The sequence below is a fragment of the Pseudomonas akapageensis genome (genome assembly GCF_011355085.1).
GTDB lineage: Bacteria > Pseudomonadota > Gammaproteobacteria > Pseudomonadales > Pseudomonadaceae > Aquipseudomonas > Aquipseudomonas akapageensis.
Window position 1 is genome coordinate 306,971 of sequence record NZ_VXCP01000001.1, and the last position, 55,756, is coordinate 362,726.

Below are 55,756 nucleotides of genomic sequence, written 5' to 3' on the forward strand. Positions count from 1 at the left end.
TTGGCAATGCCCGGTTGGGCCAACACAGCGAAGTTCTCCTTGTACAGCTCCATGGCAGCGGGGCTGGCGGAGAAGTCGGCGAGTTTCTTCGCCGCTTCTTCGTGTGGGGTCCCCTTGATTACCGCAGTGGCTTCGATTTCCCAGCCCAGGCCTTCCTTCGGCAGGACGATATCCAGTGGTGCGCCCTGACGCTTGAGCTGCACGGCCGGGTATTCGAAAGAAATGCCGATCGGGAACTCGCCAGCCGCCGCCAACTTGCAAGGCTTGGAGCCGGAGTGCACGTACTGACCGATGTTCTGGTGCAGTTGATCCATGTACTGCCAACCCTGCTTCTCGCCGAAGGTCTGCAGCCAGGCACTCACGTCGAGAAAGCCGGTACCGGAGGACGCCGGGTTGGGCATGACGATCTTGCCTTTGTACTCGGGCTTGGTCAGGTCCTGCCAGCTCACCGGTTTGGTCAGGCCCTGCTTCTCGGCTTCGACGGTGTTGAAGCAGATGGTTGCGGCCCACACGTCCATGCCGACCCAGGCTGGCGGGTTGGCCGCATCACGGTAGTTGCCGCCGATCTTGCCCAGGTCCTTCGGTGCATAGCTTTGCAGCATGCCCTGCTGATCGAGGATCGCCAGGCTGGACGCGGCCAGGCCCCAGACCGCGTCAGCTTGCGGGCGGTCTTTCTCGGCCAGCAGCTTGGCGGTGATGATGCCGGTGGAATCGCGCACCCACTTGATTTCGATGTCCGGGTTGGCCTTTTCGAAGGCCTCTTTGTAGCTCTTGAGCTGTTCGGCTTCGAGGGCGGTATAGACCGTCAACTGGGTATCGGCCGCATGGGCCTGCAAACTGAAAGCAGTGAGGACAGCAGCGGCAAGAGCAAGTGGCTTGAACATGGTGCAGTTCCTTGGTCAGTACAGGTGGGTAAGGTGTTATTGGCCTGGCGCGGTCTGGCGCCAGGCTTGGGAACGGCGCAGCAGGCCGCGCGAGGCGCCGGCCAGCAGCAGCGAGACGGCTGCGGACGTGAGCAGGATCAGGGTCGACATCGCCGCCGCACCGCCCACGTTGCCGGCGTCGTCCATGTTCAGGACCGCCACGGCCGCGAGGATAGTGTCGGGGCTGTAGAGAAAGATCGCCGCCGACACCGTGGTCATCGCCGAGACGAACAGGTAGCGGATGATGTCCAGCAATGCCGGCAGGCAGATCGGCACGGTCACGCGCATGAAGTGCCGGTACAACGGCGCCTTGAGCGACAGGGCGGCGGCTTCGAACTCGCCGTCGAGCTGACGCAGTGCCGTGGTGGCGGTCATCTGTGCGGTAGTCAGGTAGTGGGCGATGGTGCAAACCACCAGCAGGGCCATGCTGCCGTAGAACACATGCAGCGGGTTGCGGGTCAGGTTGAAGAAGAAGACATAACCCAGCCCCAGCACCAGGCCCGGTACCGCCATCGGCACGAAGCTGAGCATGCGCAGCATCAGATTGAGCCCGCGTTGGCCGGAGGTTTTCTCCATCAGATAGGCGCCGGTGAAGATCACCGCACTGCCGATCAGCGCCGTGCCCACGGCCATGGTCAGGCTGTTGCGATAGGCCAGCCAGCCACCGCCGGCGGTTTCATCGAACTGATAATGGTTGAGCGACAGGGACAGGTTGTAAGGCCAGAACTTGACCAGCGACGAGTACACCGCCATGCCGAACACCAGCAACAGCACGGCACAGACCAGCAACACGAAGGCCAGGTAGCCACTGTCACGCAGGCGCGCAGGCACCGGCTGGAAAACCTGGGCACGGCCGCTCATGGCATCGCCGTGACGACGGCGCAACCAGGCATCCACGGCAAAACTGAACAGCGCCGGCAGCAGCAAGACCATGCCGATCAAGGCACCGCGACCGAATTGCTGCTGGCCGACCACTGCCTTGTAGGCTTCCAGGGCCAGCACCTGGTAATCGCCACCTACGACCACCGGCACGCCGAAGTCGGTAATGGTCAAGGTGAACACCAGGCAAAATGCAGCGAACACGGCCTGGCGGGTCGCCGGCCAGGTAATGCTGCGAAAGGCTCGCCAGGGACCTGCGCCCATGCTCGAAGCGGCGTCGAACAGGCGCGCATCGGCCAGCGACAAGGCCGACAGCAGGATCATCAGCGCATGGGGAAAGGTGTAGATCGCCTCACCCAGGACGATGCCCCAGAAGCCATATATGTTCTCCGCGAACAAGCCGCGCAACACGCCCTGATTGCCGAACAGATAGACCAGCGCGATCCCCGGCAACATCGAGGGGGCCAGCAACGGCAACAGGGAAATCCCGCGCCAGACCGTCTTGCCTGGGATCAGCGTGCGTTGCAGGGCGTAGGCAAACAGATACGCCACAGGCACGACGATGGCCGCGACACTGAACGAGACCTTCAGACTATTGCCCAGCAGCCAATGAAAGTTGGCGCTGGTGACCAGTTCCCGTGCCGCCACCAGCCCGCCGCCCTGCCCGTCTTCGGCACTGAAACCGCGCCAGAAGATTGCCAGCAACGGCATCAACACCGCGATGCTGAGCAGCACCAGCAACGCTACCTTACCGCCGACCACGAACAGGCGATCACCCAAGGGGGTCCGGCATTGGTCCGCCGCAATCTTGCGCGCGGCCGGCACTGCGATTGGCCCGGCCATCTCAGGCAAACACCTGCAAGCTGCGCGGCGGCAAGGCTACCCAGATATCCTGTGAGCCCAGGCGCGGCATCGATTCAGGCGCGACTTCAGCCAACAGTGCGTGCCCCGGCAGTTCATTGAGTTCGAAACTCATGCGGCAGCGGTTGCCGAGAAAGGTGATCTCGCGAACCCGCGCCGGGAACAGGTTTTCCTCATGCACCGGCGGGTTGACGCTAATCGCCTCCGGGCGGCAGAACAAACGACCACTGGCCGCCTGCCCGGCACCTGGGGCCAGGCGCATGTTCATCGCACCGACCTGGGCATGGCTGTCACTGCTGCGCTGGAACGGCAGCCAGTTGCCCTGGCCGACAAATTCCGCGACGAAGGGCGTGGCCGGCTTGTCGTAGATCTCCTGCGGCGTTGCGTACTGCTCGACCTGACCGTTGTTCATCACGGCAATACGGTCGGCCATCAACATGGCTTCGTCCTGGTTGTGGGTCACCATCAGGGTGGTGATGCCCAGCTGGCGCTGCAGTTGGCGCAGTTCGGTGCACAGGTGCTCGCGAACCCGGGCATCGAGTGCCGACATCGGCTCGTCGAGCAGCAACAACGAGGGTGCCGGCGCCAAGGCACGGGCCAGGGCGACGCGCTGTTGCTGCCCGCCGGAAAGCTGGCCCGGGTATTTTTTCTCGCTGCCCGTCAGGCCGACCAGTTCGAGCATCTGCCCGACACGCTGGCGCACCTCGTCGCGACCGCTGCCGGACAGGCCATAAGCAATGTTGGCTTCGACGGTCAGATTGGGGAACAAGGCGTAGGACTGAAACAGGATGCCGTAGTCACGCGCCTGAGGCGGCAGTGTGGAAATATCGCGTTCGCCAATGTACAGCTCACCCCGGTCCTGACGTTCGAGCCCGGCGATGCAACGCAGCAGCGTGGTCTTGCCACAACCGGACGGCCCCAGCAGACACACCAGCTCACCGGCCGCCACATCGAGGGAGACGTCATTGAGTGCAGTGAATGCACCGAAGCGCTTGTGGATGCCGCGCACTTTCATGTGTGCGCCCGGGTTTGCAATCGCGTTGTTCATGGCAGGACCTCATCGAGCAGATGAAGGCCATCCTAGAGAGCGAATGCGAATGTCCTGTGGCAGTGGGGCAAAAGCTGCCGATAGTGGTATTGGCAGATTTTGGATAGCAGACGGACCGCGGCCCATGTAGCCGCTGCCACAGGCTGCGCTCGCCTGCACAGCAGGCGCAGGATCTCCAAGGCCGCCAGGAGGTCCTGCGGACCTCAGCGCAGCCTATCGGCAGCGGCTACAGGAACTCTGGGGCGGCTACTTCTTGCGCAAGGCCCAGAAACGCGGCGGGTAACCGCGCTTGCTTACGCTCTTTCAAACAATACAAATACTCATGTATCACCGGCGCACCTTCGAGTGTCAGCACCCGCAACTCCGGATTATGCGGCACCTCATGTCGGGCGATGATACTGATGCCAATATTGCGCAGCACCGCCTCGCGAATTGACTCCCGACTGCCGATTTCCAGCAGTGCCCCCACCTTGACCCCGGCTTCGCGCAACATCTCCTCGGTCAACTTGCGCGTCGTCGAGCCCGCTTCGCGCATCAACAGGCAATGCCCGGCCAGGGCTGTGATCGGTACTGATGTTTGCGTCGCCAACGGATGATTACGATGCACCGCCAGTACCAGCGGATCGATACCCAGCACGCGGCGTACCAAGCGTGCATCCTCGAGCAATTGCGAGGATGCCGCCAGGTCGACGCGGTAGTCCTCCAGCAATTCGAGCACCTGCTGCGAATTGCCGATCTCTACCGATACCTCGATCTGCGGCAGACGCTCACGAAATATCTTCACCAGATCAAGGATGTAGTACGGCGCAGTCGCGGCAATGCGCAAGGCGCCCTGCCCCTGGCCACTGTTGCGCAGGAAGAACTCGATATCGGCTTCCTGCTGTAACAGCGCCTTGACCATCGGTAGCAGGCGCGCGCCATCGTCGCTGAGGGTCAGACGGCGCCCGCCGCGATAGAACAGCTCCACCGAGTACTGACTCTCAAGATTGCGGATCTGGGTGGTCACCGTCGGTTGGCTCAGGCCGAGTTTTTTCGCCGCCAGGGTGATGCTGCCCAGGCGGGCAACCATATAGAACGCCTTCAACTCGGCACTAAGCATTAAACCCTCTATTTTCTCAGCAGTCGCAGTCCATTGAAGACCACCAGCAGGCTCACGCCCATATCGGCAAAGACCGCCATCCACATGGTTGCCATGCCGGCAAAAGTGATCGCCAGGAAGATCCCCTTGGTCGCCAGGGCCAGCACGATGTTCTGCCTCAGAATCGACGCGGTCTGGCGCGAGAGCCTGACGAACGCCGGGATTTTGCGCAAGTCATCATCCATGAGCGCCACGTCGGCGGTCTCGATGGCGGTGTCGGTGCCGGCCGCGGCCATGGCGAAACCGATCTCGGCGCGGGCCAGGGCGGGGGCATCGTTGATGCCGTCGCCGACCATGCCGACCTGATGCCCTTTTGCGTACAACGCCTCGATTTCCAGCAGCTTGTCGCCGGGCAACAGGTTGCCCCGGGCCTGATCGATGCCGACCTGGGCCGCAATAGCCTGAGCCGTGTGTGGGTTGTCGCCGGTCAGCATAAGGGTCTTGATGCCCAGTTCGTGCAGCTGTTCGATGGCTTCGCGGCTGCTCTCCTTGATGGTGTCGGCAACGGCAAACAGCGCCATTGGACCGGATCCATCGAGCAGGAGGATCACCGATTTGCCCTGACGCTCCAGCAGATCGAGCTGCGCCTCCAACTGCGGCGAGCACAGCCCCAGTTCCTCAACCAAGCGATGGTTGCCCAGGTGATACAGCTCACCATTGACCTCACCTCGTACACCTCGCCCAAGCAGCGCTTCGAAGGCCTCAACCTCGTGCAATACCAGGTTCTGCTGCACCGCACGCTGCGCAATGGCCAGGGAAACCGGGTGGTCGGAGCGGCTGGCCAGGCTCGCAGCAACCTTTACCGCCAGTTCTTTCACCAGCGGATCGAGCGCCACATAGTCAGTTTGCACTGGCTTGCCGTGGGTGATGGTGCCGGTCTTGTCCAGTGCCAGGAAATCAAGCTTGTGCCCGCTCTCCAGGTACACCCCGCCCTTGACCAGAATGCCCTTGCGCGCGGCCGCGGCCAGGCCGCTGACGATGGTCACCGGCGTCGAGATCACCAACGCACAGGGGCAGGCCACCACCAGCAACACCAGCGCCCGGTAGATCCAGTCGAACCAGGCGCCCCCCATCAGCAGCGGTGGAATAACCGCCACGGCCAGGGCCAGGGCGAATACGGCCGGGGTGTAGATCCGTGAAAAGCTGTCGACGAAGCGCTGGGTCGGTGCCCGTGCGCCCTGGGCCTGTTCGACCGCATGAATGATCCGCGCCAGAGTGGAATTGCTCGCCGCCGCCGTGACACGGTACTCCAGAGAGCCGGCCTGATTGATGGTCCCGGCAAAGACCTTGTCACCTGCGCGTTTCTCCACCGGCAGACTCTCACCGGTAATCGGTGCCTGATCGATGGTCGATTGCCCGCTGACCACTTCGCCATCGAGCCCGATCCGCTCGCCGGGGCGCACACGCACCAGGGCGCCCAAGGCAATTTCTTTTGCGTGCATCTCACGCCATTGGCCGTCGGCCTGCTGCACCGTGGCCATGTCCGGTGTCAATTGCATCAAACCGCCAATGGCATTGCGGGCGCGGTCCAGCGAGCGCGCTTCAATCAATTCGGCCAGGGTGAAGAGGAACATCACCATCGCCGCTTCCGGCCACTGCCCGATCAGCACCGCGCCAGTGACGGCGATGCTCATCAACGCGTTGATGTTGAGGTTGCGGTTCTTCAGGGCAATCCAGCCCTTTTTGTAAGTACCCAGGCCACCACTGAAAATCGCCACCAAGGCGACCAGTGCCACCACCCAGGTCGGTGCCAGGTCGGCGAAGTGAATGACTTCTGCCGCAACCGCTGCCACCCCGGACAGGGCCAGCGGCCACCAGTGCTTTTTAGCGGCCGGTGGGGCGACCTCTGGCTCCTGCCCTTCGACAATCGGCTCGGCCTTCATGCCCAGCGAAGCAATCGCCTCTTCGATGGAGCCGGTGTCCGGCAGAACATGGCGCACCCCGAGCACCCGATTGACCAGGTTGAACTCCAGCTGCTCGACCCCGACCAACCTGGCCAGCTTGTTCTGGATCAGGGTCTGTTCCGTCGGGCAATCCATGGCCTCGATTCGAAAACTGCTAAAGCGCGAATCGGCGCTAGCGGCCTCGGTCAGCTGGATGGCGGCCGGCGCATGTGCCGTTGATGAACAGCAGGCGTGATCGTGCGCGTGCCCGGTGCCAGATCCCTGAAGTGCAACAGGCTTGAATTTCGTATGGTCGTGACCTGAGGTTGGCTGGTTCATGAAGTTCATCCCTAAATGTCCTGTTGCCAAGTGAACACCCTGTAGCCACTATAGGGTCAAGCACTCACGGGAGGTATTTCGGATGAAAATCGGAGAACTGGCCAAAGCGACCGACTGCCAGGTCGAGACCATCCGCTACTACGAGCGGGAAAACCTGCTGCCGGAACCTGCGCGCAGCGAAGGCAACTATCGGCTCTACACCCAGGCCCACGTCGAGCGTCTGACCTTCATCCGCAATTGCCGCACCCTGGACATGACCCTGGAGGAAATCCGCAGCCTGCTGAACCTGCGCGACAGTCCCCAGGACCAATGCGAGAGCGTGAACGCCTTGATCGACGAGCATATCCAGCACGTCAAGGCGCGCATCGACGGCCTGCTGGCCCTGCAGGAACAATTGGTGGAATTGCGCCAACGCTGCAACGCCCAGACCCACATCGATCAGTGCGCGATTTTGCAGCAGCTGGAAGTCAGCGGTGGAGTGTCGGCGCCGGAAGGCGAGCACTCCCATGTAGGCAGAAGCCACGGGCATTGACCCGTGGCTTGCGGGAATAGCTAGACCGCCATGGGTGCCGTCATTGGCGCATGGTGCTCGTAGCCTTCGAGACTGAAGTCGCTCGGTTCGATCAGCTCCAGCCACTCGGGCTGGTAGACGCCGGTCTTGGCGAACTCTGGAACGCGATCGGAGATGACCAGTTTCGGCGCCGGCAATGGCTCGCGCTTGAGCTGCTCGTTGAGCATGTCCAGGTGGTTTTCGTAGACGTGCGCATCACCGATGAAATAGGTGAACCAGCGCGGCGTGTAGCCGGTCAGGCGGCCGATCAGCGACAGCAGTGCCGCGCCTTCGGTCAAGTTGAATGGCGTGCCCAGGCCCAGGTCATTGGAGCGGATGTACAAGGTCAGGGAAATTTCCTTGGTCTCGACATTCGGGTGGAACTGGTACAGCAGGTGGCACGGCGGCAAGGCCATCTCATCGAGCTGGGCGCAGTTCCAGCCGTGGAACAGGATACGACGGCTGCCCGGATCCTTGATAATGGTATCGACGCACTGGCGGATCTGGTCGATGGCCTTGTACAGCACCACGTAGTGCTTGCCGTCTTCCTCGCCTTCGGCAATCTGCCGGTAGCCCTGGCTCATCGCCAGTTCGATGGCGGCCTGGTTGCTCGTGTCGATCTGCTTGTACGCCGGCCATTTGCGCCATTGCACACCGTAGACTTCGCCCAGGTCGTCGGTGCCCTGGCGGAACGGGTTGGCCAGCCACTGGGCGTTCTCGTTGGCGTTCTGGTCCCAGACCTTGCAGCCCAGCGCACGGAACTCGGCGGCGCTTTTCACGCCACGCAGAAAACCGACCATTTCACCGATAGCCGACTTGAAGGCCAGCTTGCGGGTAGTGATGGCCGGGAAGCCTTCCTGCAAGTCGTAACGCAGCATCGCACCGGGGAAGCTGATGGTCCGTACACCCGTGCGGTTTTCCTGCAGGGTACCGTTCTTGATCACGTGCGCGACCAGTTCTAGATATTGCTTCATGACTTACCTGTATCGATGAAGGCAGGGGACCAGCCCCTGCCTTGCGTATTAGAGCGCAGCGCCTTTGGCCGACGGGGTACGGTGATAGGCCCACCACAGCAGGCCGAGGCCACCGAGGATCATCGGCAGGCAGAGCACCTGGCCCATGGTCAGCCAGCCGAAGGCCAGGTAACCGAGTTGGGCATCCGGCACCCGTACGAATTCCACGGCGAAACGGAAAATGCCGTAGAACAGCGCGAACATGCCGGAAATGGCCATGGTTGGCCGAGGTTTGCGCGAGAACAGCCAAAGGATAACGAAAAGTGCCACGCCTTCTAAAGCGAACTGGTAAAGCTGCGACGGATGGCGTGGCAACTGCGCCGGATCGCTGAAGGGCGGGAAGATCATTGCCCACGGCAGATCGGTCGGCTTACCCCACAGTTCGGCGTTGATGAAGTTACCGATACGACCGGCACCCAGGCCGATCGGCACCACTGGGGCAATGAAGTCCATCAGCTCGAAGAATGACTTGTTGTTGCGCTTACCGAACCACAAGGTCGCCAGCATCACGCCGATGAAACCGCCGTGGAACGACATGCCGCCCTTCCAGACCTCGAAGATCAGCGCAGGATTGGCGATGTAGGCTTCCAGATCATAGAACAAAACATAACCCAGGCGCCCACCGACAATGACCCCCATGGCCACCCAGAACACCATGTCGGAGAGTTTCTCCTTGGTCCAGGTCGGGTCGAAGCCGTGCAGGCGGCGGGAGCACAGCAGCCAGGCGCTGCCGATGCCGATCAGGTACATCAGGCCGTACCAATGGATTTTCAGCGGGCCGATAGCCAGGGCCACAGGATCGATCTGCGGGTAAGGCAGCATGATGACTCCTTCGTTAGAGCAAGAAACTCAAGCCGACACAGAACAACAGTGCGGCAAACAGCCGTTTGAGCAGTCGCGGCGACAGTCTGTGCGCCAGGCGAGCACCGTAACGGGCGAAAAACATGCTGGTCAGGGCAATCCCCAGCAATGCCGGTAAATAGACGAAACCCAGGCTATGCGCCGGCAACAAGGGATCATGCCAGCCCAGAACCATGAAACTCAGGGCACTGGCGACCGCAATGGGAAAGCCGCAGGCCGACGACGTCGCCACCGCTTGCTGCACGGGCAGGCTGCGCCAGGTCAGGAAGGGCACCGTCAGCGAACCACCACCGATACCGAAAATTGCCGATGCCCAGCCAATCACCGTGCCGGCCAGGGTCAGGCCGCCTTTGCCGGGCACGCCGCGGCTGGCCTTGGGCTTGAGATCCAGGGCCATTTGCAGTGCGACCACCAGGGCAAATACACCGATGATCTTCTGCAAGTACGGGCCCTGAATCGCCGAAGCGGTCTTGGCACCGAAACCTGCACCGATCAGGATGCCCAGGGTCATCCAGATGAAAATCGGCCATTGCACCGCACCCTTGCGATGATGCTCGCGCACGGCATTGATCGAGGTGAACACAATGGTCGCCAGAGATGTCCCGACCGCCAGGTGGGTCAACACCGACGCATCGAAACCCTGCAAGGTGAAACTGAACACCAGCACCGGCACAATAATGATGCCGCCGCCCACGCCAAAGAGTCCGGCCAGCACGCCGGCGCAGGCGCCGAGCACCAGATAGAGCAGAAATTCCATCGTCGCCCCCCAAATCAGTCCGGCATGGTAACGGAAGGAGGGCCTTCGGCTCTACTGGCCACGGTTGGAACGCAAGCAATCTGTGCGTAGAGTGACGGAAAACACGGGGAAAGGCCTATGTGTCTGATTGTTTTCGCCTGGCGACCCGGCCATGCCCAACCGCTGGTCGTCGCTGCAAACCGCGATGAATTCTATGCCCGCCCAAGTCAGCCGCTGGGGCCGTGGCAAGACGTTAGTGGCGTGTACGCCGGCCGCGACCTTGAAGCCGGTGGCACCTGGCTGGGCATTGGCCCCCAGGGGCGGTTCGCGGCACTGACCAATATCCGCAACCCCGGGCAACCGCTGGGCTTGCGCTCGCGTGGCGAACTGGTGGCGCAGTATCTCGCTGGAGATTTGTCGGTAGAACAGTATTTAGTCGATGTTGCGCGACGTTCAGCGGAATATTCCGGTTTTAACCTGCTGGTTGGGAACAGCCGGCAACTGGGGTATCTCAACGCCACACAGCCCACGCCGCGCTTGCTGGGCGAAGGTGTGTATGGGCTTTCCAACGCCATGCTCGATACACCGTGGCCGAAACTGCGAAAGGCCAAGGCCGCATTGCAGGAGCAATTGCACGACCCGCAGCCCGGGGGTTTGCTGGCGTTGCTCGGCGATCCGCAGACGGCACCGGAGGCCGAGCTGCCCGATACGGGCGTGGGGCTGGCTACCGAGAACCTGCTGTCGAGCGTGTTTATTGCCAGCCAGGCCTATGGAACGCGGGCCAGCACGGCGCTGATCGTCAATGCCGATGGGTCGCGGCGAATGGTTGAGCGCAGTTTTGGGCCGTATGGCGGGCATTTGGGGGAGGTTGAGTTGCAACTGTAGCCGCTGCCGAAGGCTGCGCTCGACCGCGAAGCGGGCGCAAATTTTCCAGGCCGCCAAGAGGTCCTTCGGACCTCAGCGCAGCCTGCGGCAGCGGCTACATGCGGGCGCGTCGCCTTTACAAGGTCTTCGGCGCCGCCGGATTGATCATCCGCGCCAACCCGAGGTTCTTCAACGCCAATTGCAGCGAACTGTGGATAACCTGCGGGTTGTCGATGGTCATCAATTGCGCCAACAGTTCCTTGGCCTTGCCCATGCTGATCTGGCGCAGCATCCACTTCACTTTCGGCAAGTTGGTGGCGTTCATCGACAGGCTGTCGAAGCCCATCGCCATCAACAGCACGGCAGCCGCCGGGTCGCCGGCCATTTCGCCGCAGATACTCACAGGCTTGCCTTCTGCATGAGCGTCTCTTACCACCGTCTGCAAGGCCTGCAGCACGGCAGGGTGCATGTAGTCGTACAGATCGGCCACCCGCGGGTTGTTGCGGTCTACGGCCAGCAGGTATTGGGTCAGGTCGTTGGAGCCGACCGACAGGAAGTCGACCTGCCGCGCCAGTTCCTTGGTCTGATAAACCGCCGCCGGAATCTCGATCATCACCCCGACCGGAGGCATCGGCACATCGGTGCCTTCATCGCGCACTTCGCCCCAGGCACGGTGAATCAGATGCAGGGCCTCTTCGAGCTCGTGGATGCCGGAAATCATCGGCAGCAGGATGCGCAGGTTGTTCAGCCCCTCGCTGGCCTTGAGCATGGCCCGGGTCTGTACCAGGAAGATTTCCGGATGATCGAGGGTCACGCGGATGCCGCGCCAACCCAGGAACGGGTTGTCTTCCTTGATCGGGAAATAGGACAGGGCCTTGTCACCGCCGATGTCCAGGCTGCGCATGGTCACCGGCAAGGGGTGGAACGCCGCCAGCTGCTCGCGGTAGATCGCCAGCTGCTCCTTCTCGCTGGGGAAGCGCTGGTTGATCATGAACGGTACTTCGGTGCGGTACAGTCCCACGCCCTCGGCGCCGCGCTGCTGGGCACGCGCCACATCGGCGAGCAGGCCGGTGTTGACCCACAGCGGCATGCGATGGCCATCGAGGGTCACGCAGGGCAGTTCGCGCAGGGCATCGAGCCCCTGGGCCAACTGGCGCTCCTCTTCGACCACATCGGCAAATTGCTTGCTGAGGATATCGCTGGGGTTGGTATACACCTCGCCGTGATAGCCATCGACGATCATCTTGATGCCGTCGACCTTGGAATACGGCAGGTCGACCAGGCCCATCACCGTCGGAATGCCCATGGCCCGGGCCAGGATCGCAACGTGGGAGTTACCCGAACCGAGTACCGAGACCAGGCCGGCCAGCTTGCCTTCGGGCACCTCGCCGAGCATCGCCGGCGTCAGTTCCTCGCTGATCAGAATGGTATTGTCGGGGTAGACCAGCGATTGCTGGCGTGCCTCCTGCAGGTAGGCCAGAAGGCGACGACCGAGGTCCTTCACGTCCGACGCGCGCTCGCGCAGATAGGCGTCGTCCATCAGCTCGAAGCGGTTGACGTGCTCGGTGACGACCTGGCGCAAGGAGCCCTGGGCCCACTGGCCGGTCTGGATCACCTTGGTCACTTCGCCGCCCAGGGCGGCATCGTCGAGCATCATCAGGTAAACATCGAACAACGCACGCTCTTCAGGCCGCAGCTGGGTGGCCAGCTTGGCCGAGAGGTTGCGCATGTCACTGCGCACGCCTTCAAGGGCGGTATTGAATAACTGAAGTTCGGCGTCGATGTCAGTGACGGCCTTGTCCGGCACTACGTCCAGGTCGGCCGGAGGCAGCATCACCACAGCCGTACCGACGGCCGCACCGGGCGATCCCGGTACGCCGACAAACTTGGCTTCCTGGATGCCCTTGCCCTGGCGCCCCAGGCCACGAATGGAACCTGTCGCCTCGGCATGGGCGATAACCCCGGCCAATTGGGCGCTCATGGTCACCAGGAAGGCTTCTTCGCCCTCGTCGAACTGGCGCCGCTCCTTTTGCTGGATAACCAACACGCCGACCACGCGACGGTGGTGGATGATCGGTGCGCCCAGGAAAGAGGCGTAGCGCTCTTCACCGGTCTCGGCAAAGTAGCGATAGCGCGGGTGATCGGCGGCGTTCTCGAGGTTCAGCGGCTCTTCGCGGGTACCGACCAGACCCACCAAACCTTCATTGGGGGCCATGCTGACCTTGCCGATCGAGCGCTTGTTCAAGCCCTCGGTGGCCATCAGGACGAAACGATTGGTTTCGGGGTCGAGCAGATAGACCGAGCAGACCTGGCTGCTCATGGCCTCTTTAACGCGCAACACAATGATCCCCAACGCCGTCTTGAGATCCTTGGCGGAGTTAACTTCCTGGACGATCTTGCGCAGCGTATTGAGCATGGCTCGGGGTCGAACTCCGTCGTCAGTCGCGCGCTAACAGGCGCGGGGCAAGCTCTTTGAGAGCGCGGCGGTAAACCTCGCGCTTGAATGTCACCACCTGGCCCAACGGATACCAATAGCTGACCCAGCGCCAGCCATCGAATTCCGGTTTACCGGTCAAATCCATCCGCACCCGCTGCTCATTGGAAACCAGGCGCAGGAGAAACCACTTCTGTTTCTGGCCGATGCACAGCGGTTGGCTGTGGGTGCGGACCAGGCGTTGGGGTAAACGATAACGCAACCAGCCACGAGTGCAGGCAAGAATTTCAACATCCTGCCGTTCAAGGCCCACTTCTTCATTCAGCTCACGGTACAAGGCATCTTCCGGCGTCTCCTGGGGGTTGATACCACCCTGGGGAAACTGCCAGGCATCTTGATTGATACGCCGAGCCCATAGCACCTGTCCGGCATCATTCGTCAGAATGATCCCGACATTGGGGCGAAAACCATCGGGGTCGATCACGGCAGCAACCTCGCAAACGCATGTCCCCGCATTGTTCCACAAAGGTCGTGAAGGCAGCAACGAGGCTTCATACCTTATGTGCACTGATGTGAAAAGTCCGTATTCTGTGGGCCTTTTCCAGTTTTTCAGCGAGCAACTTCATGCGCCTGGCTTTATTCGATCTCGACAACACACTGCTTGGCGGCGATAGCGACCACGCCTGGGGCGATTATCTCTGTGCACGCGGCATTCTCGACCCGGTCGAATACAAGGCTCGCAACGACGAGTTCTATCAGCATTACCTGGCGGGCAAGCTGGACCTGACCGATTACCTGAACTTCTGCCTGGCAATCCTCGGCCGTACCGACATGGCGCAACTGGATAAATGGCACCGGGATTTCATGCGCGACTGTGTCGAGCCGATCGTGCTGCCCCAGGGCCTGGAACTGCTGGACAAGCACCGGGCCGCCGGCGACAAGCTAGTGATCATCACCGCCACCAATCGTTTCGTGACCGGGCCTATCGCCGAGCGACTGGGCGTGGAAACCCTGCTGGCCACCGAATGCGAAATGCTGGATGGCCGCTACACCGGGCGCAGTACCGATGTACCGTGTTTTCGGGAAGGCAAGGTGACGCGGATCAATCGCTGGCTGGAAGAGAACGGGTTCAATCTCGAGGACAGCTACTTCTATAGCGACTCGATGAACGATTTGCCCTTGCTGGAACAGGTGACCCACCCGGTGGCCGTGGACCCGGATCCGAATCTGCGGGCCGAGGCCGAGAAGCGTGGCTGGCGGGTGATGTCATTGCGCGACTGATATCGCGATTCCCTCGTTCCCACGCTCCGCGTGGGAATGCCGCGCCAGACGCTCCCGCGTCGACCTGCCGCAACGCAGAGCGTCGCAAGATGCATTCCCACGCAGAGCGTGGGAACGAGACGACGAGCCTTGACCTTTAAACCGGCTTGGCGCCCATCAATCCGGCGATGGCGATAAAGCAGGCAAAGCTGAACACCGCCAGCGCAGCAGTGAACTTCAAGTTGCTCGCCGCCTGCGCGACACGCAGACGGTTGAGCCGCGCCAGCAGCCAGAAACACGCCAGCATCGCAAGGGTGTAGAGCACACTGGATGCCAACAGCCAGGTCTGCCCCAACGGCCAGCCCACCCGATGTACCATCTCCCACCCCGTGATCGGCATGCTCACCAGCGCGAGCCCCATCAGCAACCAGACGAACACCCGCGGCCGTTGCAACAGGCGGGCGTAGGCCGTCGAGTCACCGTTGCGACGCGTGCGCCAAAGCCAGATCGCCAGCCCCAGAGCCCCCACCAGAAACAGTGCCGTCGCTCCGATATGAGCAATTCTCAGGGAGGTCAGCGTTTCCATCGTTCAATCTCCTTATAACCTGCCCATCAGCGTAGACACTCAGCCAAGGAACAGCTGATACGCCGGATTGTCGCTCTCGTCCCAATACGGATAACCGATCGCGGCCAGGGCCTCCGGCACCAGGTGGCGCTCATCGGCCGGTACTTGCAGGCCTGCCACCACGCGGCCATCGGCAGCGCCGTGGTTGCGGTAGTGGAACATCGAAATATTCCAGCGCCCGCCCAGTTTGTGCAGGAAGTTGAACAACGCCCCCGGACGCTCCGGGAACTCAAAGCGGAATACCACTTCATCGCTGACTCGCACCGCATGCCCGCCGACCATATGACGGATGTGCAACTTGGCCAGTTCGTTGTCAGTCAGGTCCAGTACCGGGAAGCCCTGTTCGGTCAGGCTGCTGATCAGGGCGCTGCGCGGGTCGTTTTCGGGATGGGTCTGCACCCCCACGAAAATGTGCGCTTCACGATCGGTGTGGTAGCGGTAATTGAACTCAGTCAGCTGGCGTTTGCCGATGGCTTCGCAGAAGGCCTTGAAGCTGCCGGCCTTCTCCGGAATGGTCACGGCAATGATCGCCTCACGGCCCTCGCCCAGTTCGGCGCGTTCGGCCACATGGCGCAGACGGTCGAAGTTGACGTTGGCGCCCGAATCGATGGCAACCAGCGTTTGCCCGGTGGCACCGGTCAGTTCCACGTATTTCTTGATCCCGGCCACGCCCAGCGCGCCTGCAGGCTCGGTGATCGAACGGGTGTCGTCGTAGATATCCTTGATCGCCGCACAGATCTCGTCGCTGCTGACGGTAATGACCTCGTCGACATAGTCCTTGCAGACGTCGAAGGTGTGCTGGCCGATCTGGGCCACCGCCACGCCATCGGCAAACAACCCGACCTGGCTCAGCACCACACGCTCGCCGGCGGCCATGGCCGCTTGCAGGCAATTGGAGTCATCGGGCTCGACGCCAATGACCTTGATCTCCGGACGCAGGTATTTCACGTAGGCTGCGATGCCCGCAATCAAGCCGCCGCCACCGACCGGCACAAAGATCGCGTCCAGTTGCCCGGGATGCTGACGGAGGATTTCCATCGCGACGGTGCCTTGCCCGGCGATGGTGTCAGGATCATCGTAGGGGTGGATATAGACGTAGCCCTTCTCTTCGACCAGCTTGAGCGAATAGGCCAACGCCTCCGGGAAGGAATCCCCGTGCAGCACGACCTTGCCACCGCGCGAGCGCACGCCTTCGACCTTGATTTCAGGCGTGGTCTTGGGCATGACGATGGTCGCCTTGATGCCCAGTTCCCGGGCCGCCAGGGCCACGCCCTGGGCGTGATTGCCTGCCGACGCCGTGACCACGCCGCGCGCCAGTTCCGCCGGGCTCAACTGCGCCATCTTGTTGTACGCGCCACGAATCTTGAAGGAGAACACGGGCTGCAAGTCTTCGCGCTTGAGCAGAACGTTGTTGCTCAGGCGCTTGGAGAGTTGGCCGGCGGCCTGCAAGGGGGTTTCCACGGCAACGTCGTAAACGCGCGAGGTGAGGATCTTCTTGACGTACTGTTCGAGCATCGGGAAAGCATCACTGGCGGAAGGGGCAAGACCCCGGAGTCTAACTCACCGCCGAGCCGGGCGACCACCGCAAGCCAAGGATTTGGCGCTCATTGCCGCTATACTAGATGCCTTTCAGATTCTCCTTGCCCGTTCCGGAGCCCGCATGACCCAGGATCAACTCAAACAAGCCGTCGCCCAGGCCGCGGTCGACTTCATTCTGCCCAAGCTCGACGACAAGAGCATCGTCGGAGTGGGTACCGGTTCGACCGCCAACTGCTTCATCGACGCCCTGGCCCAGCACAAGGGCGCCTTCGACGGCGCAGTCGCCAGCTCTGAGGCCACCGCTGCCCGCCTCAAGGGTCACGGGATTCCAGTCTATGAACTCAACACTGTCAGCGATCTGGAGTTCTACGTCGACGGCGCCGACGAAAGCAACGAACACCTGGCATTGATCAAAGGCGGCGGCGCAGCCCTGACCCGCGAAAAGATCGTTGCAGCAGTGGCCAAGACTTTCATCTGCATCGCCGATGGCAGCAAGCTGGTGCCTGTGCTCGGCGCATTCCCGCTGCCCGTGGAAGTGATCCCGATGGCTCGCAGTCACGTAGCTCGGCAGTTGGTGAAACTGGGCGGCGACCCGGTTTACCGTGAAGGCGTGATTACCGATAACGGCAATATCATCCTTGATGTGTATAACCTGCAGATCACCAACCCGGTGGAGCTGGAAAGCCAGATCAATGCGATCGTTGGGGTGGTGACGAACGGTTTGTTTGCGGCGCGTCCGGCGGATTTGCTGTTGCTGGGGACGGCTGAGGGTGTGAAGACGTTGCGTAACTGAGCTTGCCAGGGCGGCGACCGCTTTGCGGTCGATCGCTGGCAAGCCAGCTCCCACAGGGGCACTGCAATCCACAGATATCTGGTTTGACATAAAATACTGTGGGAGCGGGCTTGCCCGCGATGAGGCCCTAAGGCCCGTATATCTCACTCAGGCTTACGAAACCGATAAAACAGGTTCGGCTCACTGACCATATACAGATTCCCCTTCTCATCCATCGCCACCCCTTCAGCCCGCGGAATGGTCTTCTTCAAACCATTGAATCCGCCCAGCAGGCTGATAAAGCTGACGTACTCCCCCTCCTCATCAATCTCCAGCAGCATGTGCGAATCGGCCGAAAGCGCCAGCGTGTGCCCCGTGCGCTGATCGATGGTCAACGCCGACAAGTTGCGCATATCGAGCTCTTCATTCGCCACACGCTGCTTGTCGCCCGTCAGCTTCCCGTTACCGTCGCTTTTCCAGGTGAACAATGCCGGCGGACGCTCCTCACCCAGCAGCAGACGCTGGTTGTGCGGATCCCAGGCGACACCTTCGAAGGCTTTGTTCTGGTTCTTCGAGGGGCCGAGATCAAATTGAGGGAAATCGGCCACATTCAGTGTCGTGGTATCGGCAGCCACTGTGACGATGGTGATCTTGTGATCACGCTCATCGACGATCGCCAGCTTGCCGTTATCCAGCACCGCGACGCCTTCGGGATTGCTCCAGCCGACCAGCGGTATCTTGCGTAGCACGTTACCCTCGAGGGTCAGCTCGACCAGGAAAGGATTCTTGCCCATTACCGAGAACAAGGTCTTGCTTTGGGGGTTGTATGAAAGGTCGGAGGCTTCGTCCTGCTCCATCCCCGGCAGCAGCTTGGCATCGATATCGGCCCGATAATCGGGCAGCCAGATACTCGCCTCTCGCTCGGGCATGCTCGCGAAGCGCTCCTGCACCCAGAGCAGGCCACGGTCATCCCAGTGCATGGCCGCAGCAACGCCATACCCAACCGCGCCAACCAGCAACAACCATGAATACCAACGCATTGCGAAGCGGCGCTTTCGAGGGCTCGAAGCGCTTTGGACCGGACGGGAGGGGGTGGCCATCGATGATTTTCCTGAATTTTTATACTTCTGGAGTGTAAGCACCGCCGGCACCGATCGCTGCCGGCGGCAGGTACATCAGAGCACGCGACTCTCGAAACGACTGGCGCCTGGCAGCTCCAGGACCATCTCATCGCCCGGATTGAGCGGGCCGACGCCGGCAGGGGTGCCGGTCAGGATCACATCGCCGGCCTGCAGGGAGAACTGCGCCGCCATGTGCTGGATCATCGGCACGATCGGGTTGAGCATCAACTCGCTGTTGCCGTCCTGGCGGACCTCACCATTAATGGTCAGGCGAATACCGATGTTGGTCGTGTCAGGGAAAGTGCTCGAGGCGACGAAGGGTGCGAGCACGCAAGCGCCATCGAACGACTTGGCCAACTCCCACGGCAGGCCCTTTTCCTTGAGCTTTGCCTGAAGATCGCGCAGTGTCAGGTCCAGGGCCGGGGCATAACCGGAAATGGCGTCGAGGACCTCTTCCTTGCTCGGGCGGGTCGACAGCGACTTGCCCAGCAGCACTGCGATTTCCGCTTCGTAGTGCACCGAGCCACGCTCGGTCGGAATCTTGAAGCCACCTTCCAACGGCACCACGCAGCTACCCGGCTTGATGAACAGCAGGGGCTCGGTCGGCACCGGGTTATTCAGCTCTTTTGCGTGTTCAGCGTAGTTGCGCCCAATACACACCACTTTTCCCAGAGGATAGTGAATACGCGTTCCATCGACATACTGGTGCTGATAGCTCATTCCCGACTCCTGGATCTATTGAGTGCTGATGCTTGGGGCGAAGCGATTCACTCGACGGCGAAGATTTTGCCCGGGTTCATGATCCCGTTCGGGTCGAACACGGCCTTCACTGCCTTCATGTACTCGATTTCAACCGGCGAACGGCTGTAAGTCAGGTAATCGCGCTTGGTCATACCGACGCCGTGTTCCGCCGAAATTGAGCCGTTGTATTTCTGGACGGTTTCGAACACCCATTTGTTGACCGTGGCGCACTTGGCAAAGAACTCGTCCTTGCTCAGGTTTTCCGGCTTGAGGATGTTCAGGTGCAGGTTGCCGTCACCGATATGGCCGAACCAGACGATTTCGAAGTCCGGGTAGTGTTTGCCGACGATCGCATCGATATCCTTCAAGAACGCCGGCACTTTCGACACGGTCACCGAAATGTCGTTCTTGTATGGGGTCCAGTGGGAGATGGTTTCGGAGATGTACTCGCGCAACTTCCACAGGTTCTGCAACTGCTGCTCGCTCTGGCTCATCACGCCATCGACCACCCAGCCCTGCTCCACGCAGTGCTCGAAGGTCGCCAGGGCATCGTTGGCCACCTCTTCGGTGGTCGCTTCGAATTCCAGCAGGGCGTAGAACGGGCAATCGGTTTCGAAAGGCGCCGGCACGTCGCCGCGTGCCAATACCTTGGCCAGGGCCTTGTCGGAGAAAAACTCGAAGGCAGTCAGGTCGAGCTTGTTCTGGAAGGCGTGCAGTACCGGCATGATCGAGTCGAAATCGCTGGTGCCCAGCACCATGGCGGTCAGGTTCTTCGGTGCACGATCCAGGCGCATGGTGGCTTCGACAACAAAGCCCAGGGTGCCTTCGGCGCCAATGAACAACTGACGCAGATCGTAGCCGGTGGCGTTCTTGATCAGGTCCTTGTTCAATTCGAGCAGATCGCCCTTGCCGGTCACGACCTTCATGCCGGCCACCCAGTTACGAGTCATGCCGTAGCGAATAACCTTGATCCCGCCGGCATTTGTACCGATGTTGCCGCCAATCTGGCTGGAACCAGCAGAAGCGAAGTCAACCGGGTAGTACAGGCCCTTTTCTTCGGCCAGGTTCTGCAATTGCTCGGTGACCACGCCTGGCTGGCAAACCGCAGTGCGATCCACGGCGTTGAATTCCAGCACCTGGTTCATGTAGTCGAAGGCCACCACGACTTCACCGTTGGCCGCGACCGCTGCCGCAGACAGGCCGGTGCGACCGCCCGATGGCACCAGTGCGACCTTGTGCTGGTTGGCCCAGCGCACGATGGCCTGGACCTGCTCGGTGGTTTTCGGAAATACGATCGCCAGCGGTGCCGGCGCGAAATGCTTGGTCCAATCCTTACCGTAAGCATCGAGGGAGGCGGCGTCGGTCAGCACCTTGCCAGGCTCAACCAGGGTCTTCAGCTCATCAATCAGGGCAGGATTGGTCATCAGGAGAACTCTCGAACAATTCATAGTCACCCTGAGCACTCTTCACGTGCCAGGGATGGGCGTATCAAGGGGTGCATATGCTAGCATACGCACCCCGCTAATCGAGCTTCAGGCCGATCCGCGAAAGCTCCACTTCCTGCCATTTTTTCTCCGGGACACAGGTTTACGCAGATGAGCAAGACTTCCCTCGATAAGAGCAAGATCAAGTTCCTTCTTCTCGAAGGCGTCCACCAATCCGCCGTGGACGTCCTCAAGGCCGCCGGGTACACCAGCATCGAGTACCTCACCGGTTCTCTGCCGGAAGCCGAGCTGAAGGAAAAGATCGCCGACGCCCACTTCATCGGCATCCGTTCGCGCACCCAGCTGACCGAAGAAATTTTCGACTGTGCCAAGAAACTGGTCGCTGTCGGCTGTTTCTGCATCGGCACCAACCAGGTCGACCTCTCCGCTGCCCGCGAACGCGGCATCGCAGTGTTCAACGCGCCTTACTCCAACACCCGTTCGGTTGCCGAGCTGGTGCTGGCAGAAGCCATCCTGTTGCTGCGCGGCATCCCCGAGAAGAACGCTTCCTGCCACCGTGGCGGCTGGATCAAGAGCGCAGCCAACTCCTTCGAAATCCGCGGTAAAAAGCTGGGTATCGTCGGTTATGGCTCGATCGGTACGCAATTGTCGGTACTGGCTGAAGGCTTGGGCATGCAGGTGTTCTTCTATGACACCATCACCAAGCTGCCACTGGGCAACGCCACCCAGGTGGGCAGCCTGACCGAACTGCTGGGCATGTCCGACATCGTATCCCTGCACGTACCGGAAACCGCTGCGACCCAGTGGATGATCGGCGAGAAGGAAATTCGCGCCATCAAGAAGGGCGGCATCCTGATCAACGCCGCACGTGGCACCGTGGTCGAACTGGACGCCCTGGCCGACGCCATCAAGGACAAGCACCTGATCGGCGCGGCCATCGACGTGTTCCCGGTCGAGCCGCGCTCGAACGACGAAGAGTTCGAAAGCCCGCTGCGTGGCCTGGACAACGTGATCCTGACCCCGCACATCGGTGGCTCGACCGCAGAAGCACAGGCCAACATCGGCCTGGAAGTTGCCGAAAAACTGGTCAAGTACAGCGACAACGGTACTTCGGTGTCTTCGGTCAACTTCCCGGAAGTGGCCCTGCCAGCTCACCCTGGCAAGCACCGCCTGCTGCACATCCACGAGAACATCCCGGGCGTGTTGAGCGAGATCAACAAGGTCTTCGCCGAAAACAGCATCAACATCTCCGGTCAGTTCCTGCAGACCAACGAGAAAGTCGGCTACGTGGTTATCGACGTCGATGCCGAGTACTCGGACCTGGCGCAAGAAAAGCTGCAGCACATCAAGGGCACTATCCGTTCCCGTGTACTGTTCTAAGTATTGATGCTCCATGAAAAAGGGAGGCCCGCGGGCCTCCCTTTTTTGTGCGCCAATATTTACTGAACGTTGACAGTGATCTTCTGCGATTCCACCGCAGGCTTGAACGGTACATGATTCTGGTCACCTAACAGCAGCTGCAAGGTGTGCTTGCCCGGGGCCAAGGTCAGGGTCGTCTCGGTCTGCGCCTTGCCGAAGTGCAGGATATGATCGGTTACCGGTAGCGGCTTGTCGCTCTCGGGCTGATCGGCCAGATCTACCAGCAGATGGTGGTGACCTGTGCCAGGAATGGCGTCGGCAGCGGGCGCGAGCTTCATTCCCTCGATGCCGAATTTGACGGTAAAGGTTTTGTCTACGGTGGCACCATCGGCCGGGGACTCAATAAACACCTTGGCACCCGCTGGTGCTACCTGGCTTTGCAGGCCCTCGGCCACCGCCAACACGGACATTCCCATCAATAGGCCAGCAAGGGCAACACGCGATACTAGACGCTTCATTCGCTTCTCCTTCGATCCATTTAAGAAATATCCTACGAAACTGATCTCGAACAAACCGTTACCATAGTTGAACTGATCCAAAACATGTGCGGTATCTGCCAGCCTGACAAATTATTTAAAAAGGTCGGCTAACAACTATCCTGCAATGTGGTCCTAGCAACGTTCGACCCCGACAAACGAAAAAGCCGGGGCGGAGTCGTTTTTACTTTAATGAAAAAAAGGGGCGCAGATGCGTTTTACCACAGGGATTCTGCTTGCAGCCCTCTTGAGCCCATTGGCTCACGCCGAATTGTCCGATGATGTGTATGAGCGGCGCGAGCTTCGTATTGCCGTACAAGCCGACTCTCCTCCGTTCACGTTCAAGGAAGACGACAGATGGACGGGTTTCGAGATCGAGCTGGGACGCATGTTGGCGCGCGAACTGGACGTCGAAGCCTCGTTTATCGAGACCGACTCCGCCGAATTACTGGCTGGGGTTGAAAGCGGCAAGTACGACATCGCCCTGAACCATATCTCGGCGACGCCCGAACTCAAGAGCCTCGTGGATTTCAGCGAGCCTTACAGTGATTTCAATGCCCAGGCGATAGTCCACAAGGAAGCAAAACGCTCTCCCGACACCGCCGAACACCTGAAGGGTCTGTCCTTGAGCGCAGCCCAGCCCAGTCAGTTCGCGGAGAAATTGCAGGTAGTCCCGGCCGAAACGACTGTCAGCAAATTGCCTGCCGAGGAAGACATCGTGGCAGGCCCGAAACCGAGCCTGGTCATTCCCTTCCAGAAAGGTAATCCGGCCTTTGCCGGTGCCGTGGATAGAGCCCTGCAGCGCATGAAAGCCGATGGTCGCCTGGCTGCCTTGTCGGAAAAATGGTTCGGCTCGGCTGCAAGCAAACCGCAGAAGCCCTAAGCCTCCAGCTTTTCCAACGCCAATGCCGCCGCGGGAAGCTCCAGCTCACTGAAAACCTGGAGCCCTTCGCGGCGCAGCAACGCCGTGGTGACACCCTCGCCACTGACCTTGGTCCCGCTGAAGGTGCCATCATAGGTCAGCCGATTACCGCAGGAAGGGCTGCCAGACTTGAGTATTGCAATGCCGATGCCGTGCTTGCGTACCAGCTGCAAGGCCAGTTCGGCGCCGGCGAGAAATGCCGCGCTGACGTCTTCCCCGCCAACGGTCAGCACCTGCACCTGCCCATCGAGCACATCACCACCCTGCCCACCGGGAATCTCCGCCGGTGGCCGTGGCGTCGGCAAACCGCCCGCCACTTCCGGGCACACCACGACCAGTCGACCCTCCTGTTGCCAGAGCGCCAACTGATCGAAAGGCCCGCCGCCCTTGCCGTCATAACGTACGGGATGGCCCAGCAGGCAAGCACTCACCAATATCTTCTGCATTTCAAAATGGCTCGTTGCCTCGACGGCGAAACCAGCCCGTCAACGACAGGCGCTCGCGGCTGGCGGGCAGTACCTCGTGCGGGACCTCTCCGGAAAGAAACACCACCAGGCATCCACCGGTTGGCGTCACGTCATGGTGCACGCCTTCTTCAAGGTGCATGCGCAGCTCACCGCCATGCTCGGGCAACCAGGCCTGGTTGAGGTAGACGACCGCCGAGACCACGCGCCGGTTGTCGTCACGAAAGCGGTCGACATGCTTGCGATAGAATGCACCCGGCGGATACAGGGCGAAATGACTTTCGTAGTCTTCCAACCCCAGGAACAAACCGCGATTGAGGGCCTCGCGCAAGCTGTCCATCAGGTCCAGATAACGATCGCACGCGTCGGTCTGGCCAGGTTCCAGCCACTGGATATGGTCACCGCGGATGCCTTCGCGAATTTCCTGGGCAGGGCCGCGGCCGACGGCCGCCGGCGCCAGTTCACCTTCGGCAGCACGTTTACGGCACTCGGCCGCAAGCTCCCGGGTCAAGGATTCGGGAAGAAAGATATTCTGTTGCGACCAGCCGCGAGTGGCCAGGTCGTCGACAATACGTAACAGCAGTGGATGATCGGGAGATATTTGCATGCCGCGCATAGTATCCATACGCCCGTCAAACCGACAGAGCCACTTGGCTGCTCGACAAAGCCCCGCCCTGCCACGGACAATAGCGGTCTGCTGACAGGAGTCCCTATGCGCCGCTTGCTATTCGTACTGATGATGTTCTGCACCCTGCCGGCCTGGGCAGACAGCCATGACCAGTTGTACAAGGTCGCCGGCTGGCCAGAACAACGCGCGCATTTCACCGATGCTCTCGACGCAGCTCAGCAACGCTACCGCAATAGCCTGCCTCCGGCCGTCTTCCAGGCGCTGGTCGACAACAGCAGCCAACGCTTCGCCCCCCAGGCAATGGATCAGCGTGCCGAAGCGCATTTACGCAAAAACCTCGCGAACCCGGCACCGGCCTTGCAGTTTTTCCAGTCACCGCTCGGGCGCAAGATCGTTGCCGCCGAGCTGCTGGCAACCCGGCGTGATCAACTGGCAAAAAATGCCCAGGGCTTGCCACATATAGAAGCCAGTGCCACCCGCGCGTTGCTGATCGGGCATCTGGCAAAGGCGTTGCCTGCTCGCGAGGCCGGTGCCGAGGTCAGCCTGGCGATTGCCGGCGTGGCCGCCGACAGCCTCAGCCAGATGCTCCCGGGCCTGCTGGGCGGCGGCCAGGCCCAAGGCATGCTCGATGGCCAGCGCCAGCGCCTGATGGAGCAAATCGGCAACGATCTGGACAATACCTTGCTGTATGTCTACCGCGACCTGTCCGATGCGGAACTGGAAGAGTTCGCCAATTTCGCCGAGTCTCCCGACGGCAAGGCCTACTATCAGGCGGCGCTGGCGGCCATTCGCGCCGGCCTCGCGGTCGGCCAAAGCACCTCCAGCCTGAAACAGACCGGCAACTGACGCTCAGTCGAAGTGCTGATCGAGGAAATCGAAATAACGCGTACGGATCGCCGGCAGCTCATTGGCCAGGTGATGCCGCGCTTCGGGTAACAGCAAGACCTTCGGGCCTGCGAACTTGTGCTTGAGCACGCTCAGGTTGTGCGGCCAATCCACGGTCATGTCCGCTTGCCCTTGCACGATCAACGGTGCCCGCAGACTGGCCGGCGCTGCTTCGATGTAACTGACCCAGCGGATCAAGGCCCCGACCCAGGCGGTCGGCAGGCGTAGCGGCTGCAGCGGATCGGCCTGCAGAAACGGCAGGAAGGTCGGGTCGTTGGTGTTCTCGCTGAAACGGCGCTCGATACCTTTGACGAACGGCTTGAGCAGCCGGTAGCTGAATTTGGACCAGGACCAGGCGCGCGGCCGGACCAGCGGCGCCAGCAGGACGACCTGCCCCTGCGCCGGGCTGCCCGCGCCCTTGTGCAGCAGATGGTCGATCACAATGGCGCCGCCCGTACTCTGCCCGAACAAGTGCCAGGGTTGTGGCAGATCCAGCGCTTTGGCTTCATTGAACAGGGCCTCCAGCGTGTGCTGGTAGTGCGCAAAATCGTCGATGCTGGCGCGCTCGCCGCTCGACAGGCCATGGCCTGGCAAATCGCAGGAAATCACCGCGAAACCACGTGCCAACGCCCAATCGACCACGTGCCGATACAGCCCCATGTGATCATAGAAACCGTGCAGCAAAAACAGCGTCGCCACAGGAGCCGGCGGGCGCCAGACCTGGCCAACCAGGGTAAACCCCGGCACCTCGAAGCGTCCCAGCCAGCTGTGCGCCCTGTCCTGGCGCTCAGCCAAGTCCAACCCGTAAAAGCGCTGATAGGCCAGCCCCTGCTGCGACAGCGGCTGCATGGCAGCCAACGGCGGCAGGCTGGCACGCAAGGCGTCGGGTTGAAACATCGCAGACATAGAGGCTTCCGAACCAGGGCGCAACGCGCCGAATTCAAGGGACAGGCCTCTGATATTCATCTGTCCGCGCAAGCATGGCAAGCTAGGCGCCCCGTTTCGGATGGATCCAGCATGCCCCCGCACCGCCGCAAGACCATTATTGCCAGCCTCTGCGCCCTGCTTTGCGCTGCCGGGCTATGGGCGGCCTACGACTGGTTCCAGGGCCGCTACATCCGCCCCTTCGACAACCAGACGGCGCTGTTTTCCGGCGACATGCTCAATCTGCCCGCCGAACTGGCAGGACCAGGCCCCATCCGGCTAGTGCATTTCTGGGACCCCGCCTGCCCATGCAACGTCGGCAACCAGCAGCACCTGGGGGAATTGATCGAGCATTTCGCCCCGCAAGGCGCGGTGTTCTATGCCGTGCAAAAGCCCGGCACGCGCGGCCAACTGCCCGCCAACCTCAGCGCGCTCAAGCCCTTGCCCGGCCTGCCCGGCTCGGAACACCTGCCCGCCAGCCCTGCCGTGGCGATCTGGGATCGCAATGGAAAACTGGCTTACTTCGGGCCATACAGCGAAGGGGCGACCTGCAACTCCAAGAACAGTTTTATCGAACCGATCCTCCAGGCGTTGAGCGAAGGCCGCCCGGTAAACGCAACCCACACCCTGGCTGTGGGTTGCTATTGTCCGTGGCAGGCACACTAATAAGGAATTGCGATGAAACGCCGGCTGTCCCTTCTCGCCATCGTCGTAGCCGCCATGGCCGTTGGCGGTGGCACCTGGTATGTGCAAAGCAAACAGCCCGTGCGTGACGGCGAAGTCGCCGTGGCGCATTTGCAGTCACCGGTCAGCGTGCGCTATGACGCCCGCGGCGTGCCGCATATCCAGGCGCAGAACGAGGCCGATCTATACCGCGCGCTGGGCTACGTACACGCCCAGGACCGGCTGTTCCAGATGGAGGTCATGCGCCGCCTGGCCCGGGGCGAGCTGGCCGAAGTGCTGGGCGCCAAGATGGTCGACACCGACCGGCTGTTCCGCAGCCTGCGCATCCGCGAACAAGCGAAAGTCGTGGTTGATCGCCAGGACAAGCAGTCCCCGGCCTGGAAGGCGCTGCAAGCGTATCTGGAAGGCGTAAACGCCTGGCAGGACTCGCATCCCCGGCCGCTGGAGTTCGACGTCCTGGGCATCCCCAGCCGACCGTTCAGCGCCGAAGACACCATCAGCGTCGCCGGTTACATGGCCTACAGCTTTGCCGCCGCCTTTCGCACCGAGCCGCTGCTGACCTACATTCGCGACCAACTGGGTCCTGAATACCTGAAAGTGTTCGATCTCGACTGGCACCCTGAAGGTGTCCTGCAAAAGGCACCGCCATTGAGTGCAAATGACTGGAAGAGCCTCAACAGCCTCGCACGCCTGAGCGACCAGGCCATGGTCGAGGCTGGCCTGCCACAGTTCGAAGGCAGCAATGCCTGGGCCGTGGCCGGCAGCCGCACGCACAGTGGCAAGCCGCTGCTGGCCGGCGATCCACATATACGCTTCGCCGTTCCCGCAGTCTGGTACGAAGCACAGTTATCGGCACCAGGCTTCGAGCTGTATGGCTATCACCAGGCGCTCAACCCCTTCGCGTCGCTGGGGCATAACCTGGACTTCGGCTGGAGCCTGACCATGTTCCAGAACGACGACATCGACCTGATCGCCGAAAAGGTCAACCCCGACAACCCCGAACAAGTCTGGTACCACGGTCAGTGGGTTGACATGACCCGCAGCGAAACGCAGATTGCCGTGAAGAATGCCGAGCCGGTCACGGTCACGCTGCGCAGGACACCGCACGGCCCGGTCGTTAATGACGTGCTCGGCCCTAACGCCGGGACCACGCCGATCGCGATGTGGTGGTCGTTCCTGGAAACCGAGAACCCGATTCTCGATGGCTTCTACCAGATCAACCGCGCCGACAGCCTCGAAAAAATGCGCAGCGCCGCCGCCAAGGTCCAGGCCCCCGGCCTGAATCTGGTCTGGGCCAACGCCCCGGGCGATATCGGCTGGTGGGCCGCTGCGCAATTGCCGATCCGCCCGGCCGGGGTCAACCCGGCGTTCATTCTCGACGGCACCACCGCTGATGCCGACAAGCTCGGGTTCTACCCGTTCAGCGCCAACCCTCAGGAAGAAAACCCCGCGCGCGGCTACGTTGTCTCGGCCAACTTCCAGCCAGTGTCCCCAACGGCCATGGAAATCCCGGGTTACTACAACCTGGCCGATCGTGGCCAGCAGCTCAACAAACAGTTGGGTGATGACAGCGTGAAGTGGGACCTGCAGAACAGTCGGCAGCTGCAACTGGGAACTACAACCGCTTATGGCCCAAGAACCCTCGCACCGCTGCTGCCTGTGTTGCGTGAGGTGGTGGTCGAGCCCGGCGAGAAAGCGCTACTGGAACAGTTGGCCGCCTGGCAAGGCGACTACCCGCTGGACTCGGTAAGCGCCACCCTGTTCAACCAGTTGCTCTATGCACTCAGCCGCTCGGCCATGCAGGATGAACTCGGCGATGCGCTATTCGACACCCTGCTTTCGACCCGCGTGATCGATGCCGCCCTGCCACGCCTGGCAGCGGATGCCGACTCCCCCTGGTGGGATGATCACGGCTCACCGAGCCACGGCAGCCGCACCGATGCGGTCAAGCACGCCTGGGACAGCAGCATCGCGCACTTGCGCACAACCCTGGGCAACAACCCTGCCGACTGGCAATGGGGCAAGGCGCACACCCTCACCCACAACCACCCGCTGGGCACGCAGAAGCCCCTGGACCGACTGTTCAACGTCGGCCCCTTCGCCGCACCGGGCAGCCACGAAGTGCCGAACAACCTGTCAGCCAAAATCGGCCCGGCGCCCTGGCCTGTGACCTATGGGCCGTCCACACGCCGGCTGATCGACTTCGCCGACCCGGCGCATGCCTTGACCGTCAACCCGGTGGGGCAGAGTGGCGTGCGCTTTGACCGGCATTATGCGGATCAGGCACAGGAGTATATCGAGGGGGGGTATCAGCAGGTGCTGATGGAGGAGAAGGATGTGGCGGGAGGGACTGTGAGCACGTTGAGGTTGGTGCCAGGCTCATAACCTCGTCAACCTCGTTCCCACGCTCCGCGTGGGAATGCAGTGCCCGACGCTCCAGCGTCATCCCGGGACGCGGAGCGTCCCAAGAGGCATTCCCACGCGGAGCGTGGGGACGAGGGTACGAGGGGCTGAAGCCTTACACCGAAACCGGTGCCGCAGCCCGACGCGCATCCGGCTGCTTCCACGAATCGGCAGCGCCTTCTTCGATGGCCTGCTGGATCGCACGGCGACGACGCTCTTCGGCCTGACGGCTGAAGAACCAGACCAGGAAAGTCACCAGCGAGACCGCCAACAGGATCAGGCTGGCCACGGCGTTGATTTCCGGCTTCACGCCCAGGCGCACGGCAGAGAAGACTTCCATCGGCAAGGTGGTCGAGCCGGGACCGGAAACGAAGCTGGCCAACACCAGGTCGTCCAGCGACAGGGCGAAGGACATCATGCCACCCGCTGCCAGTGACGGCGCGATCATCGGGATGGTGATCAGGAAGAACACCTTCCACGGCCGCGCACCGAGATCCATGGCGGCCTCTTCGATGGACAGGTCCAGCTCACGCAGGCGCGCCGACACCACGACCGCCACATAGGCGGCGCAGAACGTGGTGTGAGCGATCCAGATGGTCACGATGCCCCGCTCCTGCGGCCAGCCGATCATCTGCGCCATGGCCACGAACAACAGCAACAGCGACAGACCGGTGATCACCTCGGGCATTACCAGCGGCGCGGTCACCAGGCCACCGAACAGCGTGCGCCCCTTGAAGCGGGTCACACGGGTCAGGACGAAGGCGGCCAGCGTGCCCAGCGCCACAGCCGCAATGGCCGTGTAGCAGGCGATTTCCAGGGAGCGCACCACCGAGCTCATCAGTTGAGTGTTATCGGCAAGGCCGATGTACCACTTCACCGACCAGCCACCCCAGACCGTCACCAGTTTGGAGGCGTTGAACGAATAGATGACCAGGATCAGCATGGGCAGGTAGATGAACAACAGGCCCAACACCAGCATCAGGCTGGAGAATTTAAAACGCTTCATGCCCGGCCCTCCATCTCTTTGGCCTGACTACGGTTGAAGAGCAGAATCGGCACGATCAGGATCGCCAGCATCACCACCGCCAGGGCAGAGGCTACCGGCCAGTCGCGGTTGTTGAAGAACTCTTGCCACAACACCTTACCGATCATCAAGGTTTCCGGGCCACCCAGCAGTTCCGGGATAACGAACTCACCCACCACCGGGATGAACACCAGCATGCAACCGGCGACGATGCCGTTCTTGGCCAGCGGCACGGTGATTTTCCAGAAGTTGTTGAAGTTGCTCGAGCCCAGGTCCGACGCGGCTTCGAGCAGGCTCTGGTCGTGTTTGACCAGGTTGGCGTACAACGGCAGGATCATGAACGGCAGGTAGGAATACACCACGCCGATATAGACCGCCAGGTTCGTGTTGAGAATCTGCAAGGGTTGATCGATCAGCCCCAGCCACAACAGGAAGGCATTGAGCAGGCCGTTGTTGCTGAGGATGCCCATCCAGGCGTACACACGAATCAGGATCGCCGTCCAGGTCGGCATCATGATCAGCAGCAGCAGGACCGTCTGGCGCTCCGGACGGGCCTTGGAGATGGCATAGGCCATCGGGAAACCGACCAGAAGGCACAGGATCGTGCTGAAGAGGGCAATTCTCAGGGAACCGAGATACGCCGAAATATACAGTTCGTCATCGCCCAGCATCGCGTAGTTGCCCAGGTTGAGCACCAACTCGATTTTCTGTTCAACGAAGTTGTAGATCTCGGTGTATGGCGGAATGGCCACGTCGGCTTCGGCGAAGCTGATCTTCAGGACGATGAAGAACGGCAGCATGAAGAACAGGAACAGCCAGAGAAACGGCACGCCGATGACAAACTGGCGACCGCCGGGCGTTATTCGTTCCAGGGCACGTTTGAGCTTTCGAATTTTCATGAGCGAAGTACCACGCCGCTGTCATCTTCCCACCACACATAGACCTGATCGTCCCAGGTAGGACGCGTACCACGGCGCTCGGCGTTGGCCACGAAGGATTGCACCAGCTTGCCGCAGGGCAATTCGACATAGAAGACCGAGTGGCCACCCAGGTAAGCGATATCGTGAACCTTGCCGCGCGACCAGTTGTACTGGCCCTCAGGCTGCTCGGTGGTGACCAGCAGTTTTTCCGGACGGATCGCATAGGTGATCTTCTTGTCCTGCACCGACGTGCTGACGCCGTGGCCGACATAGATATTGCGCTCAAGCTCGGGGCTTGCGATCAGCGCATGGCCCTCGGCATCCTCGACCACTTCACCATCGAACAGGTTGACGTTACCGATGAACTCGCACACCAGGCGGCTGGTCGGGGTTTCATAGATATCGATCGGGCTGCCGATCTGGGCGATCCAGCCCAGGTGCATGATGGCGATGCGCTGGGCCATGGTCATGGCCTCTTCCTGGTCGTGGGTCACCATGACGCAGGTCACGCCGACGCGCTCGATGATTTCCACCAACTCGAGCTGCATCTGCGAGCGCAGTTTCTTGTCCAGTGCACCCATGGGCTCGTCGAGCAGCAGCAGCTTCGGACGCTTGGCCAGGGAACGGGCCAGGGCAACACGCTGACGCTGACCACCGGACAATTGATGCGGCTTGCGCTTGGCATATTGGCTCATCTGCACCAGCTTGAGCATCTCGGCCACGCGGGCATCGATTTCAGCCGCAGGGATCTTGTCCTGCTTGAGGCCGAAGGCAATGTTCTGCGCCACGGTCATGTGCGGGAACAGTGCATAGGACTGGAACATCATGTTGATCGGCCGCTCGTAGGGCGGCATTTCGGTGATGTCCACGCCATCGAGGAAGATACGCCCCTCGGTCGGCCGCTCGAAACCGGCCAACATGCGCAGCAAGGTGGATTTACCCGAACCAGAACCGCCGAGCAGGGCGAAAATCTCGCCCTTGTTGATTTGCAGGGACACATCGTCCACGGCAATCGTCTCGTCGAACTTCTTCGTGACCCGGTCGATTTTGACCAGCACCTGCTTGGGTTGCTGGTCGCCCTCGAGGGCTTTCTTATAGGCACCGGAGGCAACTGCCATTAACGAAACTCCCAACAAATTTGCAGCCCGCCCGCCAGGGTCGGACCGTGGATATTTATTTGCCCGACTTGACCTTGGTCCAGATGCGGGTCATCAATCGTTGAATTTTGGGTGGCAATTCAGAGTTGACATAAGTTTTGTCCAGCACCGCTTGCGGTGGGTACACCGCTTCATCGGTCCGTACTTTCTGATCCATCAGCGCGCCAGCCGCTGGATTGGGGTTGGCATAGCCGACGTAATCGCTGACCTGGGCGATCACCTCAGGCTCGAGCAGATAGTTGATAAACGCATGGGCTTCTTTGACATTGGCAGCGTCACGCGGAATCGCCAGCATGTCGAACCAGAGGTTGCCGCCCTCCTTGGGGATCACATACGTGATGTTCACACCCTTGCCGGCTTCGGCGGCACGGGCCTTGGCCTGGAATACATCGCCGGAGAAACCGGCAGCCACGCAGATCTCGCCATTGGCCAGGTCCGAGATGTATTTGGAAGAGTTGAAGTAGGTCACGTAAGGCCGCACGGCCAGCAACTTGTCTTCAGCTTTCTTGTAGTCCGCTTCATTGGTGCTGTTGGGCGAAAGGCCTATGTAATTCAACACCGCCGGGAGCATCTCATCGCCGGAGTCGAGGAACGCGACCCCACACTTGGAAAGCTTCTTGATGTTCTCGGGCTCGAAGAGCATGGCCCAGGAGTCGATCTTGTCGACGCCCAGCACGGCCTTGACCTTCTCGGCGTTGTAGCCGATGCCGTTGGTGCCCCACAGGTAAGGCACGGCGTACTGATTGCCCGGGTCGTTCTTTTCCAGACGCGCGAGCAGCGCAGGGTCGAGGTTCTTCCAATTGGGCAGCAGCGACTTGTCGAGCTTCTGGAACGCCCCCGCCTTGATCTGCTTGCCGAGGAAATGGTTGGACGGCACCACCACGTCATAGCCGGTATGGCCTGCGAGCAACTTGCCTTCCAGAGTTTCGTTGGAATCGAAAACGTCATACACCGGCTTGATGCCCGTGGCTTTCTGGAAGTCCGCGAGGGTGCTCTCGCCGATATAGTCGGACCAGTTATAAATATGCACGGTCTGTGCGGCCTGCACACTGGCTACCAGCGTAAGACCCGCGCCAGCCAGCATGGCCTTGCGAAACAAAGAATTAAACAAATGGGAGGTCCTCTCAATAGTGCCCGTGTCAGACGGCAGAAACCTGCCGGACAACAAACCGGCGCGCAACTTACCTTCGATAAACCCATCCGGCAAAACTTTCTGTCATTTAATGTCTGTTGCCGCGGCTATCAGGCCGCGACAACAGGTATTTCAATTACTTACCCGATTTGATCTTGGTCCAGCTGCGGGTCATGATCCGCTGTGTAGCGGCCGGCAAGTCGGCGATCGCATACAGCTTGGCCAGCACGTCCGCTGGCGGGTAAACGCCCGGGTCGCTGGTGATGTCCTTGTCCACCAACGGCGTTGCCGCCGCGTTGCCGTTCGGGAAACGCACGGTGTTGGTGATCTCGGCCATGATTTCCGGCTTCATCAGGAAGTTCATCCACTTGTAGGCGCCTTCGACGTTCTCGGCATCCTTGGGGATGGCGACCATGTCGTAGAAGCTGCCTGCACCTTCCTTGGGAATGTTGTAGCTGACTTTTACCTTGTCGCCGGCTTCCGAGGCACGGGACTTGGCCTGGTAGACGTCACCCGAGTAACCGACGGCGACGCAGATGTTGCCGTTGGCCAGGTCGGAAATGTACTTGGACGAGTGGAAGTATGCGATCGAAGGACGGACCTTCATGATCAGCGCTTCAGCCTTGTCGATGTCTTCTTTCTTCTGGCTGTCGGTTGGCAAGCCCAGGTAGTGCAACGCCGCCGGAATCATCTCGGTTGGCGAGTCGAGGAGGCTGATGCCGCAAGCTTTCAGCTTTTCAGCATTTTCCGGCTTGAAGATCAGATCCCAGGAATCGGTTGGTGCGTCGGCACCCAGCGCCGCCTTGACCTTCTCGGCGTTGTAGCCAATACCGATCGAACCCCACATGTACGGGAAGGCATGCTCGTTGCCCGGGTCGCTCACCGATACGGCCTTGAGCAGGTCAGGGTTCAGGTTTTTCCAGTTAGGCAGCTTGGACTTGTCCAGCTTCTGGTAAACGCCGGCCTTGATCTGCTTGGCCAGGAAGTTGTTGGACGGCACGACCACGTCGTAGCCGGACTTGCCTGCCAGCAACTTGGCTTCCAGGGTTTCGTTACTGTCAAAGACGTCATAGACGACCTTGATGCCCGACTCTTCCTCGAACTTCTTCACAGTGTCCGGCGCAATGTAGTCCGACCAGTTGTAAACGTGCAGGACTTTATCGTCAGCCTGAACAGCACCGGCCATTGCCCCCAACAGCGACATTGCGAGGAGAGTCTTGCCCAATTTCTTCATGCGAAATGCTCCAGTTATTTTTTTACCTGTTCAGAAGCCGCTTCTCTGTCATCCAAGAGCCGGGCGACCGGAACAGTCCACAGTCTGGCAAGTTACAGGGCGCCCTTTCAAGTGAAGGTCGCCCTTATTACATGACGCTTTTCTGCGCTGAGACTAGCACTTAGCCGTTCAATGCTTCCAAGGTCAGGTCCAGGCATTTGCGAGCTTTGGTAACAAGCTCGTCGATCTCTTCATGAGTGATCACCAGCGAAGGTGCAATGATCATGGTGTCGCCCACGGCGCGCATGATCAGTCCATTGTCGAAACAGAAGGTCCGGCAGATCATGCCAACACCCTTGTCTGTATAACGTTCGCGAGTCGCCTTGTTCTTGACCAGCTCGATTGCCCCCAGCAACCCCAGCCCGCGAACCTCACCCACCAATGGATGGTCGTTCAGTTCACGCAGGCGTTTCTGCAAATAAGGTGCCGTGTCGGCTTTGACGCGTTCGATAATTTTCTCATCACGCAGGATGCGGATGTTTTCCAGGCCGACCGCAGCCGCCACCGGGTGGCCGGAATAGGTGAAACCGTGGTTGAAGTCGCCACCTTCGTTGAGCACCTTGACCACTTCGTCACGCACGATCACACCTCCCATCGGGATGTAGCCTGACGTCAGGCCCTTGGCGATGGTCATCAAGTCCGGCTTCAAATCATAGTAGTCGCTACCGAACCACTCACCGGTGCGACCGAAGCCACAGATGACCTCGTCGGCCACGAACAGGATGTCGTACCTGGCGAGGATTTCCTTGATCTTCGGCCAGTAGGTATCCGGAGGAATGATCACGCCGCCGGCGCCCTGGATCGGCTCGGCAATGAAGGCTGCGACGTTGTCGACGCCGACCTCGAGAATCTTCTTCTCCAGTTGCTCGGCCGCCCACACGCCAAACGCGTCCGGGGTCATGTCGCCGCCTTCGCCGTACCAGTAAGGCTGCGGGATATGCACGATGCCGGGAATCGGCAGGTCGCCCTGTTCATGCATCCCGGACATGCCGCCCAGGCTTGCGCCAGCCACGGTGGAGCCATGGTAGCCATTGATACGGCCGATGATGACTTTCTTCTCTGGTTTGCCCTTGAGCTTCCAGTAGTGACGAACCATGCGCAGCACGGTGTCGTTGCCTTCGGAGCCGGAGCCGGTGAAGAACACGTGGGTCATGCCGGCAGGCGCCACATCGGCAACCACCTTGGACAGTTCCAGCACCGGTGGGTGCGCGGTCATGAAGAAGGTGTTGTAGAACGGCAGCTCTTTCATCTGCTTGCTGGCAGCCTGCACCAGTTCGTCACGGCCATAACCGACGGCTACGCACCACAGGCCGGCCATGCCGTCCAGGATCTTGTTGCCTTCACTGTCCCACAGGTGAACACCCGCGGCCTTGGTGATGATCCGCGGGCCTTTTTCCTTCAGCTGTTTATAGTCGCTGAACGGGGCCAGGTGATGCTCACTGCTCAGGGCTTGCCACTCGAGAGTTTGCGGGTTCTTGACGCTCATACGCTTCTCCGGATTCCAGGGGCCGTGCAACCGCTGCGGCCCCTGTGTTGATCAGACCGCGAACAGCAGGAATTCACGTTCCCAGGAGCTGATTACGCGCTTGAAGTTCTCATGCTCGGCGCGCTTGACCGCGACGTAGCCGATGATGAATTTTTTACCCAGGTACTTTTCCAGGGCATGGCATCGTTCCATGCGTTCCAGGGCATCTTCGATGGTCAACGGCAGACGAAGATTGCGTCGCTCATAACCGCGACCCTTGACCGGCGCGCTCGGGTTGATGCCTTCAACCATGCCGATGTATCCGCACAGCAGGCTCGCAGCGATTGCCAGGTAAGGGTTGGCGTCAGCGCCTGGCAGACGGTTCTCGACCCGGCGGTTTTGCGGCCCGGCATCCGGTACTCGCAAGCCCACGGTACGGTTCTCTTCGCCCCATTCCACGTTGACCGGTGCCGACGTATCGGGCAGGAAGCGGCGGAACGAGTTGACGTTCGGCGCGAACAGCGGCAGCAACTCGGGGATGAACTTCTGCAGGCCACCGACGTGGTGCAGGAACAGTTCGCTCATGGTGCCGTCTTCGTTGGAGAAGATGTTCTTGCCGGTATGAATGTCGACGATGCTCTGGTGCAAGTGCATGGCACTGCCCGGCTCGCCGGTCATGGGCTTGGCCATGAAGGTGGCGGCGACGTTGTGCTTGAGCGCCGCTTCGCGCATGGTCCGCTTGAACACCAGGATCTGGTCGGCCAGCGACAGCGCATCGCCGTGACGGAAGTTGATCTCCATCTGCGCCGTGCCGTCTTCGTGAATCAGGGTGTCCAGGTCCAGGTTCTGCAGTTCGCACCAGTCATAGACATCTTCGAACAGCGGATCGAATTCGTTGGCCGCTTCGATAGAGAAGGACTGACGCCCGGTTTCCGGGCGCCCGGAGCGGCCAATCGGCGGCTGCAGCGGGAAGTCCGGGTCTTCGCAGCGTTTGGTCAGGTAAAACTCCATCTCCGGCGCCACGATCGGCTGCCAGCCCTTGTCGGCATAGAGTTTCAAGACTTTCTTGAGCACGTTGCGCGGCGACAACTCGATCGGGTTGCCCTGCTTGTCATACGTGTCGTGGATCACCTGCGCGGTCGGCTCGATGGCCCAAGGTACGAGAAACACCGCTTTCTCGTCGGGACGACAGAACATGTCGATGTCGGCCGGGTCCAGCAATTCGTAATAAATGTCGTCTTCGACGTAATCGCCGGTGACCGTCTGCAGCAAGACACTTTCAGGCAAGCGCATGCCCTTTTCGGCGATGAACTTGTTGGTCGGGGAAATCTTGCCGCGAGTGATCCCGGTGAGGTCGCCGATCATGCATTCGACTTCGGTGATCTTGTGCGCTTTCAACCAATCGGTGAGCTGGTCGAGGTTGGTACTCATAAATACCTCAGGAGGTAATTACCTGAATCTCTGGAAGATTCAGGCGCTTTTTGACGCATCCGCGTCGTGTTGTGTTGCCCGTTCTCGGCAGGCATCGCCGAATGCCTGAAAAATAGCAAGATATGGGGCTTGCTGGTGCAAAGTACCGCCGAAGGCGCCATTCATTTCCTCAAATCCCCGGCAACTGCGGAGCACAGGCACGCCAGCCGCCACAGCCGCACGAATCAGCGGTAAAGTAGTACGGTCGCGTTCAGGATCATGAACTGTATCCGCTTCGCTTGAAGGGCCACTATAGTGAAGAGGTTGGGCGCGCAGAGACTTGTCGCCACTGATGTGGAACACATGCAAACCGATCTGCCTGGTGCAGACGGTCATGCCGATAATCGGCAGGCGAGACATGGAACCCCCGGCTTTATTGCTGTTATGGGTTGCAATCGAGCTTAGCCTTGTTCATTTTTTTACACAACACCCCTGTAAAAAATAGAACACGGTCCGCTCAAGCCTGTATCTGCCGAGACGGCAAACGTGTTTTGAGCGCCCTAAAGTGCGACAAAAATAGCTTTTTAGCGCTTTTTTAGGGCAAAACAGGGCTTCCTTGACTTCAGTCCGGCTTTCGGATTGACTGAATCAGTAAGAGCTCATTGATTGAAATTTTTAACAACAAAGGTGTTGCATCATGTCGGTACCCCCGCGTGCCGTTCAGCTTAACGAAGCGAACGCATTCCTTAAGGAACATCCTGAGGTTCTGTACGTTGACCTTCTGATTGCAGATATGAATGGTGTGGTGCGTGGCAAGCGCATTGAACGCACCAGCCTCCATAAGGTTTACGAGAAAGGCATCAACCTGCCGGCCTCCCTTTTTGCCCTGGATATCAACGGCTCGACGGTGGAAAGCACCGGTCTTGGCCTGGACATCGGTGATGCTGACCGAATCTGCTATCCAATCCCCGATACCCTGTGCAACGAGCCATGGCAGAAGCGTCCTACCGCGCAACTGTTGATGACCATGCACGAACTGGAAGGCGATCCGTTCTTCGCCGACCCGCGCGAAGTGCTGCGCCAGGTTGTAACCAAATTCGACGAACTGGGCCTGACCATCTGCGCCGCGTTCGAACTGGAGTTCTACCTGATCGACCAGGAGAACGTGAACGGCCGGCCTCAACCACCTCGCTCGCCAATCTCCGGCAAACGCCCACATTCGACCCAGGTTTACCTGATCGACGACCTGGACGAGTACGTCGATTGCCTGCAAGACATCCTCGAAGGTGCGAAAGAACAAGGCATCCCGGCCGACGCCATCGTCAAGGAAAGTGCCCCGGCGCAATTCGAGGTGAACCTGCATCACGTTGCCGACCCGATCAAGGCCTGCGACTACGCGGTACTGCTCAAGCGTCTGATCAAGAACATCGCCTACGACCATGAGATGGACACCACCTTCATGGCCAAGCCTTACCCGGGCCAGGCAGGCAATGGTCTGCACGTCCATATTTCGGTACTCGACAAAGAAGGCAAAAACATTTTTGCCAGCGAGGATCCCGAGCAGAACGCCGCGCTGCGTCACGCGATCGGCGGTGTGCTCGAGACCCTACCGGCGCAGATGGCCTTCCTCTGCCCGAACGTCAACTCGTACCGTCGCTTCGGCGCCCAGTTCTACGTGCCTAACTCACCAAGTTGGGGCCTGGACAACCGTACCGTGGCGATTCGCGTGCCCACGGGTTCCGCGGACTCGGTGCGCATCGAGCATCGCGTCGCCGGCGCCGACGCCAACCCGTACCTGCTGATGGCTTCGGTCCTGGCAGGCGTGCACCACGGCCTGGTCAACAAGGTCGAGCCAGGTGCGCCAGTCGAAGGCAACAGCTACGAGCAGAACGAGCAAAGCCTGCCGAACAACCTGCGCGATGCCCTGCGCGAGCTGGACGACAGCGAAGTCATGGCCAAGTACATCGATCCGAAATACATCGATATCTTCGTGGCCTGTAAAGAGAGTGAGTTGGAGGAGTTCGAGCACTCCATCTCGGACCTCGAGTACAACTGGTACCTGCATACCGTTTAAGCGGGTGCAGTAAAGAAAACAGCCGTCGGCCACAAAGCCGGCGGCTTTTTTATTCTCGTTCCCACGCTCCGCGTGGGAATGCATCCTACGACGCTCTGCGTCGCGCACGTACAAGCCGACGCGAAGCGTCTGGCACCGCATCCCCACGCAGAGCGTGGGAACGAGGAACCGGGCTCGGATACAATGCCCCCAACCCCGCACCGGAGATCACCATGACGCGCCTAGCCACGCCCCGCAAACCACGTGCCCGCAGCCAGGCCCGGATCGACTCGATACTCGATGCCGCGCGCTTTCTGCTGGCCAGCGAAGGGGTGGCCAGCCTGTCGATCTACAGCGTGGCCGAACGCGCGCAGATTCCACCGTCTTCGGTGTATCACTTCTTCGCCAACGTACCGGCACTGCTCGAAGCGCTGACCGCCGATGTCCACAGCGCGTTTCGTGCTTGCCTGCTGGCGCCGATCGATCACGCCGGCCTGACCCAGTGGCGCGACCTGTCGCGGCTGGTCGAGCAGCGCATGCTGCTGATCTACAACCAGGATGCCGCCGCCCGCCAGTTGATCCTTGCCCAGCACGGCCTGAGCGAAGTCACCCAGGCCGACCGCCAGCACGACATCGAGCTGGGCGACCTGATGCACAAGCTGTTCGATCACCATTTCCAGTTGCCGGCCCTGCCCACGGATGTCGACGTCTTCGCCCTGGCCATGGAGTTGGGCGACCGGGTCTACGCACGCTCGGTGCAACTGCACGACCAGATCACCCCGCGCATGGCCGAGGAAGGCATGAGAGTGTTCGATGCCTACCTGGGCCTGTACCTGCCGCCCTTCCTGCCCAAACGCGATGCCCCCACCATTCAGGTAATCCGCCCATGACAGCGCAACCCATCGTCACCGTGGTGCAGCATCACCCCGCCGAAGGCCCCGGCGTCATCGCCCAATGGGCCCAGGCGCGCGGTCTGCCCTTGCAGGTTTTCCGTGCCGATCTGGGGCAACTGCCACCCACAGACAATGCACCCGTCATTCTTTTGGGCGGGCCCTATGAGTCAAAAGCCGGGCCCGAGTGGCTGGAAAGCGAGCGGCAATGGCTGCAGGCCTGTGTGAACGAGGGCGCAGGGGTCTTCGCTATCTGCCTGGGCTCCCAACTGTTGTCACTGAGCCTGGGTGGCAATGTCAGCAGAATGGAGCGTCCGGAAACCGGCTGGACACCCGTGACGTTCAGCGACGGCAAAACGCTAAAGGTCCTGCAATGGCATGAAGACACGTTCGACCTGCCGCCTGGAGCCCAACTGCTTGCCAGCAGCGCGCAGTGCCAGCACCAAATGTATTCGGCAGGCCCCAGGCGCTTCGGGCTGCAATTTCATCCGGAATGGAACCAGGCCTCGGTCACAGAACTCAACGCCCATTTCGCCGACGAGTCGCCGTTACCGCGCGGCGAGCCTGACGAGCAGGCGTTTGCGCAAGTAGCCCAATGGTTTTACGTCACCCTGGATCAATGGTGGGTGGCCTGCCGCTGACGGTTTTCCAAAAGACTTAACCCCGGAAAAGCAGGGCTAGTCCGGGGTTATGCACATCTCATCGGCCTTACAGTTTGGCGATCGACACCTCCGTCGATTTCACGAAGGCAATCACTTCACTGCCGACGGCCAGTTCCAGCTCCTTGACCGAGCGCGTGGTGATGACCGACGTGACGATGCCCGAGGCCGTCTGCACGTCGATTTCCGAAAGGACCGGACCTTCGAGGATTTCCTTCACGGTGCCTTTGAACTGGTTACGTACGTTGATCGCTTTGATAGTCATGTTTTTGCTTCCTTCCTGTGGGTAGAGATAAATCACGTAGAGATCAAAGAGCCCAGCGCAATTGCGTAGGCAGGGGTGCAACGGGTTCTGGTTCGGGCGTAGTGCCCGGGACCGACAACACTCGGTTGAGTACTTGGGTTTCCAGCGCCGCCAGGCGGTGTGAACCGCGTGCCCGCGGCCGTGGCAAGTCGACCTGCAGATCGAGGCCGACCTGACCTTCTTCGATCAGGATCACCCGATCGGCGACGGCCACCGCTTCACTGACATCGTGGGTAACCAGCAACACCGTGAAACCGTGTTGCTGCCAGAGCCGTTCGATCAGTTGCTGCATTTCGATGCGGGTCAACGCATCCAGAGCGCCCAGCGGCTCGTCGAGCAACAACAGGCGCGGCTTGTGGATCAAGGCACGGGCCAGGGCCACACGCTGCTTCTGCCCGCCCGACAATGCCGCCGGCCACTCATTGGCACGTTCGGCCAGGCCGACCGCTTCCAACGCCTCAAGCGCCTGCGGCCGCCAGTTGCCCGTCAGGCCGAGGCCGACGTTATCGATGACCTTTTTCCAGGGCAGCAAACGGGCTTCCTGGAACATCAGCCGGGTGTCTTCGCGCGCTTCACTCAAGGGCGCGGAGCCAGCCAGCAATTGCCCGTCCGTGGGCTGGTCGAGACCGGCGAGCAGGCGCAGCAAGGTGCTCTTGCCGCAGCCGCTGCGCCCGACGATGGCAACGAACTGACCGGCCGGAATATGCAGATCGACATCGCGCAACACCTGGCGCTCGCCGAAGGCCTTGCGCAGCTTGTGCACAGCCAGCGGAATCCCGCGTAGCAGCCGTGGCGGTTGTTCATGAAGGATGGTCATGCGGCACCTCCCTTGGCCACTTGATAGGCCGGATGCCAGCACAACCAGACACGTTCAAGACCGCGTGCAGCGAGGTCAGCCAGCTTGCCGAGCACCGCGTACATCAGGATCGCCAACACCACCACATCGGTCTGCAGGAACTCCCGGGCATTCATCGCCAGGTAGCCAATGCCGGAGCTGGCGGAAATGGTCTCGGCGACGATCAGGGTCAACCACATGAAGCCCAGGGCGAAACGCACGCCGACCAGGATCGAAGGCAAGGCGCCGGGCAGAATCACCTGACGGAACAGGCTGAAACCGGACAAGCCGTAGCTGCGTGCCATCTCCACCAAAGCCGGATCGACGTTGCGAATACCGTGGTAGGTGTTCAAATAGATCGGGAACAAGGTGCCAAGTGCCACCAGGAAAATCTTCGCCGACTCATCGATACCGAACCACAGAATCACCAAGGGGATCAGCGCCAGGTGCGGCACGTTGCGGATCATCTGCACCGAGCTGTCTAGCAGGCGCTCGCCCCACTTCGACAGACCGGTGATAAAGCCCAGACTCAGGCCAAGACCGCCGCCGATCAAGAAGCCGATACCCGCACGCCAGCCGCTGATCGCCAGGTGCGTCCAGATCTCGCCACTGCGCACCAGGGCGACACCGGCTTCGACCACCGCACTGGGCGCCGGCAGAATCCGCGTCGACAGCCAGCCAGTGCTGACTGCCAGTTGCCAGACCGCCAGCAACAGCGCCGGCAGCAACCAGGGCGACAGCTTGAAGATGAATGTGTCCGATGTGCGGCTCATGCTCGTGCCCTCAGCGCTGCTTGTTGGCTTTGGGCAGGATGTCGTTGGCGACCATCTCGCCGAACGGGCTGACGTAGTTGGCGCCTTGAGGCTGTTCCGGGCGCTGGACATCCAGGTGCGGGAACAGCAACTCGGCGACGCGATACGATTCTTCCAGGTGCGGATAGCCGGAGAAGATGAAGGTATCGATGCCCAGGTCCGCATATTCCTTGACCCGCGCCGCCACTGTCGGGCCGTCGCCGACCAGTGCAGTACCGGCACCGCCACGCACCAGGCCGACGCCCGCCCACAGGTTCGGGCTGACTTCCAGGTTGTCGCGGTTGCCGCCATGCAGGGCCGCCATGCGCTGCTGGCCGACCGAATCGAAGCGCGCCAGCGAGGCCTGGGCCCGGGCAATGGTGTCATCGTCCAGGTGCGAGATCAGTCGTTCGGCGGCCTGCCAGGCTTCAGCGTTGGTTTCGCGCACGATCACATGCAGGCGAATGCCGAAGCGTACGGTACGTCCCTGTTTGGCCGCCTTGGCGCGAACCTCTTCGATCTTCTGCGCCACAGCCTCCGGTGGTTCGCCCCAGGTCAGGTACAACTCGACCTGCTCAGCCGCCAGGTCCTGGGCTGCCTCGGAAGAACCGCCGAAATACAGCGGCGGGCGTGGTTGCTGTACAGGTGGGTAAAGCAGCTTGGCGCCCTTCACAGTGATGTGCTGGCCGTCGTAATCCACCGTCTCGCCTTCCAGTACACGGCGCCAGATGCGCGTGAACTCAACGGAGGCCTGATAGCGTTCTTCGTGGCTGAGGAACAAGCCATCGCCCGACAGCTCTTCCGGGTCACCACCGGTGACCAGGTTGAACAACGCACGGCCACCGGACAGACGATCAAGGGTCGCCGCCTGACGCGCCGCCACCGTTGGCGAAATGATCCCCGGGCGCAGGGCCACGAGAAACTTCAGGCGCTGGGTGACCGGGATCAGCGAGGCTGCCACCAGCCAGGAGTCTTCGCAGGAGCGACCCGTGGGGATCAGCACCCCGCCAAAGCCGAGGCGATCGGCAGCCTGGGCGATTTGTTGCAAGTAACCATGGTCGACCGCGCGAGCACCTTCGGCGGTGCCAAGGTAGTGGCCGTCACCGTGGGTTGGCAGGAACCAGAAAATATTGAGGCTCATGGAGTTGTCTCCTAAGTGTGTCAGGGCCGGAGCGGTGCCCCGGCCCGGAAAAATCGTTACGGGGCGGTGGCGACTTTGGCCGGCGGCGTCCAGATCACATCCTTGATGCTCAAGGGCTTGGGAATCAGCTTGAGCTGGTAGAAGGTGTCGGCGATTTTCTGCTGCGCGCTGACGATTTCAGGCGAGAGGAAGGCGGCACCGAAACTCTGGCGTTTGACGGCGGTGAGCGTGATGTCGGCCGGCAGGCCCAGCAGCGGTGATACCTGGTCGGTCACTTCCTGCGGATTGGCCTTGGACCACTCGCCAACGGCGCGCACTTGCTCGACCAGTGTCGCAATCACTTGCGGGTGCTGTTGGGCATAGGGCTTGGTGGCCAGGTAGAACTGATGGTTGTCGACGATGCCCTTGCCGTCGCGCAGGGTGCGCGCCTGCAATTGCTGTTCAGCGGCGGCCTGGTACGGATCCCAGATGACCCAGGCATCCACGCTACCCCGCTCGAATGCGGCGCGGGCATCGGCCGGCGGCAGGAACACGGTCTGGATGTCGCTGTATTTCAGGCCGGCGTCTTCCAGGGCGCGCACCAGCAGGTAGTGCACGTTGGAGCCTTTGTTGAGCGCGACTTTCTTGCCCTTGAGGTCTTTCACCGATTTGATCGGCGAGTCCTTGGGCACCAGGATCGCTTCGCTGTTTGGCGCTGGCGGTTCGTAGGCGACGTAAAGCAGATCGGCACCGGCGGCCTGGGCAAACACCGGTGGCGTTTCGCCGGTCACGCCAAAGTCGATTGAGCCGACGTTCAACCCTTCTAGCAGCTGCGGACCACCGGGGAACTCGGTCCATTGCACTTGAATGCCCTGGTCAGCCAGGCGCTTTTCCAGCGAGCCCTTGGCCTTGAGCAGCACCAGGGTGCCGTATTTCTGATAACCGATACGCAGGGTTTCGGCTTGAGCTTGAGTAATGGCGCCGAAGGACACAGCCGCAGCAAACAGAGCGACCAGACCACGACGCAAAATGACAGTGCGCATAGCGCTCTCCTTTTGCGGTTGGGTTCAGGCTGCACCTGCTTGCCCGTTGGCGGGCGAGTAAGGCGAGTAGATCTACATGGGGGTTACAGCGGCTCAGATGCTCCAGCGGGAACTGAGCAGGCGTTCATTCAACAGTCGCGGGTCCAACGGTTTCGGCCTCCTGGCCAAGGCGCTGTGAAACAGCTCCAGCGCCTCATTCAAACGTTCCTGCAATGCCGGCGACAACTGCGCCTTGGCAGAGCCCTCGCCGTAGGCGATCTGGCTGTCGTCAGCAAAGATCCCCTGCAGCGTTTCCTGCGCCTTGAGCGCTGCCAGTACAGGCTTGAGCGCGTAGTCGATAGACAACATATGGGCGATGCTGCCGCCCGTGGCGATCGGCAATACAACCTTGTGGCTCAGTGCCCGTTCGGGCAGCAGATCCAGCAAGGTCTTCAGCGCGCCGGAGAACGACGCCTTGTACACCGGCGTCGCCACCACCAGGCCGTCGGCCTGCTCAACCAGTTCCAGAAAATTCAAAACCTGTGGGCTGTCGAAGCGTGCATGCAGCAAATCTTCGGCGACAAAATCACGCACCTGAAAATTCACGACTTCTACGCCCTGCCCTTGCAGCCAGTGCTTGCAACGCTCCAGCAACACACCGGAGCGCGAGCGAAGACTGGGGCTGCCACCGATAGATACGACCAGCATTCAAACGTTTCCTTGTCAGGGTCAACGGGTGGTGCGAGGTGGGTATCTCGCTGGGAATGGGGAGACATTAACAGCTGTTGTATATGTCTTAAAATCATATTTATTCATTTGATTATGCCTTTAATGAATATAAAAATATGCCGTTACCAGTGCTGATCTTTTAGTGAAAGGTCCTAGGAACTATCCTGCGTGCGCTGTCGCTTCTGGCTGATTGTTCGGTCCAGGTCGGGGGAATAACTTTGCTCTGTCGCTGGAAACCAGCGACGGGTGTGAGAACCCGATTAGGATATCGATACCAGTTTTATGGCAGCCATACGTGGGCAGATTTCGGTCTGGCCGGGTTTCGTATCCCTCGGTTTCTCACCCCACGTACGGCTGCCACCCTGAGCTGTGAGAAGTTCAGACGGCCGTCTCCTTAGTCGGATACGAGAGCACCACAAATGAAAAAAATCACCCCCGACCCACCTTTCACCCTCGGCAAAACCACCACCACCCCATTCGGCACCTGCGATGCCGGCCACGCCCCTTTGTTCGCTGTACGCAATGGCATTGCCGCTGAAGATGCGCTGGTGCATGCCTCGTTGTTGTTGCGCGGGGTTTGCGATAGCACCAGTGCTTGTTTTCAGCCGGGCAGTAGCCTGGAGCACGATGGTTTGCTTTGGTCGAGCCTGCATAGTGCCGAGATGGCGAAGGCGTGGGTGGATGCGGTGCTGGATGGAATGCAGGTCTAAGCCGACTCCTCGTTCCCACGCTCCGCGTGGGAATGCAGTGCCTGACGCTCCAGCGTCACAGCCGCGACGCGGAGCGTCGCTGGATGCATTCCCACGCAGAGCGTGGGAACGAGAAAAAAAAGGGGCCGTAAAAACGGCCCCAAACCCTGCTATGTCTAAATCTGGAAACATCAACGATTCGGCTGCGGCGTCAATCGCAAATAAGGCTTCACCGCCCGATACCCCTTGGGAAACCGCTGCGCAATCTCCGCCTCGTCCTTGAGCGAAGGCACGATCACGACATCATCCCCATCCTGCCAGTTGGCCGGCGTCGCCACCTTGTGGCTGTCGGTCAGTTGCAGCGAGTCGATGACCCGCAAAATTTCGTGGAAGTTGCGCCCGGTGCTCGCCGGGTAGGTGATGGTCAGGCGGATCTTCTTGTTCGGGTCGATCACGAACAGGGAGCGCACCGTCAGGGTGTCGTTGGCGTTGGGGTGGATCAGGTCGTAGAGGTCGGAGACCTTGCGATCGGCATCGGCCAGAATCGGAAAGTTGACCAGCGTGCTCTGGGTTTCGTTGATGTCTTCGATCCATTTGTGGTGCGAGTCCACCGGGTCGACCGACAGGGCAATGGCCTTGACCCCGCGCCTGGCGAATTCGTCCGCAAGCTTTGCCGTGAAGCCCAGTTCCGTGGTGCACACCGGCGTGAAGTCGGCAGGGTGCGAGAACAGGACACCCCAGCTGCCGCCGAGCCATTCGTGCAAGCGGATCGTGCCGGCGCTGGATTCCTGTTCGAAGTCGGGGGCGATGTCGCCGAGTCTGAGGCTCATGGTGCGGCTCCTTTTCAATGGTCTGTTGGGGACCACTGTGCCGGGATCTTTATTGAATTAAAAAGAATAAATATTGATTTATTTAGACCAAAAAGAAATATAAAAATATGCACGAAAAAAGGCCCCGCACCTATGCGAGGCCCTTCTGACTTACAGGAAGCTGTAGGTGTAGTTGAAGATCACGCGGGTCTGGTCCTGGTTGGCAATGCTTTCGCCACCGCCACGGTAGGTACCTTGACGCACAGTGGCGCCAAAGCCCTTGAGCACGCCTTCCTGGAAGACGTAGTCGACACGCAGGTCACGCTCCCACTCGGAGTAATCGCCGCTGCCACTCTTGTTCCTGATGTCCTGACCGTTCAGGTAAGCGACCGAGGCCTTCAAGCCGGGTACTCCGAGACGGGCGAAGTCATAGGAGTACTGACCGAAGTTGGTGTTCTCGCCGGCACGGGCGAACTGGTTGACCATAGAGTCGGTGAACAGGTAGAAGCTCGAGCCGCCGTTGCCTTCGAGGTTGCCATTGCTGTCCCGCACACTGCCCTGGTTCAACCAGACGAAACCGCCGTCGTCGCTGACTTGCTGGCGACCCAACATGAACGCATGGCCACCCAGGGTGTAGGTGAACATGGCGCTCCAGGTCTTGTTGTCGACCTCGCCGGGGGTCTGGGCAAAACCTCCGTTGTTGTCGAAGGCAAAACCGGTCTGGCCGTTCTTGCCGTCGGAGCGGCTGTCGAAGTAGCGCAAGTCAGTCTTGAACGACTGGTCGTTGCCAATCGGGTAGACATGCACCAGGCCCAGGTAGTTTTGCGTGTAGAAGTTTTCCAGGTTCGAGTAGTAGTACTGCAGCATCAGGTCCTTGGTGACTTTCCAGTCGGCACCGCCAAAACGGAACTGGTTGCTGTCACGGAAGGCACCCGAGACCGACAGCCCGGTACCGTTGCTCGATGCACGGCCGTAGGCGTGCTCCAGCTGACCGGCGGTGAAGGTCACGTTGTCGATTTCCTTGGAGGTGACGATGCCACCCTCGAAGGTCTGCGGCAGCAGGCGACTGTCGTTCGAGACCAGGATGGGCAGGTTCGGCGCCAGGGCGCGGCCCAGGTGGCCTTCGGTCTTGGAGATGCGCGCCTTGACGTTGGCGCCGACGCGGCTCCATTCATCCACTGCCGAGCCATCGCTGTCGCTTGGGAAGAAGGTGTTGTTGGCTGGATGGTGGCCTTTGCCGCCATCGAGGTGAATACCCCAGAGCGCCTGGGCGTCGACACCGATACCGATGGTGCCCGGGGTGAAACCGGAGGCGTAATCGAGCTTGAAGCCTTGGGCCGATTCGCGCTGGTCCGCCCCGCCTTCACGATTGTCGTTGTTGAAGTACATGGTGCGGGAACTGATCGCGGCCTTGCTGTCCTCGATGAAACCGGCAGCACCGGCTTGCTGGGCCAACACCCCCACGGCCACGGCAAGCGCCAAGCTGGATTTGTACATGTTCTGCTCCTCTGGTTTTCTAATTCTTGTGTTCATAGGCCGGGGATCTGCTGCCCCCTGACCGCTGATGAGCGATTAGCACCAAAGCGCGACTGACCAGTCAATCGTAACTGGTCATTTCGAGACTATGGTCTAACACGCTCGTTGACTGGACACAGGTTATTAAGATTTGGTTAATCCCAAAAAGAATTATTTGTTAGTTTTTAATTCTTTTTTAGAATATGTAACTACTTGTGTGCAGCACTACATCACAGATTCATGACGGTTTTATGAATAATAGACTGGCTTCGACGCACCGGTTTTTAGACCGTTTAGACAGGTTTCATTCGCTGAGGGCCAATCCCTCAAAAGTCGTTAGCTCCTAAGCTAATGCAAAAAAGTTATTTATTTTATGTTTTTTAGATCATCTAGGCTTCTAGTCAGTCCATTCCAAACGCCTGACCAGGAGCTATCCCATGACCCTGCATACCCCTCTCCGCCTGTTGGCAGCATTGTCCCTGGCGGGTGCGAGTTTCTTTACCCATGCAGCCGACCTGACGGTCGCCTACCAGACCACCGTGGACCCGGCGAAAGTCGCCCAGGCCGATGGCGCCTATGAAAAAGCCAGCAAGGCCAGCATCGACTGGCGCAAGTTCGATGGCGGCGCGGAAGTCATCACGGCCGTCGCCTCGGGCGATGTGCAGATCGGCTACGTGGGCTCCAGTCCTCTTACCGCAGCTGCGACCCGCCAGTTGCCAGTGGAAACCTTCCTGATCGCCACCCAGATCGGCGCCGCCGAAGCGCTGGTGGCGCGCAACGGTTCGGGGATCAATTCGCCCCTGGACCTGATCGGCAAGAAAATCGCCGTGCCGTTCGTCTCCACCGGCCACTACAGCCTGCTGGCCGCGCTCAAGCAGTGGAACATCGACCCTGCGAAAGTCACCATCGTCAACCTGGCACCACCGGCGATCACCGCCGCCTGGAAACGCGGTGACATCGATGCCACCTACGTTTGGGACCCTGCCCTGGGCGTTGCCAAGGAAAACGGCAAGGTGCTGATCACCTCCGGCGATCTGGCCAAGACCGGCTCACCGACCTTCGACGCCTGGATCGTGCGCAAGGACTTCGCCGCCAAGCACCCGGAAATCGTCAAGGCCTTCGCCAAGGTCACCCTCGATGCCTACGCCGACTACCGCAAGGACCCGCAGGCCTGGCTCGCCGACAAGAGCAACGTCGACAAGCTGGTGAAACTCTCCGGCGCCAAGGCCGGCGACATTCCCGTGCTGCTGCAAGGCAACGTCTACCCGTTGGCCAAGGACCAGGTGACGGAACTGGGTAACCCGACGACCCAGGCGATCACCAAGACCGCCGCCTTCCTCAAGGAACAAGGCAAGGTCGACAGCGTGCTGGCGGACTACTCGCCTTACGTCAACGCCACCTTCATCACCAACTGATCATCGAGAGTCGCGGCCATGGCCCTGTTACAGCTGGAGCGCATCAGCGCACAGTACCCCGGCGCAACCACGCCTGTGCTTGCGGATATTTCTCTGACCCTGGGGCCCCGGCAATTGCTGGTGGCCCTCGGCCCTTCGGGCAGCGGCAAGACTTCTTTGCTGAACCTGATCGCCGGGTTCGTTTCACCCAGCGCCGGACGCATCACCCTGGATGGCGTCCCCATCAGCGGGCCGGGCGCCGAGCGTGGGGTGGTGTTCCAGGATGACGCCCTGCTGCCTTGGCAGGATGTGCTGGCCAACGTTGCCTTTGGCCTGGAGTTGGCCGGTGTACCGCGCCAGCAACGGGAACAACGAGCGCAGGAGATGCTCGCGCTGGTCGACCTGGCGGGCTTCGGCAACCGGCGGATCTGGCAGTTGTCCGGCGGGCAGAAGCAGCGTGTTGGCCTGGCCCGTGCCCTGGCGGCAGACCCACGTCTGTTGCTGATGGACGAGCCCTTCGGTGCCCTCGACGCCTTCACTCGCGAGCAGATGCAGGAACTGTTGCTGCAGGTCTGGCGGCGTACTGAAAAGCCTGTGTTTCTGATCACCCATGACATTGAGGAGGCGGTGTTCCTGGCTACCGATCTGGTGCTGCTGGCGCCCAACCCCGGGCAGATCGTCGAACGCCTGCAACTGGATTTCGGACAGCGCTATGCCACGGGCGAGTCGGCGCGGTCGATCAAGTCCGATCCCCTTTTCATCGAAACCCGCGAGTACATCCTGGCGCAGGTTTTCTCGCAACGCAGCGCCGCGCCGCGGCAGGAGCCCGCATGAGCAGCCTCCAGATTCCGGCAGCATTGAAAGACCCTGCCGCATCCATTCCTGCACCTGTCCCGGGACGCCGCTTGAGCACCCGCTGGATCAGCACGCTGACACTGGTCACCCTGCTGTCGATCTGGTGGGCAGTTACCGCTGGCGGCTGGATCGAGCCTCTGTTTTTGCCGGCCCCTGCTGCTGTTCTGGAAAAAGGCTGGTTGCTGGCAACCCAGGGCTACATGGAATCGACCCTCTGGCAGCACCTGAGTGCGAGCCTTGGGCGCATCGGCCTGGCCCTGGGCGCTGCGATTCTCACGGCCATTCCGGTGGGCATCGCCATTGGCCACAACCGCATCGCCCGCGGCATTCTCGACCCGCTGATCGAGTTCTACCGGCCGATTCCGCCGCTGGCTTACCTGCCCTTGATCGTGATCTGGTGCGGTATCGGTGAGCTGTCGAAAGTGCTGCTGATTTACCTGGCGATCTTCGCCCCCATTGCCATCGCCACGGCAACCGGCGTGCGCACGGTCGACCCGGCCAAGCTGCGTGCCGCGCAATCCCTGGGGGCCACGCGCGCCCAGTTGATTCGCCACGTGATCCTGCCCAGCGCGCTGCCCGAGATCCTCACCGGGGTGCGTATCGGCCTGGGTGTCGGCTGGTCGACCCTGGTGGCTGCAGAACTGATTGCCGCCACCAGCGGCCTGGGTTTCATGGTGCAGTCGGCCGCCCAGTTTCTGGTCACCGACGTGGTGGTACTCGGCATCCTGGTGATCGCCCTGATCGCCTTTGCCCTGGAAATGAGCCTGCGCGCCCTGCAAAGAAAGCTGGTGCCCTGGCACGGCCAAAGCCACTGAGCCCCTGAACTAAAAAGCCTGAATTTAGCGAGACCGATCATGAGCCTGACCATTACCCCCCTCAGCCCGGCCCTTGGCGCCCAGATCCAGGGTGTCGACCTGAGCGCCGAATTAAGTGCCGAACACCGCAACGCCATCGAACAGGCGTTGCTCGATCACCAGGTACTGTTCTTTCGTGAGCAGCCACTGAATCCTCAGCAACAGGCACGTTTTGCTGCGCACTTCGGTGATCTGCATATCCACCCGATCTACCCGAACGTGCCGGAAACGCCACAAGTCCTGATCCTCGACACCGCCGTGACCGACGTGCGCGACAACGCGGTCTGGCACACCGACGTGACCTTCCTGCCAACCCCGGCACTCGGTGCCGTGCTCAGCGCCAAGCAGCTTCCGGCCTATGGTGGCGATACCCTGTGGGCCAGCGGGATTGCCGCCTATGAGGCGCTTTCAAAACCGCTGAAAAAACTGCTCGACGGCCTGACCGCGACCCACGACTTCACCAAGTCATTCCCACTCGAGCGCTTTGGCAGCACTGCCGAAGACCTGGCCCGATGGGAGCAGACCCGCCGCAATAACCCACCACTGTCGCACCCGGTCATCCGCACCCACCCGGTCAGCGGGCGCAAGTCACTGTTCGTCAACGAGGGCTTCACGACGCGGATCAATGAGCTGACGGACATCGAAAGCGAGGCCATCCTCAAGTTGCTGTTCGCTCATGCAACCCGCCCGGAGTTGACCATTCGCTGGCGCTGGCAAGAGAACGACGTGGCCTTCTGGGATAACCGCGTCACCCAGCACTACGCCGTGGATGACTACCGGCCGCAGCGGCGGGTGATGCATCGGGCGACGATTCTGGGGGACAGGCCGTTCTGAATTTGACCGGACACCACCTCGTTCCCACGCTCTGCGTGGGAATGCATCCCCTGACGCTCCGCGTCGACGCTGGAGCGTCTATCACGGCATTCCCACGCGGAGCGTGGGAACGAGGGTCAGGAGCGTGGAAACGAGGGGCAGGCCGGCGATGATCAGCGCACCAGATGCAGGAACTGCAAATGCCGCTCGTACTGATCGAGGATGTCGTTGATGATCTGCTCCTTGCTGTAGCCGACCAGATCGTAGTCCTGACTCCCCTCGCTCAGGTGCACTTCGGCACGGTAGTAACGACGGTTCTTCAACTCGTGAGCACCGATGCCCGCAAGCGCGAAGGACGGTGTGAAGTAGCCGCGCATCTGCACTTGGTAGATAAACGGGCGCTCCTCGCCATGACCGATTTCCAGGCTCACGTTGTCGTGGCTCGGGTCTTCCTGGGTGGCCACGTTCAGCCCCTTCTCGGCGAACACGGCGGTCACCTCGGCGATGGCCGGGCGCACCGAGCTTTCCATGAAGCGATAGACCTCGTCACGGGATGGGAAATGTAACGCATGGCTCAGGCGTTGCCGCCATCCGCCCATGCCTCGGCCAGACGCCGCAACCGGCGCCAGCGAATAAAGCTGGGCAATCTGCCGCTGCGATTCGAGGTAGAACGCCTTGTGCAACCCCCACATCATCGCCAGCAGAATCAGCGAGAACGGCAGCGAAGTCAGTACCACTGCCGACTTCAATGAGTCGATGCTGCCTGCGAACAAAAGCCCGCTGGTGACCAACCCGGTCATCACGCCCCAGAACACACGCAGCCAGTTCGGCCCATCTTCATCCGGTCCGCCGCCACGCGCCGACAAGGTCGAAAGCACCACGGTGCCGGAGTCGGCCGAGGTCACGAAGAAGACGAAGCTGATGAACACCGTGACGGCGATCACCGCCTTGCTCCAGGGGTAGGTTTCCAACAACAGGTAGAGGGTCATCGAGGGATTGTCGATGGCCGATTGGCCCAGCGCGGTCATGCCGTGGTTGAGCACTTGGTCGATGGCGCTGTTGCCGAAGATCGACATCCACGCCAGGGTGAAGCCCAGCGGAATCAGCAGCACGCCGAAGACGAACTCACGAATGGTCCGGCCGCGTGAAATACGCGCGATGAACAATCCCACAAAGGGCGACCAGGCAATCCACCAGGCCCAGTAGAACACCGTCCAATTGCCCAGCCAGTCGCTCGGTTGCTTGTAGGCATAGACGTCGAAACTTTTGTTCGGCAACGCCCCGAGGTAGTCGCCGAGGTTCTGGATCAGGGTATTGAGCAGGTGCTGGGTGGGCCCGGCGAACAGCACGAACAGCAGCAGCCCACAGGCCAGTAGCATGTTGATGTCGGACATCACCCGCACACCCTTGTCGACGCCGGCGATGGCAACGATGATCGCCGCGCCCATCATCAGTGTGATCAACATGACTTGCACCCATTGGGTATGGGCAATGCCGAACAGATAGTCCAGGCCCGAGTTGAGGTGCAGCACGCCGAAGCCCATGTCGGCCCCCAAACCGAAGACCGTAGCGATGATGCCGAATCCGTCGACCGCATAACCGATGGGCCCGTTGATGCGCTTGCCAATCAATGGGTACAAGGCCGAGCGCAAGGCCAGCGGCAGGTTGTGGCGGTAGGCGAAATACGCCAGCGCCATGCCGACGAAAGCGAACACGCCCCAACCATGCAAGCCCCAGTGCAGGAACAGCAACTGCATCGCCTGGCGCCCAGCCTCCACTGTGCCGGCCTCGCCTTGCGGCGGCTGCAGCATATGGGTCAGTGGTTCGGATACACAGAAGAAGAACAGGGTGATGCTGATGCCGGCGGCGAACAGCATGCCGGCCCACGACAAGTAGCTGAATTCGGGCTCGTCGTGGTCGGCACCGAGCTTGATCTTGCCGTAGCCAGACAAGGCGGTGACCACCACGAAGACCAGATACAGCGTCATCGCCAGCATGTAATACCAGCCAACGGTGTTGGCCGCCCAGTTTTGCGCCGCCAGCAGCCATTGTCCGGCACGTTGCGGCGCGGCGATGACCACCAGGCCGAAGACAAGAATGAAGCTCGCCGCGAAGTAGAACACCGGCGGGTTCATGCGGATGTTGCCGTTTTTGGAAGTGATCGAGGTACTCATGGGCGGAGCACCTCGGAGGGTTGGAAAGGCTT

The 55,756-nt window shown here is 60.7% G+C and carries 53 protein-coding genes (1 of these 53 only partly in view); 17 read left to right on the plus strand and 36 right to left on the minus strand.

The window, feature by feature from the left end; translation table 11 throughout:
- From F2S13_RS01300 to F2S13_RS01320, 5 genes are all read right to left on the minus strand, one after another.
- On the minus strand, positions 1-884 hold the 5' portion of the coding sequence (locus F2S13_RS01300; RefSeq protein ID WP_166358226.1) for a putative 2-aminoethylphosphonate ABC transporter substrate-binding protein. 142 nt of this gene lie to the left of the window's left edge; only the first 884 of its 1,026 coding nucleotides appear in the window; the start codon lies at positions 882-884; the stop codon falls past the left edge of the window.
- Positions 885-920: 36 nt separating this feature from the next.
- On the minus strand, positions 921-2,645 hold the full coding sequence (locus F2S13_RS01305) for a putative 2-aminoethylphosphonate ABC transporter permease subunit (protein WP_166358228.1): 1,725 nt from the start codon (positions 2,643-2,645) through the stop codon (positions 921-923).
- Position 2,646: 1 nt separating this feature from the next.
- Positions 2,647-3,711 (minus strand): putative 2-aminoethylphosphonate ABC transporter ATP-binding protein, encoded by a 1,065-nt coding sequence (locus F2S13_RS01310; protein ID WP_166358230.1) that lies wholly within the window; start codon positions 3,709-3,711, stop codon positions 2,647-2,649.
- A 226-nt stretch (positions 3,712-3,937) separates the two neighbouring features.
- Positions 3,938-4,810: a LysR family transcriptional regulator gene (locus F2S13_RS01315; protein WP_166358232.1), complete on the minus strand. Its 873-nt coding sequence runs from the start codon at positions 4,808-4,810 to the stop codon at positions 3,938-3,940.
- An 8-nt stretch (positions 4,811-4,818) separates the two neighbouring features.
- On the minus strand, positions 4,819-7,071 hold the full coding sequence (locus F2S13_RS01320; protein ID WP_425500201.1) for a heavy metal translocating P-type ATPase: 2,253 nt from the start codon (positions 7,069-7,071) through the stop codon (positions 4,819-4,821).
- 82 nt (positions 7,072-7,153) lie between these two features.
- Between F2S13_RS01320 and cadR the strand changes: the two genes are divergently transcribed.
- A complete protein-coding gene (gene cadR / locus F2S13_RS01325; RefSeq protein ID WP_166358236.1) occupies positions 7,154-7,603 on the plus strand; it encodes a Cd(II)/Pb(II)-responsive transcriptional regulator in 450 nt (149 codons plus the stop codon).
- A gap of 20 nt (positions 7,604-7,623) precedes the next feature.
- On the opposite strand, the gene F2S13_RS01330 is transcribed toward cadR, so the two are convergent.
- The 3 genes from F2S13_RS01330 to F2S13_RS01340 are packed head-to-tail and all read right to left on the minus strand — an operon-like array spanning position 7,624 to position 10,252.
- Positions 7,624-8,595, minus strand: coding sequence for a thymidylate synthase (locus F2S13_RS01330; RefSeq protein ID WP_166358238.1), 972 nt, complete (start codon positions 8,593-8,595; stop codon positions 7,624-7,626).
- A 48-nt stretch (positions 8,596-8,643) separates the two neighbouring features.
- Positions 8,644-9,456 carry a prolipoprotein diacylglyceryl transferase gene (lgt, locus tag F2S13_RS01335; RefSeq protein WP_166358240.1) on the minus strand — a complete coding sequence of 271 codons (813 nt, stop codon included), beginning with the start codon at positions 9,454-9,456 and terminating at the stop codon, positions 8,644-8,646.
- Between the two features lie 13 nt (positions 9,457-9,469).
- On the minus strand, positions 9,470-10,252 hold the full coding sequence (locus F2S13_RS01340) for a sulfite exporter TauE/SafE family protein (RefSeq protein ID WP_166358242.1): 783 nt from the start codon (positions 10,250-10,252) through the stop codon (positions 9,470-9,472).
- A 117-nt stretch (positions 10,253-10,369) separates the two neighbouring features.
- Here F2S13_RS01340 and F2S13_RS01345 point away from each other — a divergent pair, with 117 nt between their 5' ends.
- Positions 10,370-11,116: an NRDE family protein gene (locus F2S13_RS01345; protein WP_166358244.1), complete on the plus strand. Its 747-nt coding sequence runs from the start codon at positions 10,370-10,372 to the stop codon at positions 11,114-11,116.
- Positions 11,117-11,231: 115 nt separating this feature from the next.
- Here F2S13_RS01345 and ptsP read toward each other — a convergent pair whose 3' ends face one another.
- The gene (gene ptsP, locus F2S13_RS01350; protein WP_166358246.1) at positions 11,232-13,511 is read right to left on the minus strand and encodes a phosphoenolpyruvate--protein phosphotransferase; all 2,280 of its coding nucleotides are present in this window, start codon (positions 13,509-13,511) and stop codon (positions 11,232-11,234) included.
- A 22-nt stretch (positions 13,512-13,533) separates the two neighbouring features.
- Positions 13,534-14,013 carry an RNA pyrophosphohydrolase gene (locus F2S13_RS01355; RefSeq protein WP_166358248.1) on the minus strand — a complete coding sequence of 160 codons (480 nt, stop codon included), beginning with the start codon at positions 14,011-14,013 and terminating at the stop codon, positions 13,534-13,536.
- A gap of 140 nt (positions 14,014-14,153) precedes the next feature.
- On the opposite strand from F2S13_RS01355, the gene F2S13_RS01360 reads away from it, so the two are divergent.
- Positions 14,154-14,810, plus strand: a complete 657-nt coding sequence (locus F2S13_RS01360; RefSeq protein ID WP_166358250.1) for a histidinol-phosphatase — start codon at positions 14,154-14,156, stop codon at positions 14,808-14,810.
- 136 nt (positions 14,811-14,946) lie between these two features.
- Here the strand turns inward: F2S13_RS01360 and F2S13_RS01365 are convergent, their stop codons facing one another.
- Positions 14,947-15,375: a DUF2269 domain-containing protein gene (locus F2S13_RS01365; RefSeq protein ID WP_166358252.1), complete on the minus strand. Its 429-nt coding sequence runs from the start codon at positions 15,373-15,375 to the stop codon at positions 14,947-14,949.
- A 39-nt stretch (positions 15,376-15,414) separates the two neighbouring features.
- Positions 15,415-16,929, minus strand: a complete 1,515-nt coding sequence (gene ilvA / locus F2S13_RS01370; protein WP_166358254.1) for a threonine ammonia-lyase, biosynthetic — start codon at positions 16,927-16,929, stop codon at positions 15,415-15,417.
- A 145-nt stretch (positions 16,930-17,074) separates the two neighbouring features.
- Between ilvA and rpiA the strand changes: the two genes are divergently transcribed.
- Positions 17,075-17,746 carry a ribose-5-phosphate isomerase RpiA gene (gene rpiA, locus F2S13_RS01375; RefSeq protein WP_166358256.1) on the plus strand — a complete coding sequence of 224 codons (672 nt, stop codon included), beginning with the start codon at positions 17,075-17,077 and terminating at the stop codon, positions 17,744-17,746.
- Positions 17,747-17,889: 143 nt separating this feature from the next.
- Here the strand turns inward: rpiA and F2S13_RS01380 are convergent, their stop codons facing one another.
- The 3 genes from F2S13_RS01380 to F2S13_RS01390 all read right to left on the minus strand — a co-directional run bounded on the left by F2S13_RS01380 (position 17,890) and on the right by F2S13_RS01390 (position 21,011).
- Positions 17,890-18,825, minus strand: a complete 936-nt coding sequence (locus F2S13_RS01380; protein WP_166358258.1) for an SdiA-regulated domain-containing protein — start codon at positions 18,823-18,825, stop codon at positions 17,890-17,892.
- Between the two features lie 75 nt (positions 18,826-18,900).
- Positions 18,901-19,566: a fumarylacetoacetate hydrolase family protein gene (locus tag F2S13_RS01385; RefSeq protein WP_166358260.1), complete on the minus strand. Its 666-nt coding sequence runs from the start codon at positions 19,564-19,566 to the stop codon at positions 18,901-18,903.
- 47 nt (positions 19,567-19,613) lie between these two features.
- Positions 19,614-21,011, minus strand: coding sequence for an FAD-binding oxidoreductase (locus F2S13_RS01390; RefSeq protein WP_166358262.1), 1,398 nt, complete (start codon positions 21,009-21,011; stop codon positions 19,614-19,616).
- Positions 21,012-21,182: 171 nt separating this feature from the next.
- On the opposite strand from F2S13_RS01390, the gene serA reads away from it, so the two are divergent.
- Entirely contained in the window at positions 21,183-22,412 is a 1,230-nt protein-coding gene (serA, locus tag F2S13_RS01395; RefSeq protein ID WP_166358264.1) for a phosphoglycerate dehydrogenase, read from the plus strand.
- 59 nt (positions 22,413-22,471) lie between these two features.
- Here the strand turns inward: serA and F2S13_RS01400 are convergent, their stop codons facing one another.
- Positions 22,472-22,909, minus strand: a complete 438-nt coding sequence (locus tag F2S13_RS01400; protein WP_166358266.1) for a DUF4399 domain-containing protein — start codon at positions 22,907-22,909, stop codon at positions 22,472-22,474.
- 229 nt (positions 22,910-23,138) lie between these two features.
- On the opposite strand from F2S13_RS01400, the gene F2S13_RS01405 reads away from it, so the two are divergent.
- Entirely contained in the window at positions 23,139-23,810 is a 672-nt protein-coding gene (locus F2S13_RS01405) for a transporter substrate-binding domain-containing protein (RefSeq protein WP_166358268.1), read from the plus strand.
- Here F2S13_RS01405 and F2S13_RS01410 read toward each other — a convergent pair.
- Entirely contained in the window at positions 23,807-24,295 is a 489-nt protein-coding gene (locus F2S13_RS01410) for a 2-thiouracil desulfurase family protein (RefSeq protein ID WP_166358270.1), read from the minus strand. The genes F2S13_RS01405 and F2S13_RS01410 overlap by 4 nt on opposite strands.
- A 1-nt stretch (position 24,296) precedes the next feature.
- On the minus strand, positions 24,297-24,929 hold the full coding sequence (locus tag F2S13_RS01415; protein WP_166358474.1) for a 2OG-Fe(II) oxygenase: 633 nt from the start codon (positions 24,927-24,929) through the stop codon (positions 24,297-24,299).
- Between the two features lie 96 nt (positions 24,930-25,025).
- Here F2S13_RS01415 and F2S13_RS01420 point away from each other — a divergent pair, with 96 nt between their 5' ends.
- On the plus strand, positions 25,026-25,787 hold the full coding sequence (locus F2S13_RS01420; protein ID WP_166358272.1) for a DUF2059 domain-containing protein: 762 nt from the start codon (positions 25,026-25,028) through the stop codon (positions 25,785-25,787).
- Positions 25,788-25,790: 3 nt separating this feature from the next.
- Here the strand turns inward: F2S13_RS01420 and bipL are convergent, their stop codons facing one another.
- The gene (gene bipL, locus F2S13_RS01425; RefSeq protein ID WP_166358274.1) at positions 25,791-26,732 is read right to left on the minus strand and encodes a phospholipase BipL; all 942 of its coding nucleotides are present in this window, start codon (positions 26,730-26,732) and stop codon (positions 25,791-25,793) included.
- 111 nt (positions 26,733-26,843) lie between these two features.
- Between bipL and F2S13_RS01430 the strand changes: the two genes are divergently transcribed.
- On the plus strand, positions 26,844-27,416 hold the full coding sequence (locus F2S13_RS01430; RefSeq protein WP_166358276.1) for a DUF6436 domain-containing protein: 573 nt from the start codon (positions 26,844-26,846) through the stop codon (positions 27,414-27,416).
- A 12-nt stretch (positions 27,417-27,428) separates the two neighbouring features.
- The gene (locus F2S13_RS01435) at positions 27,429-29,819 is read left to right on the plus strand and encodes a penicillin acylase family protein (RefSeq protein WP_166358278.1); all 2,391 of its coding nucleotides are present in this window, start codon (positions 27,429-27,431) and stop codon (positions 29,817-29,819) included.
- Positions 29,820-29,952: 133 nt separating this feature from the next.
- On the opposite strand, the gene F2S13_RS01440 is transcribed toward F2S13_RS01435, so the two are convergent.
- From F2S13_RS01440 to F2S13_RS01475, 8 genes are all read right to left on the minus strand, one after another.
- The gene (locus F2S13_RS01440) at positions 29,953-30,843 is read right to left on the minus strand and encodes an ABC transporter permease subunit (protein WP_166358280.1); all 891 of its coding nucleotides are present in this window, start codon (positions 30,841-30,843) and stop codon (positions 29,953-29,955) included.
- Positions 30,840-31,760, minus strand: coding sequence for an ABC transporter permease subunit (locus F2S13_RS01445; RefSeq protein WP_166358282.1), 921 nt, complete (start codon positions 31,758-31,760; stop codon positions 30,840-30,842). The genes F2S13_RS01440 and F2S13_RS01445 overlap by 4 nt, the downstream gene beginning before the upstream one ends.
- Entirely contained in the window at positions 31,757-32,899 is a 1,143-nt protein-coding gene (gene potA, locus F2S13_RS01450) for a polyamine ABC transporter ATP-binding protein (RefSeq protein WP_166358284.1), read from the minus strand. The genes F2S13_RS01445 and potA overlap by 4 nt, the downstream gene beginning before the upstream one ends.
- Positions 32,900-32,954: 55 nt before the next feature.
- The gene (locus F2S13_RS01455) at positions 32,955-34,022 is read right to left on the minus strand and encodes a polyamine ABC transporter substrate-binding protein (protein ID WP_246237692.1); all 1,068 of its coding nucleotides are present in this window, start codon (positions 34,020-34,022) and stop codon (positions 32,955-32,957) included.
- 184 nt (positions 34,023-34,206) lie between these two features.
- Positions 34,207-35,304 carry a polyamine ABC transporter substrate-binding protein gene (locus F2S13_RS01460; protein ID WP_166358288.1) on the minus strand — a complete coding sequence of 366 codons (1,098 nt, stop codon included), beginning with the start codon at positions 35,302-35,304 and terminating at the stop codon, positions 34,207-34,209.
- Positions 35,305-35,464: 160 nt separating this feature from the next.
- Positions 35,465-36,829 (minus strand): aspartate aminotransferase family protein, encoded by a 1,365-nt coding sequence (locus F2S13_RS01465; protein WP_166358290.1) that lies wholly within the window; start codon positions 36,827-36,829, stop codon positions 35,465-35,467.
- 51 nt (positions 36,830-36,880) lie between these two features.
- Positions 36,881-38,239, minus strand: coding sequence for a glutamine synthetase family protein (locus F2S13_RS01470; protein WP_166358292.1), 1,359 nt, complete (start codon positions 38,237-38,239; stop codon positions 36,881-36,883).
- Between the two features lie 39 nt (positions 38,240-38,278).
- Complete coding sequence (locus F2S13_RS01475; RefSeq protein WP_166358294.1) at positions 38,279-38,638, minus strand: gamma-glutamyl-gamma-aminobutyrate hydrolase family protein; 360 nt, start codon at positions 38,636-38,638, stop codon at positions 38,279-38,281.
- Between the two features lie 277 nt (positions 38,639-38,915).
- On the opposite strand from F2S13_RS01475, the gene F2S13_RS01480 reads away from it, so the two are divergent.
- The 3 genes from F2S13_RS01480 to F2S13_RS01490 all read left to right on the plus strand — a co-directional run bounded on the left by F2S13_RS01480 (position 38,916) and on the right by F2S13_RS01490 (position 41,802).
- Positions 38,916-40,292, plus strand: a complete 1,377-nt coding sequence (locus F2S13_RS01480; RefSeq protein ID WP_166358296.1) for a glutamine synthetase family protein — start codon at positions 38,916-38,918, stop codon at positions 40,290-40,292.
- A 212-nt stretch (positions 40,293-40,504) separates the two neighbouring features.
- Positions 40,505-41,161 carry a TetR/AcrR family transcriptional regulator gene (locus F2S13_RS01485; protein WP_166358298.1) on the plus strand — a complete coding sequence of 219 codons (657 nt, stop codon included), beginning with the start codon at positions 40,505-40,507 and terminating at the stop codon, positions 41,159-41,161.
- The gene (locus F2S13_RS01490; RefSeq protein ID WP_166358300.1) at positions 41,158-41,802 is read left to right on the plus strand and encodes a type 1 glutamine amidotransferase; all 645 of its coding nucleotides are present in this window, start codon (positions 41,158-41,160) and stop codon (positions 41,800-41,802) included. Before F2S13_RS01485 ends, F2S13_RS01490 begins: the two co-directional genes overlap by 4 nt.
- A 67-nt stretch (positions 41,803-41,869) precedes the next feature.
- Here the strand turns inward: F2S13_RS01490 and F2S13_RS01495 are convergent, their stop codons facing one another.
- From F2S13_RS01495 to ssuE, 6 genes are all read right to left on the minus strand, one after another.
- Positions 41,870-42,085: a TOBE domain-containing protein gene (locus tag F2S13_RS01495; protein ID WP_166358302.1), complete on the minus strand. Its 216-nt coding sequence runs from the start codon at positions 42,083-42,085 to the stop codon at positions 41,870-41,872.
- 43 nt (positions 42,086-42,128) lie between these two features.
- Positions 42,129-42,941 carry an aliphatic sulfonates ABC transporter ATP-binding protein gene (ssuB, locus tag F2S13_RS01500; protein WP_166358304.1) on the minus strand — a complete coding sequence of 271 codons (813 nt, stop codon included), beginning with the start codon at positions 42,939-42,941 and terminating at the stop codon, positions 42,129-42,131.
- Positions 42,938-43,732 carry an aliphatic sulfonate ABC transporter permease SsuC gene (ssuC, locus tag F2S13_RS01505; RefSeq protein WP_166358306.1) on the minus strand — a complete coding sequence of 265 codons (795 nt, stop codon included), beginning with the start codon at positions 43,730-43,732 and terminating at the stop codon, positions 42,938-42,940. The genes ssuB and ssuC overlap by 4 nt, the downstream gene beginning before the upstream one ends.
- Positions 43,733-43,742: 10 nt before the next feature.
- Positions 43,743-44,891: an FMNH2-dependent alkanesulfonate monooxygenase gene (ssuD, locus tag F2S13_RS01510; RefSeq protein WP_166358308.1), complete on the minus strand. Its 1,149-nt coding sequence runs from the start codon at positions 44,889-44,891 to the stop codon at positions 43,743-43,745.
- 56 nt (positions 44,892-44,947) lie between these two features.
- Positions 44,948-45,913, minus strand: a complete 966-nt coding sequence (locus F2S13_RS01515; protein WP_166358310.1) for a sulfonate ABC transporter substrate-binding protein — start codon at positions 45,911-45,913, stop codon at positions 44,948-44,950.
- 93 nt (positions 45,914-46,006) lie between these two features.
- Complete coding sequence (gene ssuE, locus F2S13_RS01520; protein ID WP_166358312.1) at positions 46,007-46,600, minus strand: NADPH-dependent FMN reductase; 594 nt, start codon at positions 46,598-46,600, stop codon at positions 46,007-46,009.
- 440 nt (positions 46,601-47,040) lie between these two features.
- On the opposite strand from ssuE, the gene F2S13_RS01525 reads away from it, so the two are divergent.
- Positions 47,041-47,331 carry a DUF3077 domain-containing protein gene (locus F2S13_RS01525; protein WP_166358314.1) on the plus strand — a complete coding sequence of 97 codons (291 nt, stop codon included), beginning with the start codon at positions 47,041-47,043 and terminating at the stop codon, positions 47,329-47,331.
- Between the two features lie 170 nt (positions 47,332-47,501).
- Here the strand turns inward: F2S13_RS01525 and F2S13_RS01530 are convergent, their stop codons facing one another.
- Positions 47,502-48,140: a peroxiredoxin gene (locus F2S13_RS01530; protein WP_166358316.1), complete on the minus strand. Its 639-nt coding sequence runs from the start codon at positions 48,138-48,140 to the stop codon at positions 47,502-47,504.
- A gap of 150 nt (positions 48,141-48,290) precedes the next feature.
- A complete protein-coding gene (locus tag F2S13_RS01535; protein WP_166358318.1) occupies positions 48,291-49,616 on the minus strand; it encodes an OprD family porin in 1,326 nt (441 codons plus the stop codon).
- Between the two features lie 455 nt (positions 49,617-50,071).
- Here F2S13_RS01535 and tauA point away from each other — a divergent pair, with 455 nt between their 5' ends.
- Genes tauA through tauD form a run of 4 tightly spaced genes read left to right on the plus strand, consistent with a single transcriptional unit; the run spans position 50,072 to position 53,571 of the window.
- Positions 50,072-51,049, plus strand: coding sequence for a taurine ABC transporter substrate-binding protein (gene tauA / locus F2S13_RS01540; protein ID WP_166358320.1), 978 nt, complete (start codon positions 50,072-50,074; stop codon positions 51,047-51,049).
- Positions 51,050-51,067: 18 nt separating this feature from the next.
- Positions 51,068-51,862, plus strand: coding sequence for a taurine ABC transporter ATP-binding subunit (tauB, locus tag F2S13_RS01545; RefSeq protein WP_166358322.1), 795 nt, complete (start codon positions 51,068-51,070; stop codon positions 51,860-51,862).
- On the plus strand, positions 51,859-52,698 hold the full coding sequence (gene tauC / locus F2S13_RS01550; RefSeq protein WP_166358324.1) for a taurine ABC transporter permease TauC: 840 nt from the start codon (positions 51,859-51,861) through the stop codon (positions 52,696-52,698). The genes tauB and tauC overlap by 4 nt, the downstream gene beginning before the upstream one ends.
- 39 nt (positions 52,699-52,737) lie before the next feature.
- The gene (tauD, locus tag F2S13_RS01555) at positions 52,738-53,571 is read left to right on the plus strand and encodes a taurine dioxygenase (RefSeq protein ID WP_166358326.1); all 834 of its coding nucleotides are present in this window, start codon (positions 52,738-52,740) and stop codon (positions 53,569-53,571) included.
- A gap of 152 nt (positions 53,572-53,723) precedes the next feature.
- On the opposite strand, the gene betT is transcribed toward tauD, so the two are convergent.
- A complete protein-coding gene (gene betT, locus F2S13_RS01560) occupies positions 53,724-55,724 on the minus strand; it encodes a choline transporter BetT (protein ID WP_166358328.1) in 2,001 nt (666 codons plus the stop codon).
- Positions 55,725-55,756 lie beyond the last annotated feature (32 nt).

What these genes read in the sequence shown, in the direction of transcription:
- F2S13_RS01305 (WP_166358228.1), bottom strand. Translation starts at nt 2,645, where the DNA reads ATGGCCGGGCCAATCGCAGTGCCGGCCGCGCGCAAGATTGCGGCGGAC.
- F2S13_RS01310 (WP_166358230.1), bottom strand. Translation starts at nt 3,711, where the DNA reads ATGAACAACGCGATTGCAAACCCGGGCGCACACATGAAAGTGCGCGGC.
- F2S13_RS01315 (WP_166358232.1), bottom strand. Translation starts at nt 4,810, where the DNA reads ATGCTTAGTGCCGAGTTGAAGGCGTTCTATATGGTTGCCCGCCTGGGC.
- F2S13_RS01320 (WP_425500201.1), bottom strand. Translation starts at nt 7,071, where the DNA reads ATGAACCAGCCAACCTCAGGTCACGACCATACGAAATTCAAGCCTGTT.
- cadR (WP_166358236.1), top strand. Translation starts at nt 7,154, where the DNA reads ATGAAAATCGGAGAACTGGCCAAAGCGACCGACTGCCAGGTCGAGACC.
- F2S13_RS01330 (WP_166358238.1), bottom strand. Translation starts at nt 8,595, where the DNA reads ATGAAGCAATATCTAGAACTGGTCGCGCACGTGATCAAGAACGGTACC.
- lgt (WP_166358240.1), bottom strand. Translation starts at nt 9,456, where the DNA reads ATGCTGCCTTACCCGCAGATCGATCCTGTGGCCCTGGCTATCGGCCCG.
- F2S13_RS01340 (WP_166358242.1), bottom strand. Translation starts at nt 10,252, where the DNA reads ATGGAATTTCTGCTCTATCTGGTGCTCGGCGCCTGCGCCGGCGTGCTG.
- F2S13_RS01345 (WP_166358244.1), top strand. Translation starts at nt 10,370, where the DNA reads ATGTGTCTGATTGTTTTCGCCTGGCGACCCGGCCATGCCCAACCGCTG.
- ptsP (WP_166358246.1), bottom strand. Translation starts at nt 13,511, where the DNA reads ATGCTCAATACGCTGCGCAAGATCGTCCAGGAAGTTAACTCCGCCAAG.
- F2S13_RS01360 (WP_166358250.1), top strand. Translation starts at nt 14,154, where the DNA reads ATGCGCCTGGCTTTATTCGATCTCGACAACACACTGCTTGGCGGCGAT.
- F2S13_RS01365 (WP_166358252.1), bottom strand. Translation starts at nt 15,375, where the DNA reads ATGGAAACGCTGACCTCCCTGAGAATTGCTCATATCGGAGCGACGGCA.
- ilvA (WP_166358254.1), bottom strand. Translation starts at nt 16,929, where the DNA reads ATGCTCGAACAGTACGTCAAGAAGATCCTCACCTCGCGCGTTTACGAC.
- rpiA (WP_166358256.1), top strand. Translation starts at nt 17,075, where the DNA reads ATGACCCAGGATCAACTCAAACAAGCCGTCGCCCAGGCCGCGGTCGAC.
- F2S13_RS01380 (WP_166358258.1), bottom strand. Translation starts at nt 18,825, where the DNA reads ATGGCCACCCCCTCCCGTCCGGTCCAAAGCGCTTCGAGCCCTCGAAAG.
- F2S13_RS01385 (WP_166358260.1), bottom strand. Translation starts at nt 19,566, where the DNA reads ATGAGCTATCAGCACCAGTATGTCGATGGAACGCGTATTCACTATCCT.
- F2S13_RS01390 (WP_166358262.1), bottom strand. Translation starts at nt 21,011, where the DNA reads ATGACCAATCCTGCCCTGATTGATGAGCTGAAGACCCTGGTTGAGCCT.
- serA (WP_166358264.1), top strand. Translation starts at nt 21,183, where the DNA reads ATGAGCAAGACTTCCCTCGATAAGAGCAAGATCAAGTTCCTTCTTCTC.
- F2S13_RS01400 (WP_166358266.1), bottom strand. Translation starts at nt 22,909, where the DNA reads ATGAAGCGTCTAGTATCGCGTGTTGCCCTTGCTGGCCTATTGATGGGA.
- F2S13_RS01405 (WP_166358268.1), top strand. Translation starts at nt 23,139, where the DNA reads ATGCGTTTTACCACAGGGATTCTGCTTGCAGCCCTCTTGAGCCCATTG.
- F2S13_RS01410 (WP_166358270.1), bottom strand. Translation starts at nt 24,295, where the DNA reads ATGCAGAAGATATTGGTGAGTGCTTGCCTGCTGGGCCATCCCGTACGT.
- F2S13_RS01415 (WP_166358474.1), bottom strand. Translation starts at nt 24,929, where the DNA reads ATGCGCGGCATGCAAATATCTCCCGATCATCCACTGCTGTTACGTATT.
- F2S13_RS01420 (WP_166358272.1), top strand. Translation starts at nt 25,026, where the DNA reads ATGCGCCGCTTGCTATTCGTACTGATGATGTTCTGCACCCTGCCGGCC.
- bipL (WP_166358274.1), bottom strand. Translation starts at nt 26,732, where the DNA reads ATGTCTGCGATGTTTCAACCCGACGCCTTGCGTGCCAGCCTGCCGCCG.
- F2S13_RS01430 (WP_166358276.1), top strand. Translation starts at nt 26,844, where the DNA reads ATGCCCCCGCACCGCCGCAAGACCATTATTGCCAGCCTCTGCGCCCTG.
- F2S13_RS01435 (WP_166358278.1), top strand. Translation starts at nt 27,429, where the DNA reads ATGAAACGCCGGCTGTCCCTTCTCGCCATCGTCGTAGCCGCCATGGCC.
- F2S13_RS01440 (WP_166358280.1), bottom strand. Translation starts at nt 30,843, where the DNA reads ATGAAGCGTTTTAAATTCTCCAGCCTGATGCTGGTGTTGGGCCTGTTG.
- F2S13_RS01445 (WP_166358282.1), bottom strand. Translation starts at nt 31,760, where the DNA reads ATGAAAATTCGAAAGCTCAAACGTGCCCTGGAACGAATAACGCCCGGC.
- potA (WP_166358284.1), bottom strand. Translation starts at nt 32,899, where the DNA reads ATGGCAGTTGCCTCCGGTGCCTATAAGAAAGCCCTCGAGGGCGACCAG.
- F2S13_RS01455 (WP_246237692.1), bottom strand. Translation starts at nt 34,022, where the DNA reads ATGCTGGCTGGCGCGGGTCTTACGCTGGTAGCCAGTGTGCAGGCCGCA.
- F2S13_RS01460 (WP_166358288.1), bottom strand. Translation starts at nt 35,304, where the DNA reads ATGAAGAAATTGGGCAAGACTCTCCTCGCAATGTCGCTGTTGGGGGCA.
- F2S13_RS01465 (WP_166358290.1), bottom strand. Translation starts at nt 36,829, where the DNA reads ATGAGCGTCAAGAACCCGCAAACTCTCGAGTGGCAAGCCCTGAGCAGT.
- F2S13_RS01470 (WP_166358292.1), bottom strand. Translation starts at nt 38,239, where the DNA reads ATGAGTACCAACCTCGACCAGCTCACCGATTGGTTGAAAGCGCACAAG.
- F2S13_RS01475 (WP_166358294.1), bottom strand. Translation starts at nt 38,638, where the DNA reads ATGTCTCGCCTGCCGATTATCGGCATGACCGTCTGCACCAGGCAGATC.
- F2S13_RS01480 (WP_166358296.1), top strand. Translation starts at nt 38,916, where the DNA reads ATGTCGGTACCCCCGCGTGCCGTTCAGCTTAACGAAGCGAACGCATTC.
- F2S13_RS01485 (WP_166358298.1), top strand. Translation starts at nt 40,505, where the DNA reads ATGACGCGCCTAGCCACGCCCCGCAAACCACGTGCCCGCAGCCAGGCC.
- F2S13_RS01490 (WP_166358300.1), top strand. Translation starts at nt 41,158, where the DNA reads ATGACAGCGCAACCCATCGTCACCGTGGTGCAGCATCACCCCGCCGAA.
- F2S13_RS01495 (WP_166358302.1), bottom strand. Translation starts at nt 42,085, where the DNA reads ATGACTATCAAAGCGATCAACGTACGTAACCAGTTCAAAGGCACCGTG.
- ssuB (WP_166358304.1), bottom strand. Translation starts at nt 42,941, where the DNA reads ATGACCATCCTTCATGAACAACCGCCACGGCTGCTACGCGGGATTCCG.
- ssuC (WP_166358306.1), bottom strand. Translation starts at nt 43,732, where the DNA reads ATGAGCCGCACATCGGACACATTCATCTTCAAGCTGTCGCCCTGGTTG.
- ssuD (WP_166358308.1), bottom strand. Translation starts at nt 44,891, where the DNA reads ATGAGCCTCAATATTTTCTGGTTCCTGCCAACCCACGGTGACGGCCAC.
- F2S13_RS01515 (WP_166358310.1), bottom strand. Translation starts at nt 45,913, where the DNA reads ATGCGCACTGTCATTTTGCGTCGTGGTCTGGTCGCTCTGTTTGCTGCG.
- ssuE (WP_166358312.1), bottom strand. Translation starts at nt 46,600, where the DNA reads ATGCTGGTCGTATCTATCGGTGGCAGCCCCAGTCTTCGCTCGCGCTCC.
- F2S13_RS01525 (WP_166358314.1), top strand. Translation starts at nt 47,041, where the DNA reads ATGAAAAAAATCACCCCCGACCCACCTTTCACCCTCGGCAAAACCACC.
- F2S13_RS01530 (WP_166358316.1), bottom strand. Translation starts at nt 48,140, where the DNA reads ATGAGCCTCAGACTCGGCGACATCGCCCCCGACTTCGAACAGGAATCC.
- F2S13_RS01535 (WP_166358318.1), bottom strand. Translation starts at nt 49,616, where the DNA reads ATGTACAAATCCAGCTTGGCGCTTGCCGTGGCCGTGGGGGTGTTGGCC.
- tauA (WP_166358320.1), top strand. Translation starts at nt 50,072, where the DNA reads ATGACCCTGCATACCCCTCTCCGCCTGTTGGCAGCATTGTCCCTGGCG.
- tauB (WP_166358322.1), top strand. Translation starts at nt 51,068, where the DNA reads ATGGCCCTGTTACAGCTGGAGCGCATCAGCGCACAGTACCCCGGCGCA.
- tauC (WP_166358324.1), top strand. Translation starts at nt 51,859, where the DNA reads ATGAGCAGCCTCCAGATTCCGGCAGCATTGAAAGACCCTGCCGCATCC.
- tauD (WP_166358326.1), top strand. Translation starts at nt 52,738, where the DNA reads ATGAGCCTGACCATTACCCCCCTCAGCCCGGCCCTTGGCGCCCAGATC.
- betT (WP_166358328.1), bottom strand. Translation starts at nt 55,724, where the DNA reads ATGAGTACCTCGATCACTTCCAAAAACGGCAACATCCGCATGAACCCG.